The sequence below is a fragment of the Roseateles sp. GW821-FHT09B06 genome (assembly GCF_059418245.1).
The window spans coordinates 1-52,022 of record NZ_JBWKPM010000031.1; the positions used below are offsets into that span (position 1 = coordinate 1).

Annotated in this window: 46 protein-coding genes and 3 tRNA genes; 37 read left to right on the top strand and 12 right to left on the bottom strand. The window is 69.2% G+C overall.

The window, feature by feature from the left end:
• Positions 1–163 precede the first annotated feature (163 nt).
• The gene (gene gloB / locus AC07OQ_RS20605) at positions 164–952 is read right to left on the bottom strand and encodes a hydroxyacylglutathione hydrolase (protein ID WP_495055017.1); all 789 of its coding nucleotides are present in this window, start codon (positions 950–952) and stop codon (positions 164–166) included.
• An 11-nt stretch (positions 953–963) separates the two neighbouring features.
• Between gloB and AC07OQ_RS20610 the strand changes: the two genes are divergently transcribed.
• The 4 genes from AC07OQ_RS20610 to AC07OQ_RS20625 all read left to right on the top strand — a co-directional run bounded on the left by AC07OQ_RS20610 (position 964) and on the right by AC07OQ_RS20625 (position 6,708).
• Complete coding sequence (locus tag AC07OQ_RS20610) at positions 964–1,845, top strand: class I SAM-dependent methyltransferase (RefSeq protein ID WP_495055018.1); 882 nt, start codon at positions 964–966, stop codon at positions 1,843–1,845.
• Complete coding sequence (rnhA, locus tag AC07OQ_RS20615; protein ID WP_495055019.1) at positions 1,835–2,302, top strand: ribonuclease HI; 468 nt, start codon at positions 1,835–1,837, stop codon at positions 2,300–2,302. Before AC07OQ_RS20610 ends, rnhA begins: the two co-directional genes overlap by 11 nt.
• Positions 2,303–2,461: 159 nt before the next feature.
• Entirely contained in the window at positions 2,462–3,637 is a 1,176-nt protein-coding gene (locus tag AC07OQ_RS20620; protein ID WP_495055020.1) for an efflux RND transporter periplasmic adaptor subunit, read from the top strand.
• 11 nt (positions 3,638–3,648) lie between these two features.
• Positions 3,649–6,708, top strand: a complete 3,060-nt coding sequence (locus AC07OQ_RS20625; RefSeq protein WP_495055021.1) for an efflux RND transporter permease subunit — start codon at positions 3,649–3,651, stop codon at positions 6,706–6,708.
• Between the two features lie 65 nt (positions 6,709–6,773).
• Here the strand turns inward: AC07OQ_RS20625 and AC07OQ_RS20630 are convergent, their stop codons facing one another.
• Positions 6,774–7,490, bottom strand: coding sequence for a Crp/Fnr family transcriptional regulator (locus AC07OQ_RS20630; RefSeq protein WP_495055022.1), 717 nt, complete (start codon positions 7,488–7,490; stop codon positions 6,774–6,776).
• Between the two features lie 110 nt (positions 7,491–7,600).
• Here AC07OQ_RS20630 and AC07OQ_RS20635 point away from each other — a divergent pair, with 110 nt between their 5' ends.
• Together AC07OQ_RS20635 and AC07OQ_RS20640 are read left to right on the top strand one after the other, a co-directional pair.
• Positions 7,601–8,161 carry a deoxycytidylate deaminase gene (locus AC07OQ_RS20635; protein ID WP_495055023.1) on the top strand — a complete coding sequence of 187 codons (561 nt, stop codon included), beginning with the start codon at positions 7,601–7,603 and terminating at the stop codon, positions 8,159–8,161.
• A gap of 125 nt (positions 8,162–8,286) precedes the next feature.
• Complete coding sequence (locus tag AC07OQ_RS20640; RefSeq protein ID WP_495055024.1) at positions 8,287–8,619, top strand: hypothetical protein; 333 nt, start codon at positions 8,287–8,289, stop codon at positions 8,617–8,619.
• Positions 8,620–8,715: 96 nt separating this feature from the next.
• Here the strand turns inward: AC07OQ_RS20640 and AC07OQ_RS20645 are convergent, their stop codons facing one another.
• The gene (locus AC07OQ_RS20645) at positions 8,716–8,979 is read right to left on the bottom strand and encodes a hypothetical protein (RefSeq protein WP_495055025.1); all 264 of its coding nucleotides are present in this window, start codon (positions 8,977–8,979) and stop codon (positions 8,716–8,718) included.
• 324 nt (positions 8,980–9,303) lie between these two features.
• Between AC07OQ_RS20645 and AC07OQ_RS20650 the strand changes: the two genes are divergently transcribed.
• The gene (locus tag AC07OQ_RS20650) at positions 9,304–12,186 is read left to right on the top strand and encodes a TonB-dependent receptor (protein ID WP_495055026.1); all 2,883 of its coding nucleotides are present in this window, start codon (positions 9,304–9,306) and stop codon (positions 12,184–12,186) included.
• A gap of 537 nt (positions 12,187–12,723) precedes the next feature.
• The gene (locus tag AC07OQ_RS20655) at positions 12,724–15,165 is read left to right on the top strand and encodes a TonB-dependent receptor (RefSeq protein ID WP_495055027.1); all 2,442 of its coding nucleotides are present in this window, start codon (positions 12,724–12,726) and stop codon (positions 15,163–15,165) included.
• An 80-nt stretch (positions 15,166–15,245) separates the two neighbouring features.
• On the opposite strand, the gene AC07OQ_RS20660 is transcribed toward AC07OQ_RS20655, so the two are convergent.
• From AC07OQ_RS20660 to AC07OQ_RS20675, 4 genes are all read right to left on the bottom strand, one after another.
• On the bottom strand, positions 15,246–16,064 hold the full coding sequence (locus AC07OQ_RS20660) for a LytR/AlgR family response regulator transcription factor (protein WP_495055028.1): 819 nt from the start codon (positions 16,062–16,064) through the stop codon (positions 15,246–15,248).
• Between the two features lie 4 nt (positions 16,065–16,068).
• Complete coding sequence (locus AC07OQ_RS20665; RefSeq protein WP_495055029.1) at positions 16,069–17,163, bottom strand: sensor histidine kinase; 1,095 nt, start codon at positions 17,161–17,163, stop codon at positions 16,069–16,071.
• Positions 17,164–17,194: 31 nt separating this feature from the next.
• On the bottom strand, positions 17,195–17,608 hold the full coding sequence (locus tag AC07OQ_RS20670) for a DUF2306 domain-containing protein (RefSeq protein WP_495055030.1): 414 nt from the start codon (positions 17,606–17,608) through the stop codon (positions 17,195–17,197).
• A gap of 103 nt (positions 17,609–17,711) precedes the next feature.
• A complete protein-coding gene (locus AC07OQ_RS20675) occupies positions 17,712–19,283 on the bottom strand; it encodes a helicase HerA-like domain-containing protein (RefSeq protein WP_495055031.1) in 1,572 nt (523 codons plus the stop codon).
• A 112-nt stretch (positions 19,284–19,395) separates the two neighbouring features.
• Here AC07OQ_RS20675 and AC07OQ_RS20680 point away from each other — a divergent pair, with 112 nt between their 5' ends.
• The 10 genes from AC07OQ_RS20680 to AC07OQ_RS20725 all read left to right on the top strand — a co-directional run bounded on the left by AC07OQ_RS20680 (position 19,396) and on the right by AC07OQ_RS20725 (position 27,926).
• The gene (locus AC07OQ_RS20680; RefSeq protein ID WP_495055032.1) at positions 19,396–20,121 is read left to right on the top strand and encodes a YebC/PmpR family DNA-binding transcriptional regulator; all 726 of its coding nucleotides are present in this window, start codon (positions 19,396–19,398) and stop codon (positions 20,119–20,121) included.
• 10 nt (positions 20,122–20,131) lie between these two features.
• The gene (gene purD, locus AC07OQ_RS20685) at positions 20,132–21,430 is read left to right on the top strand and encodes a phosphoribosylamine--glycine ligase (RefSeq protein ID WP_495055033.1); all 1,299 of its coding nucleotides are present in this window, start codon (positions 20,132–20,134) and stop codon (positions 21,428–21,430) included.
• Positions 21,427–22,071: a 1-acyl-sn-glycerol-3-phosphate acyltransferase gene (locus tag AC07OQ_RS20690; protein ID WP_495055034.1), complete on the top strand. Its 645-nt coding sequence runs from the start codon at positions 21,427–21,429 to the stop codon at positions 22,069–22,071. The genes purD and AC07OQ_RS20690 overlap by 4 nt, the downstream gene beginning before the upstream one ends.
• Positions 22,068–23,018 carry an oxygen-dependent coproporphyrinogen oxidase gene (gene hemF / locus AC07OQ_RS20695; RefSeq protein ID WP_495055035.1) on the top strand — a complete coding sequence of 317 codons (951 nt, stop codon included), beginning with the start codon at positions 22,068–22,070 and terminating at the stop codon, positions 23,016–23,018. Before AC07OQ_RS20690 ends, hemF begins: the two co-directional genes overlap by 4 nt.
• On the top strand, positions 23,009–23,647 hold the full coding sequence (nadD, locus tag AC07OQ_RS20700) for a nicotinate-nucleotide adenylyltransferase (RefSeq protein WP_495055036.1): 639 nt from the start codon (positions 23,009–23,011) through the stop codon (positions 23,645–23,647). The genes hemF and nadD overlap by 10 nt, the downstream gene beginning before the upstream one ends.
• Before the next feature lie 22 nt (positions 23,648–23,669).
• Positions 23,670–24,374 (top strand): ribosome silencing factor, encoded by a 705-nt coding sequence (gene rsfS / locus AC07OQ_RS20705; RefSeq protein WP_495055037.1) that lies wholly within the window; start codon positions 23,670–23,672, stop codon positions 24,372–24,374.
• A complete protein-coding gene (gene rlmH / locus AC07OQ_RS20710) occupies positions 24,374–24,844 on the top strand; it encodes a 23S rRNA (pseudouridine(1915)-N(3))-methyltransferase RlmH (protein WP_495055038.1) in 471 nt (156 codons plus the stop codon). Before rsfS ends, rlmH begins: the two co-directional genes overlap by 1 nt.
• 7 nt (positions 24,845–24,851) lie before the next feature.
• A complete protein-coding gene (locus AC07OQ_RS20715) occupies positions 24,852–25,460 on the top strand; it encodes a Maf family protein (RefSeq protein ID WP_495055039.1) in 609 nt (202 codons plus the stop codon).
• A gap of 85 nt (positions 25,461–25,545) precedes the next feature.
• A complete protein-coding gene (rng, locus tag AC07OQ_RS20720) occupies positions 25,546–27,027 on the top strand; it encodes a ribonuclease G (protein ID WP_495055040.1) in 1,482 nt (493 codons plus the stop codon).
• The gene (locus AC07OQ_RS20725) at positions 27,024–27,926 is read left to right on the top strand and encodes a LysR family transcriptional regulator (protein WP_495055041.1); all 903 of its coding nucleotides are present in this window, start codon (positions 27,024–27,026) and stop codon (positions 27,924–27,926) included. The genes rng and AC07OQ_RS20725 overlap by 4 nt, the downstream gene beginning before the upstream one ends.
• Here AC07OQ_RS20725 and cuyB read toward each other — a convergent pair.
• From cuyB to AC07OQ_RS20740, 3 genes are all read right to left on the bottom strand, one after another.
• Complete coding sequence (gene cuyB, locus AC07OQ_RS20730; RefSeq protein ID WP_495055042.1) at positions 27,886–28,668, bottom strand: cysteate racemase; 783 nt, start codon at positions 28,666–28,668, stop codon at positions 27,886–27,888. The genes AC07OQ_RS20725 and cuyB overlap by 41 nt on opposite strands.
• Before the next feature lie 19 nt (positions 28,669–28,687).
• Positions 28,688–29,575 carry an amino acid ABC transporter substrate-binding protein gene (locus AC07OQ_RS20735; protein WP_495055043.1) on the bottom strand — a complete coding sequence of 296 codons (888 nt, stop codon included), beginning with the start codon at positions 29,573–29,575 and terminating at the stop codon, positions 28,688–28,690.
• A 105-nt stretch (positions 29,576–29,680) separates the two neighbouring features.
• Positions 29,681–30,298 carry a peroxidase-related enzyme gene (locus tag AC07OQ_RS20740; protein ID WP_495055044.1) on the bottom strand — a complete coding sequence of 206 codons (618 nt, stop codon included), beginning with the start codon at positions 30,296–30,298 and terminating at the stop codon, positions 29,681–29,683.
• Between the two features lie 128 nt (positions 30,299–30,426).
• Here AC07OQ_RS20740 and tolB point away from each other — a divergent pair, with 128 nt between their 5' ends.
• The 11 genes from tolB (at position 30,427) to apbC (ending at position 38,313) form a co-directional block, all read left to right on the top strand.
• Positions 30,427–31,731, top strand: a complete 1,305-nt coding sequence (gene tolB, locus AC07OQ_RS20745) for a Tol-Pal system beta propeller repeat protein TolB (RefSeq protein ID WP_495055045.1) — start codon at positions 30,427–30,429, stop codon at positions 31,729–31,731.
• A gap of 67 nt (positions 31,732–31,798) precedes the next feature.
• Entirely contained in the window at positions 31,799–32,329 is a 531-nt protein-coding gene (pal, locus tag AC07OQ_RS20750) for a peptidoglycan-associated lipoprotein Pal (protein WP_495055046.1), read from the top strand.
• 13 nt (positions 32,330–32,342) lie between these two features.
• On the top strand, positions 32,343–33,107 hold the full coding sequence (ybgF, locus tag AC07OQ_RS20755; protein ID WP_495055047.1) for a tol-pal system protein YbgF: 765 nt from the start codon (positions 32,343–32,345) through the stop codon (positions 33,105–33,107).
• Between the two features lie 115 nt (positions 33,108–33,222).
• Positions 33,223–34,338, top strand: coding sequence for a YeeE/YedE family protein (locus AC07OQ_RS20760; RefSeq protein ID WP_495055048.1), 1,116 nt, complete (start codon positions 33,223–33,225; stop codon positions 34,336–34,338).
• A 102-nt stretch (positions 34,339–34,440) separates the two neighbouring features.
• On the top strand, positions 34,441–35,232 hold the full coding sequence (locus AC07OQ_RS20765; RefSeq protein WP_495055049.1) for a tRNA threonylcarbamoyladenosine dehydratase: 792 nt from the start codon (positions 34,441–34,443) through the stop codon (positions 35,230–35,232).
• Positions 35,233–35,292: 60 nt separating this feature from the next.
• A tRNA-Lys gene (locus tag AC07OQ_RS20770) sits at positions 35,293–35,368 on the top strand.
• Positions 35,369–35,383: 15 nt separating this feature from the next.
• Positions 35,384–35,459: transfer RNA gene (locus AC07OQ_RS20775), tRNA-Lys, on the top strand.
• A 37-nt stretch (positions 35,460–35,496) separates the two neighbouring features.
• Positions 35,497–35,572: transfer RNA gene (locus tag AC07OQ_RS20780), tRNA-Lys, on the top strand.
• Between the two features lie 141 nt (positions 35,573–35,713).
• A complete protein-coding gene (locus tag AC07OQ_RS20785; RefSeq protein ID WP_495055050.1) occupies positions 35,714–36,043 on the top strand; it encodes a thioredoxin family protein in 330 nt (109 codons plus the stop codon).
• Between the two features lie 14 nt (positions 36,044–36,057).
• On the top strand, positions 36,058–37,146 hold the full coding sequence (locus AC07OQ_RS20790; RefSeq protein ID WP_495055051.1) for a mechanosensitive ion channel family protein: 1,089 nt from the start codon (positions 36,058–36,060) through the stop codon (positions 37,144–37,146).
• 66 nt (positions 37,147–37,212) lie between these two features.
• Positions 37,213–38,313, top strand: coding sequence for an iron-sulfur cluster carrier protein ApbC (gene apbC / locus AC07OQ_RS20795; RefSeq protein WP_495055052.1), 1,101 nt, complete (start codon positions 37,213–37,215; stop codon positions 38,311–38,313).
• Here apbC and AC07OQ_RS20800 read toward each other — a convergent pair.
• Both AC07OQ_RS20800 and AC07OQ_RS20805 read right to left on the bottom strand, forming a co-directional pair.
• Entirely contained in the window at positions 38,310–40,298 is a 1,989-nt protein-coding gene (locus tag AC07OQ_RS20800) for a sensor histidine kinase (protein ID WP_495055053.1), read from the bottom strand. The two genes, apbC and AC07OQ_RS20800, sit on opposite strands and share 4 nt — an antisense overlap.
• A gap of 7 nt (positions 40,299–40,305) precedes the next feature.
• Positions 40,306–41,670, bottom strand: coding sequence for a sigma-54-dependent transcriptional regulator (locus AC07OQ_RS20805; RefSeq protein WP_495055054.1), 1,365 nt, complete (start codon positions 41,668–41,670; stop codon positions 40,306–40,308).
• Between the two features lie 215 nt (positions 41,671–41,885).
• Between AC07OQ_RS20805 and fdnG the strand changes: the two genes are divergently transcribed.
• From fdnG to selB, 8 genes are all read left to right on the top strand, one after another.
• Positions 41,886–44,957 carry a formate dehydrogenase-N subunit alpha gene (gene fdnG, locus AC07OQ_RS20810; RefSeq protein ID WP_495055055.1) on the top strand — a complete coding sequence of 1,024 codons (3,072 nt, stop codon included), beginning with the start codon at positions 41,886–41,888 and terminating at the stop codon, positions 44,955–44,957.
• Positions 44,958–44,959: 2 nt separating this feature from the next.
• Positions 44,960–45,838: a formate dehydrogenase subunit beta gene (fdxH, locus tag AC07OQ_RS20815; protein WP_495055056.1), complete on the top strand. Its 879-nt coding sequence runs from the start codon at positions 44,960–44,962 to the stop codon at positions 45,836–45,838.
• Between the two features lie 7 nt (positions 45,839–45,845).
• Positions 45,846–46,481 carry a formate dehydrogenase subunit gamma gene (locus AC07OQ_RS20820; protein ID WP_495055057.1) on the top strand — a complete coding sequence of 212 codons (636 nt, stop codon included), beginning with the start codon at positions 45,846–45,848 and terminating at the stop codon, positions 46,479–46,481.
• Positions 46,478–47,500, top strand: coding sequence for a formate dehydrogenase accessory protein FdhE (gene fdhE / locus AC07OQ_RS20825; RefSeq protein WP_495055058.1), 1,023 nt, complete (start codon positions 46,478–46,480; stop codon positions 47,498–47,500). Before AC07OQ_RS20820 ends, fdhE begins: the two co-directional genes overlap by 4 nt.
• Complete coding sequence (selA, locus tag AC07OQ_RS20830) at positions 47,500–48,951, top strand: L-seryl-tRNA(Sec) selenium transferase (RefSeq protein ID WP_495055059.1); 1,452 nt, start codon at positions 47,500–47,502, stop codon at positions 48,949–48,951. The genes fdhE and selA overlap by 1 nt, the downstream gene beginning before the upstream one ends.
• Entirely contained in the window at positions 48,948–49,460 is a 513-nt protein-coding gene (locus AC07OQ_RS20835; protein WP_495055060.1) for a TlpA family protein disulfide reductase, read from the top strand. The genes selA and AC07OQ_RS20835 overlap by 4 nt, the downstream gene beginning before the upstream one ends.
• A gap of 18 nt (positions 49,461–49,478) precedes the next feature.
• Positions 49,479–50,582 carry a transglutaminase-like domain-containing protein gene (locus AC07OQ_RS20840; RefSeq protein ID WP_495055061.1) on the top strand — a complete coding sequence of 368 codons (1,104 nt, stop codon included), beginning with the start codon at positions 49,479–49,481 and terminating at the stop codon, positions 50,580–50,582.
• A 33-nt stretch (positions 50,583–50,615) separates the two neighbouring features.
• Positions 50,616–52,022, top strand: a 1,407-nt coding sequence (selB, locus tag AC07OQ_RS20845) for a selenocysteine-specific translation elongation factor (protein WP_495055062.1), incomplete at its 3' end; no start/stop codon positions are given.

Sequence of the window (52,022 nt, forward strand, 5' to 3'; positions counted from 1 at the left end):
GCCGCGGGGGGCGGCGCGGCCGCAGCGTCGGCGGCCGGCGGCGGCGGCAGGCTGGCGCAGGCGCTCAGCAGGGCGGCCAGCGATGCGACGGCGAGGGCGTGAAGGCGGGGCCGGGCGCGGGCGGGGGCGAAATCGGGAGCGAAATCGGGAGCAATAGGCGATGTCATCTGAACTCGTTCTTCCATTGCCGGAGCGTGGCGAACACCGCGACGCGATCGGCGAGCGCGGTCAAGGAGGCTTGCGTGCCGGCGGCGGCCCGGACGGCCGGCTCGTCGCAACGCAGGAAAGGATTGATGGCTTGTTCCTGCCGGATGGTGGACGGCAGGGTCGGCAGATCTTGCGCGCGGCGGGCCTCGCACCAGACCCGGTAGTCGGCGAGCGCCTTGTTCGCGGGCTCAATGGTCTGCCCAAAGCGCAGATTCGACAAGGTGTATTCATGCGCGCAGCACACCCGGGTATTCCCGGGGAGGGCGGCCAGCCGGTCCAGCGAGGCCAGCATCTGTGCCGGCGTGCCCTCGAAGAGGCGGCCGCAGCCGCCGGAGAACAGGGTGTCGCCGCAGAACAGGATGGGCGCGCCGCCGTCGCCGGGCGTCTCTATATAGAAGGCGATGTGGCCCGCCGTGTGCCCGGGCACGTCGATCACGCGGATGCGCTGGCCCAGCAGCTCGAAGCAGGCGCCGTCCCGATGGGCGAGCAGCGGGACGGGGATGCGCTCCCGCGCCGGGCCGTGGACGGGCCCCCGCAGGCGCGCGCCCAGCGCGGCCAGGCCGCCGACATGGTCGCCATGATGATGGGTCACTAGAATGCCGGCGAGGCTTAGCCCGAGGCGATCCAGCGCCTCCAGCACCGGTGCGGCCTCGCCGGGGTCGACCACCAGGGCCTGCGTGCCGTCGTGCAGCATCCAGATGTAGTTGTCCGTGAAGGCGGGCAGTGCGACCAGTTCAAGGCCCATGCAAGAGTTCCATGACGCGTGAAGCAGCGATTGTAGAGTTGGCCGCCTGGCTGCGGACCCCGCCGGGCCGTTACCTGCTGGCCTGGGAGCAGGCGCGGCTGGACCAGGCCGTGGCCGATATGTTCGGCTTCCACGCGCTGCAGCTCGGGCTGCCCGAGCTGCAGGGCCTGCGCGCCAACCGCATGCCGCACCGCTGGCTGGCGCTGGACGGCCTGGGCCAGGCCGGCTGCGACTGGCATGCCAGCGTGCCGCCGATCGAAGGCGTGCAGAGCGGTTTCGGTCAGTTCGGCGCGGACAGCCGGCCGGTCGGCCCGAGCGCCGCCGGCGGGGCCTCGCTGTACTGCGAATTCGATGCGCTGCCCTTCGAGGCGGCCAGCCTGGACCTGGTGGTGCTGCCGCACACGCTGGAATTCGCGCCCGATCCGCATCGCACCCTGCGCGAGGTGGAGCGGGTGCTGCGTCCCGAGGGGCGGCTGGTGATCGCCGGCATCAATCCGGCCAGCGCCTGGGGGCTGAGGCAGAATCTGGGCCGGCTGCACGCGCGTCTGCCTGGCACCAGCAAGCAGCTTTACCTGCCTGGCGTGGGCGACTTCATCGGCTACTGGCGCTTGCGCGACTGGCTGCGCCTCTTGAGCTTCGAGATCGACGGCGCGCAGTTCGGCGCCTATGCGCCACCGCTGAAGAGCGAGCAATGGCTGACGCGCTGGCATTGGCTGGAGGGCGTGGGTAAGCGCTGGTGGCCCGTGCTGGGCGCCAGCTATTTCGTCTCGGCGATCAAGCGCGTGCACGGCATGCGCCTGGTCGGGCTGGCGCGCCAGAAGGCGCGTGCACCCAAGGCCCGCGCGGCGGTGGCCCTGCATCAACATCACAACCAAGACATTCATGACGACTGAGACCAAGCCCGCGGTGAGCATTGCCAAGCCGCTGGTCACCATCTATACCGACGGCGCCTGCAAGGGCAATCCGGGCCCCGGCGGCTGGGGCGCCTGGCTGTCGGCCGGCGGCCACGAGAAGGAAATGTTCGGCGGCGAGCGCAACACCACCAACAACCGCATGGAGCTGACCGCGGTGATCGAGGCGCTGGCCTCGCTGAAGCGCAGCTGCAAGATCACCATCTATACCGACAGCGAGTATGTGCGCAAGGGCATGACCGAGTGGATCGCCGGCTGGCAGCGCCGCGGCTGGAAGACGGCCGACGGCAAGCCGGTCAAGAACACCGAGCTGTGGCAGCGCCTGGACGCCCTGCGCAAGCTGCACGAGGTCGACTGGCGCTGGGTCAAGGGCCATGCCGGCGACCCGGGCAACGAGCGCGCCGACGCGCTGGCCAACAAGGGCGTGGCCTCGCTCTGAAGCGCCGCCCGCAGGCGCGCGGCGTGCGTTATCCGCCCCGGCGCGGAATTCATCCCCTTCCTTCCCGATTTCAGCCCTAAACCCGCCGCTCCCCAACTGCAACAGCATGTATTCGCCGCTACAGTGCGCGGTCGGAGAAAAGTGCATGAGTGCATGAGCATGAGAAAACTACATAGCGTCGTTGCGGTGGTCGCGCTTGCCGGGCTGAGTGTCCTGGCCTGGTGGTGGCAGAAACAGCCCGCCCAGGCCGCGGCGGCCACCGTGAACAGCGCGTCCGGCGCTCGCTCGGGAGGTCCGGGCGGGCCGGCGAGTGTGGAGGTGGGTCGGGTGCAGGCGCTCGGCCTGGCCGATGATGCCCAGGCGGTGGGCACGCTGCGGGCGCGCCAGTCGGTGGTGCTGAAGCCCGAGGTCAGCGGCCGCATCACCAAGCTCGGTTTCACCGACGGCCAGCGCGTCCGGCGCGGCCAGCTGCTGGTGCAGCTGGACGACGCCTTGCAGGCCGCGCAGCTGCAGCAGGCCGAGGCCCAGCAGGGCATCGCTAGCACCCAGCTGCAGCGCAACCGCGAGCTGCTGGCGCAGAGCTTCGTCTCGCCGAGCGTGGTGGATCAGGCCGAGGCCACCCTGAAGGTCGCCGAGGCCCAGGTGGCCCTGGCCCGCGCGCAGCTGGAGCGCCTGCAGGTGCGCTCGCCCTTTGATGGCGTGGCCGGCATCCGCATGGTGAACCTGGGCGACTATGTGAAGGACGGCACCGAGCTGATCAGCGTCGAGGATGCCTCGACGATGTGGGTGGACTTCCGCCTGCCCGAGCGTTTCGTGCCGCAGCTGCGCCTGGGGCAGGATGTGTCGATGGGCCTGGACGCGCTGCCGGGCCGCGAGTTCAAGGCGCGCATCGAGGCGCTGGATGCGCAGCTCGACGCCAATGGCCGTTCGATGCTGGTGCGCGCGCGGGTGCAGGGCGACACGGGCATGCTGCGCAGCGGCCTGTTCGCCCGGGTGCGGGTGGTGTTCGCGCTGCGCGAGCAGGCGCTCGTCGTGCCCGAGGAGGCCCTGGTGCCGCAGGGCGGCAAGCAGTACATCGTCAAGCTGGCGCCCGGCCGGGACGGCAAGGGAAGCCTGATGTCCGAGCGCATCGAGGCCAAGCTGGGCATCCGGGTGCCGGGCAAGGTGGAACTGCTGGAGGGCGTCAAGGCCGGCGATCTGGTGGTGACGGCCGGCCAGGCGCGGCTGATGCGCGGCGAGTCGCAGCCGGTCAAGGTGATCGAGCTGGACAGGCCGGGGCAGGCCAGGGCCGGTGCCGGCGCGGCCAGCGCGGCCAGCATGGCAACTGGCCGCTGAAGGAGGGCGCGATGCGCATCTCGGAAACCTCGATCCGCCGGCCGGTCTTCGCGACGGTGATGTCCCTGCTGCTGGTGCTGGTGGGCCTGGTGTCCTTCGGCAAGCTCTCGCTGCGCGAGTACCCGCGCATCGACGAGCCGGTGGTGACGGTCAGCACGCGTCTGGTGGGCGCCTCCTCGGAGGTGATCGAAACCCAGGTCACCAAGCCGCTGGAGGATTCGATCGCCGGCATCGACGGCGTCGACATCCTGACCTCGATCTCGCGCTCCGAGCAGAGCCAGATCACGGTGCGTTTCAAGCTGGAGAAGAATCCCGACGACGCGGCCGCCGATGTGCGCGACCGCGTCTCGCGCGTGCGCAGCCGCCTGCCCGACGCGGTGGACGAGCCGGTGGTGGCCAAGGTGGAGGCCGATGCGACGCCGACCATCTGGCTGGCCTTCACGAGCGACACGCTGGACCCGCTGCAGATCACCGATCTGGTGAACCGCGTCGTCAAGCCGCGCCTGCAGACCGTGCCCGGCGTGGCCGACGTGCAGATCGGCGGCGACCGCAAGTATTCGATGCGCGTCTGGCTGGACCCGGATCGCCTGGCCGCCTACAAGCTGACCGTGCAGGACGTCGAGGACGCGCTGCGCCGCCAGAACCTGGAGGTGCCGGCCGGGCGCATCGAGAGCCAGCAGCGCGAGTTCAACGTCACCGCACGCACCGACCTGAACACGGTGCCGCAGTTTGCCGAGGTGGCGCTGAAGCAGGCCAGCGGCTTCACGGTGCGGCTGAAGGACGTGGCGCGCATCGAGGAGGCCGCGGCCAGCGAGCGCTCGCGCGTGCGCCTGAACGGCGTGCCCTCGGTGTCGCTGGGCGTGATCCGCCAGGCCACGGCGAATCCGCTGGAGGTGTCGGCCGGCGTGCGCGAGATGATGCCGCGCCTGCAGCAGGACCTGCCGGATTCGGTCAAGGTGCTGCCGGCCAATGACAACTCGGTTTTCATCGACCGCTCGATCAAGTCGGTCTATCACACGATCGCCGAGGCGGTGGTGCTGGTGGCGCTGGTGGTGTTCCTGTTCCTGCGCACCTTGCGCGCCTCGATCATTCCGCTGGTGACGATTCCGGTGAGCCTGATCGGCTCGTTCGCGCTGATGGCGGCGGCCGGCTTCACGGTCAACACCCTGACCCTGCTGGCCCTGGTGCTGGCGATCGGCCTGGTGGTGGACGATGCGATCGTGGTGCTGGAGAACATCTTCCGCCATATCGAGGAGGGCCTGAGCCCCTTCCAGGCCGCCTTGAAGGGCGCCAAGGAGATCGGCTTCGCGGTGGTCGCGATGACCATGACCCTGGCCGCGGTGTTCGCGCCGCTGGCCTTCACGCCGGGCCGCACCGGGCGGCTGTTCGTCGAGTTCGCGCTGACGCTGGCCGGCGCGGTGATCGTGTCGGGCTTCGTCGCGCTGACCCTGACGCCGATGATGTGCAGCAAGCTGCTGCGCCACAACCACCATCCGACGCGCTTCGACCGCGGCATGGAAGGCGTGCTGGTCTGGATCAGCGCGCGCTATGCCGCGGCCCTGCGCTTCGCGCTGCGCACGCGCTGGCTGGTGGTGGCGGTGATGCTGGCCTCGGGCGCCTACAGCTGGTGGCTGTTCACGCATGCCAAGAGCGAGCTGGCGCCGCTGGAGGACCGCGGCGTGATCTTCATGCCGGTCAGCGCGCCGGACGGCGCGACCTTGGAGTTCACCGCGCGCTATCTGGACGCGATCGAGCGCATCGGCGCTGGCTACCCCGAGTTCGACCGACGCTTCCTGTTTGCCGGCGGTTCGACCGTGTCCCAGGCCACCGCCATCCTGCGCACCGTGGACTGGGCCGATCGCAGCATCAGCACCCAGGAGCTGGCGCGCAAGCTGCAGCCGCAGCTGGCCGGTCTGCCGGGCATCACGGTGTTCCCGGTGACGCCGCCCAGCCTGGGCCAGGGCTTTCGCGAGCGCTCGATCAACTACGTGATCGTCACCAGCGACAGCTATGCCAACCTGGCCAATGTGACCCAGCAGTTCATGGCCGCGCTGGCCAAGAATCCCGGTTTCGTGCAGCCCGACAACGACCTGCGCCTGAACAAGCCCGAGGTCTTCATGGAGGTGGACCGCGAGCGCGCGGCCGATCTGGGCGTCAATGTCGACCAGGTCGCGCGCACGGTCGAGACCATGCTGGGCGGACGCAACGTGACGCGCTACAAGCGCGACGCCGAGCAGTACGACGTGATCGTGCAGACCCAGAACTCCGGCCGCACCACGCCCGAGCACATCGAGAAGCTGTTCGTGCGCGGCCGCGGCGACACGATGATCCCGCTGTCCAGCCTGGTGAAGGTGCGCGAGGCGGTCAGCCCGCGCGAGCTGAACCACTTCAACCAGCGCCGCTCGGTCTCGATCACCGCCAACCTGGCGCCCGGCTACGCGCTGGGCGAGGCGCTGGCCTTCATGGACGCGCAGGCGCGCGAGATCCTGCCGATGGGCTATGCGACCGAGCTGAACGGTGTGTCGCGCGAGTTCAGGAGCAGCAGCGGCGCGCTGGGCCTGGTGTTCGTGCTGGCCCTGCTGTTCATCTTCCTGGTGCTGGCGGCGCAGTTCGAGAGCTTCATCGATCCCTTTGTGATCATGCTGGCGGTGCCGCTGTCGATGGTGGGCGCGCTGGCGGCGCTGCAGTGGAGCGGCGGCACCCTGAACGTCTACTCGCAGATCGGCCTGATCACCCTGGTGGGCCTGATCACCAAGCATGGCATCCTGATCGTCGAGTTCAGCAACCAGCTGCGCCAGCAGGGCAAGGCCCTGACCGAGGCGGTGATCGAGGCCTCGGCGCTGCGTCTGCGGCCGATCCTGATGACCACCGGCGCGATGGTGCTGGGCGCGATCCCGCTGGCGCTGGCCAGCGGCGCGGGCGCCGAGAGCCGTCAGCAGATCGGCTGGGTGATCGTGGGCGGCATGAGCTTCGGCACCCTGCTGACCATCTTCGTCGTGCCGATCATGTACACGCTGTTCGCGCGCCAGCGCGTGCCGGGCGAGATCACGACGCCGGCGCTGGCCGGATAGGTCCACCCCCTAGCGCTACACGCGCCCCCTTCAGGGGGCGATGCCGGCTGCCCGGCGGCGCCGGATCAGCGGCATCCGCGGGGCAATTCAGTCGGTCCGTGTGCCGCAGGGGGTGACGCGTATTCGCGCAGGCCCCGCAGGCTCAGCACCTCGATGCCGCGCCGGCCGACCCCGATCAGGCCGGCCTCCTCCAGGATCTGCAGCGCCGCGTTGGCGCGCTGGCGCGAGACGCCGGCCAGCTGGGCCACCTCGGCCTGGCGCAGGTCGAGGAACAGGCCCGGCTCGGGGTAGAGCTCGGGGTTGTAGAGCCCGGCCAGGCTGCGCGCCACGCGCGCGGTGGAATCGAGCAGCCGGTCGTTGCAGAGCTGGGCGATGAAGAAGCCCATGCGGGCGCTCATCAGCTGCTGCAGATAATGGTTGAAGGGCAGGCTGGTGGCGCGCAGCCATTCGAAGCTGTCGCGCGGCAGCAGGGCCAGATGGCAGTCGCGCAGCGCCATGCCGTCGTACTGCCAGCGGCCGCGCTTGATCAGCGTGCCCTCGCCGAACCAGCCGCCGGGGGCGGTGCCGATCAGCGCGGTCTCGCGGCCGCAGGGGCTGAGGATGCTCATCTTGCCGAAGCCGCTGATCAGCCCGACCCAATGCTCGGCCGGCTCGCCCATGCGCACCATCGGCTGGCCGGCCGCGACCCGGCGCTCGCGCGCCTCGGCATGCACCCGCTGCATTTCGGCCGCGCCGAGCTGGCGGCCCCAGATCGATTTTTCGAGCATCTCGTGCAGGGTCATGGCCCGCATTCTAGGAAGTCGGCGGCGATACGCCGGGCGAGGCCGAGACGGCTCGGCTAGACTGCCCAGCGCGCAGCCGCATTGCCGACCGCTTCATCGCACGATCATTCATGCAAGACGATTTCTCACAGCACAGCAGCCCGCTGATTTCCTGGCATTCGATGTTCATGGGCGTGGCCCTGCTGGCCGCGGCCCGTTCCAAGGATTACCGCAAGCGCAACGGCGCCTGCATCGCCAGCGTGGACAACAAGATCGTCGGCGTGGGCTACAACGGCCTGCCGCGCGGCTGCGACGATGCCGATCCCTCGTACTGGGCCGACAACGATGCCGACCCGCTGCAGTCGCGCCACAGCTATATCGTGCATGCCGAGGTCAATGCGATCCTGAACTGCGTGGTGCTGCCGCTGACCGGCAGCACGATCTACACGACGCAGTTCCCCTGCCCGCGCTGTGTGCAGTCCATCATCCAGGTGGGCATCGCGCAGGTGGTGTACCTGGAGAAGAAGTCGCATCAGGTGGCGCTGAACGGCGCCTCCGACAAGATGCTGGCGGACGCCGGCATCCGGGTGCTGTCGCTGGAGGACCTGGAGACGCCCTCGGCGCAATGGTGCGGCAAGCTCGACGACTTCATCCGCGCCACCGGGCCGGTGGTGCATCGGGCCAAGCCCTGAGCGTCCGACCCGGCGCGGGCGCGGCTTGCACGGAAACAGGCGCTGGAATGCCGCCTTTTTCCGGCTTAAGTTTGGCTGCGCCTCGGCATCATCAGCCTATTCGCCGTTCCTCGCCGAGGCCCGCCATGATGATCCCGCTGCACCTGATTCCCGCCCAGAACCGCCCCTCGCTGGAAGCGTCCGCCGACGCGGGGCAGGGCATGGCCCTGGTGGAACTGCCGGACCTGGGGCTGCCGATCGCGGGCCCGGTCTCGGCCGAACAGCTGCAGGCCTTCCAGGAGCTGATGCGCCGCGAGAGCCTGCCGCTGCAGCCCACGCGCATGCTGTACGACCGGCTCTATGCCTTCGAGCGCCTGGCCGCGGCCCATGCCAGCGGCTGCCTGCTGCTGCGCGAACTGGCCCTGCAACTGGCCCAGCGCTATCAGAGCGCGGGCGAATGGATCGGCCTGCTGCACTGACGGCGTCTTCCCGACAGCCCACCGCAGCACGCCAAGGCAACAAGCCCTCGCATCGCGAGGGCTTGTTGCCTTGTGGGGGCGCCGATCGGTCCGCGCTCAGAGTGCCGTCAGCCAGTCGCAACGCAGACGGCCGGCGCGATGCAGGCGCTGGCGCACGCGGGCATAGAGCGAAGGCAGCAGGAAGGCGGCCAGGCACAGCGGCAGCATCGGCCAGAAGCCGGTGAGCAGCAGGCTGGGCAGGCTCATCCAGCTCATCACCCAGCAGATCAGCACCAGATCCCAGGCCTGCACCTCGACGGGATGTTGACGGCCATGCAGCACCAGCCAGCGCCGGACGCGGGTCACTTGCTTCAAGGTCATGGCGGGCTCCACTTGTCAGCTTGGCGTCAGCAAGTTTAGAGGCGGACCAAGGGAAAACACTGAATCCGGCGAGCCGCAGCCAATGAAATCAGCGTCGATTTCGGCGGCGCAGCATAACCGTGGTTCATGGATGGGTCTTCGATTGGCATGCTATTTGTCAAATATAAGTAGTCCAATGGTATGGATGCAATCGTCGGCAGGCATGGAAATACGCCTGCCTACTCTGAAATCCTGCCGTAATCATGATCAATTGGTCTTTATTGGTCTTGTTTGTGGGCGGGTGCGGCGCGCGAGCGACCTGACAACAACGGAGAGACCCGCAAGATGAGCAGCTTCCCCCACAATTTTCGCCCCAGCCATATCGCCACCGCGGTCGGTCTGCTGCTGTGGAGCGTGGCCAGCCTGGCACAGACGGCCGATGCGGCCGCCGCGAAGAAGGCTGCCGAGGCTGCCGAGACCGAGAAAGGCAATGGCAACAAGCTTGAGCAGGTGGTGGTCACCGGCATCCGCGCCTCGATCGAGAAGTCGATCGACACCAAGCGCAATGCCGACACCAATGTGGAGGTGGTGTCGGCCGAGGACGTGGGCAAGATGCCCGACAAGAACATCGCCGACGCGCTGTCGCGCCTGCCCGGCGTGAACGTGCAGTTCGGCGGCGCGCTGGCGATGGATGAGGCCGAGCGCGTCTCCATTCGCGGCACCAGCCCCAACCTGAACCTGGTGACGGTCAACGGCCATGCGCTGTCGTCCGGCGACTGGCATGTGGGCGACCAGATCGGCAGCGGCCGCTCGGTGGGTGCAAGCCTGCTGCCTTCGCAACTGATCGGCCAGAGCATCGTCTACAAGACCCAGCGCGCCGACCTCACCGAGGGCGGCATCTCGGGCAGCGTGGACATCATTTTGCGCAAGCCGCTGGACTTCAAGAAGCCGCTCAGCGGCGAAGTGGCGCTGGGCGCCGTGTATGCCGATCTGCCGAACAAGGTGGATCCGCAATTCAGCGGCCTGATTGCCTGGAAGAACGAGGACAGCACGCTGGGGGTGCTGCTGCAGGCTTACCGCGAGGACCGCCACCTGCGCCGCGACGGCCAGGAGGTCTTCAGCTATGGCAGCATCACCACGGCGCAGGCCGCTGCCTCGGGCAACCCGGAGCTGGCCGGCAAGCGCATGCCCGGCAGCATCAACAACGCCATGTTCACGGGTTCGCGCGAGCGCACCGGCGCCTCGGTGGTGTTGCAGGCCCGGCCCAGCGACAAGTTCGAGGCGACGGTCAGCGGCTTCCGCAGCACGCTCAAGGCCAACAACCTCAACACCTCGGGCTTTGCGCTGCCCACCGCCCTGGTGAATGCGGGCTGGCTGATCCGCGATGCCAAGTTCGACGGCAACGTGATCACCGGTGCGCGCCTGGAGCGACCGGCCAACATCCCGGCCGTGCCCGGGATGACAGGCGCCACGCCGGCCTCCCAGCGCGTGATCGGCTTCGAGTACGACCAGATCCTGCGCGACGGTGCCGAGTCGCTGAGCTCCTTCTATGACCTGGACATGAAGTTCAAGCCCACCGAGCGCCTGAGCTTCCGCACCCGCCTGGGCACCACCGAAGGCCGCGGCGAGACCAAGACCCAGCCGCAGATGACCTTCGGCCTGCTCAATCCGAACCTGAGCTACGGCATCAACGGCTCGCGGCCCACCGACTGGACCCTGCTGAACTCGGCCACCGGCCAGCCCATCGACATGAGCAACCCGGCCAACTTCGTGCTGATGTCCAACACGGCGGCCTCGGCACTCTCCAAGGACAAGGAGAACTACTTCCACCTCGACGCCGAATACCTGCCGACGAACTCGATGTTCACTGCCGTCAAATGGGGCGCGCGCGGTGCCAAGCACACGCGCAGCTACGGCGTGAACGGCGGGCGCTGGAACGCCCTCGACCAGGGGCAGACTTTTCTTCAAGCCACCGGCGGCCAGCTGGTTCTGGGCAATATCGTCCCGCCCGGCAGCCTGCCGTCGCCCGGCGGCGCCTATCCCTCGGACTGGGCCGACGGCCTGAATGCCAATCTCCCGCAAGACCTGTTCCGCTACACCCCCGAGCAGTTGCGCGAGTTCGGTGCCAAATACATGAACTGGGACCCGGTGCTCAACCGTTCGCTGACCAGCGCCTATGAGATCCGGGAAAAGAACGAGGCGTTCTACCTGATGGGCGAGTTCGAGCTGAGTTCCAGCATCAGCGGCAATGCCGGCGTGCGCCATGTGACCACCTCGGTGGATTCGCTGTCCTATCAGCTGCTCAACCAATGCGCGGCGCTGCAGCCTTGTGCCGTGCCCGGTGCCATCGTCGGCTCCAAGCTCGGTACCTGGCTGCCGCGTCTGACCAGCACCGAGCACAAGGTATGGCTGCCCAGCATGAACCTGCGCTGGGATCTGCGCCGCGACCTGATCGCCCGCGCCTCGGCCTCGCGCTCGCTGGGTCGGGCCAACTACAACGAACTGGCCGGCGCGGTGTCGCTCAACGACACCACGCTCATCGGCAGCAGCGGCAACCCGCTGCTCAAGCCCGTGCTCTCCAACAATGTGGACGCCACCCTGGGCTGGTACTTCGCGCCGCGCGCGCTGCTCTCGGTGGGCGTGTTCTCGCAGCATCTGCAGAACTATGTGAAGGCCGGCGTCTCCAAGATCGAGTACTTCAACATCACCCAGGGCAAGAACACGGTCTATGACGTCAGTTCGCGCGTCGGCGTCAAGGCCAAGCTCAAGGGCGTGGAGGCTGCGCTGGAGATGCCCATCGGTGCCGGTTTCGGCTTCGGCGTCAACGGCACCTATGTCGATTCCGAGGACAAGGATGGCGTCGAGCTGCTCGGCACCTCCAAGTGGACCTACAACCTGCGCGGCTACTACGAGGACGACAAGCTCTCGGCCAGCCTGGCCTGGAACTACCGCAGCGACTACGGCTACGCCTTCTTTGGCAACGGCACCAATGCGGTCACGACCAATGCCAACGGCTCGGTGAACTACAACGGCCTGCGCTACTACAAGGGCTACGGCAGTCTGTCGGCCTCGGTGGGCTACCGCATCACCAAGGACCTGAGCATCCATCTGGATGGCACCAACCTGCTCAACCCGGTGCGCCATACCTACGAGGTCAGCGAGAACGCGCCCGGCTACTGGCATGAGAGCGGCCGCCAGTACTACCTGAACCTGCGCATGAAGTTCTGATCATTGCCGGGCCGCGGGTCGGCTGTCGGCGGCAAACCACAGGCCCCGCATTCGCGGGGCCTCTTTCTTTCACGCCTTCGCCCGGCCCGCCGCCCGTTTGCCTGCGGGGTGTTTTGCCTCGTATCCACGGGCCCGCCGGGGGCGCAGGCAGGCCGGCAACTGGCTCGGCCAGCGCTGTTGTATTCGGGTGCGGCAGCGCACCGGCGGCGTGCATGTCACGGCCGCTACATATTGCATGGCGAAACTGAAATGGTCGCTGGAGCAGGGCGCAGACCCATGACCCAGCGATCCAGGCATCGTCCTTGCTTCTGCGGCTGCGGCTCGCATGGGCTCGCTGATGGTGCGCGCATGAAAGCTTGAGTGTCGAGGGTGGGTGGTAGGGCGGGAGGCCCCAGGCACAAACGTTCGCGTCTTTCAAGCGGCAATTCCTCTATGTGGAAAGCCGTGATGCCAAACGTTTGCGAACTCCTTCGACGCTACTTTTTTAACGTCAGGCCTTGGAAGGCCGTCTGCGTTTTCGTTTGAGGAGTTATCTGGATGAATAGCAATCGTTGGATCTTTACGCGGACCGCGCTCGGCGCGGCCGTGGCTTTGTTGGCCGCCGCACCGGCCTTCGCTCAGACCGCGGCGGACACCGCCGGCAAGGACGAGGCGGCACCGCGCGCCAAGGATGACGCCGTACGTCTGGGCACGATCACGATCGTCGGCGAGGGCAACAAGCTCGGCGCCGGCCAGATGCTGAACGAGGATGTGGCCAAGAGCCGCAGCACCGTCACCAAGGCGGCGGTCGAGAAGGACCGTGCCACCGGCAACCCCTACCAGGCGCTGGCCCTGCTGCCCAGCATCAACTCCTTCAACCATGATGCGACCGGCCTGTTCGGCGGCGGTCTGACGGTGCGCGGCTTCAACTCCGACCAGCTGGGCTTCACGATCAACGGCGTGCCGGTCAACGACTCGGGCAACTTCGCGGTCTATCCGCAGGAGTACGTCGATCAGGAAAACGTTTGCACCCAGAGCGTGACCCAGGGCAGCCCGGATGCCGAGTCGCCGCATGCCGGCGCCACCGGCGGCAACATCAGCATCACCACCTGCGATCCCGAGGACAAGCGCCGCTTCCGCGTCAGCCAGACCCTGGGGCAGCTGGACCTGACCCGCACCTTCGTGCGCTTCGACTCCGGCCGTTTTGCCGACAACAAGCTGAAGGTCTTCCTGAGCTACTCGCACACCCAGGCCGACAAATGGAAGGGCAAGGGCGAGGCCAAGAAGGACCATATCGACGCGGCCTTCCGCTACGACATCAACCAGGACAACGTGATCCTGGGCTCGGTGGTCTACAACCGCGCGATCAACAACAACATCTACAACCCGAGCCTGAAGGAGCTGAATGACAACGGCTACTACTTCGACTACTCGACCACGATCAAGGCACGCCCGGCCCCGGTGAACGGCACGCCACAGACGGAAAGCGCCAACAGTTTCGTCAACACCTACTACGACATGGCCCTGAACCCGTTCGAGAACGCGATCGTCTCGGTCTCGGGCTCGTTCAAGGTGGCCGAGGACACCTATCTGAAGGTCCAGCCCTATCTGTGGTACGGCCTGGGCAATGGCGGCTGGTCGGAGCAGGCGCTGCGCGAGTCGACCGGTCTGATCGGCGGCCCGGTCGACATCAACGGCGACGGCGACACCCTGGACACCTGGCGCGTCGCCCGCGCCAGCCAGACCCGCACCCAGCGCCCCGGCGTGACCGCCGAACTGAGCACCGTGCAGGGCAACCATTACCTGAAGGCCGGCCTGTGGTACGAGCGTGCCAGCCACCGTCAGACCCAGCCCGCGGTGCAGATCACGGACGAGGGCCGTCCCGCCGACATCTGGCTGAAGGACGGCTGCGTCCAACGCGCCGACGGCACCTGCTACCAGGGCCGCAACGCGGACACCACCAGCACCGCCTACCAGGCCTACCTGAGCGACAACATCAGCTTCATGGGCGACCGCGGCATGCTGAGCCTGGGCCTGCGCACGCCGCATGTGACCCGCGATGTGACGAGCTACGAGAACGAGGGCTCGACCGACCCGACCGCACCGAGCTCGGTGAAGCCTCGCCTGCCGAGCTACAACATCAAGAAGAGCTTTGACGAAGTGCTGCCGCAGGTGGGCCTGCGCTTCAACCTGGATCGCAGCAGCCAGGTCTTCCTGAACGTTGCCAAGAACTTCAAGGCGCCGGCCAACTTCGCCTTCATGGCCTCCAATGTGCGCGTCCTGAACGGCGCCGTGGTTCCCATCATCGATGTGAAGCCCGAAACCTCGATCATGACGGACATCGGCTACCGCCTGCAGACCCGCGCGGGCTCGCTGTCGGCCACCGTGTTCAACTCGGATTTCAAGGACCGCCAGGCCACCGCCTACGACCCGAACACCCAGGTCTCGACCTACCAGAACATCGGCCGCACCGCCAACCGCGGTCTGGAGCTGGAAGCCGGTTCGGCCACCTTCTGGGGCGGCTTCACGGCCTATGGCTCGCTGACCCTGCAGAAGAGCAAGGTCAAGGACAACTTCGTGTACGGTCGGAACACGGACGGCACGGACAAGGAACTGCCCACCGTCGGCAAGCAGATGACCCTGACGCCGGAGCAGATGATCGGCGCCTCGCTGCAGTACGCCTCCGGCCCCTACTACGTGCGCCTGAAGGCCAAGTACACCGGCAAGCAGTACGCCACGCTGATGAACGACGAGGAGGTGCCGAGCTACACCGTCCTCGACCTGGATGCCGGCTACAACTTCGGCAATGTGGGCATGCTGAGCAACACCCAGCTGCGCATGAACATCAGCAACCTCGGCAACGAGAAGTACCGCAACCCGAGTTCGGGCACGGTGACCAATGGCCTGATCTATAACAACGACCGCGCCGCGCAGAGCGTGTTCTATTACCTGGGTGCCCCGCGCTTCTTCTCGGTGACCCTGAGCGCCGACTTCCAGTAATCCATGTTTGCGGGCCCGTGCCCGCGGACTTCGGAGCAAGCCGCATGGCCACAAGCCCTGCGGCTTTTTTTGTTTTCGGCCTACAGCCCCTTGAACCGGTGCGCGTACATGCGGCTCACCCCCAGCCGCTCGGGTCGCTGGCGCAGCAGCAGGCTGAGCCGCCCCGCCTCGTCGCGCTCGGCCCTCTCGATCGCCTCGGCGCGCACCACCAGGCTGCGGTGCACCTGCCAGAAGCGCTGCGCATCCAGCTGCGGCAGCAGTTCGCGCAGCGAGGCGCGGACCAGGTGCTCCCTGTCGGCGGTGAGCACGCGCACATATTTGTCCGCCGCCTCGAAATAGATCACGTCCTCCACCGGCACCATCAGGATGCTGCTGCCCACGCCGACCTGCAGCACGCGCAGCGGCGCCGGCGCTGCCGCCGGCAGGCCCAGGGCCTGGACCACGCCCGGTGCCGCCAGCAGCTGGCGCAACTGCATCACCGCGGCATCGGCCGAACCGTCCTGGCGCTGGCGCAGCGCCACCTGCAGCCGCGCGCAGGTCTGGGCCAGGCGTTCGCGCTGCACCGGCTTCAGCACATAGTCCAGCGCCGCCTGCTCGAAGGCCTTCAAGGCGTACTGGTCGTAGGCGGTGACGAACACCAGCAGGGGGAAGGGCTGCTCCTCGGGCCAGTCCTCGGCCAGGGCCTGGGCCGCCTCGAGCCCGCTCATGCCGGGCATGCGGATGTCCAGGAACAGGATCTGCGGCCGCCGGGCCAGCGCCGCCTCCAGGGCGGCCTGGCCATGGGTGGCCATCGCGACGACCTGCAGCTCGGGCCACAGCGCGGCCAGCTCGGCCCGCAGGCCTTCGGCCAGCAGCGTCTCGTCCTCGGCGATCAGGGCGGTGGGGGGCGGCAGGTCCATGGACTCATTCCTCCGATAGCGGCAGCCACAGGCTGACCAGGGTGCCGCCGTCGGCGGCGGCGTCCAGGCGCAGGCCGGCGGCCGCGCCATATTGCGTGGCGAGCCGGGCACGCACCTGCGCCAGGCCGAAGCCGGTGCCGGCGGGGCCGCCCAGGCCCGGGCCGGCGCCGGTGTCGCGCACCGTCAGGCGCAGCAGGCCGGCCTCGCGCCGTGCCTCGACGATCAGCGCGCCGCCGTTCACATGGGGCTCCAGCCCATGCTTGATGGCGTTCTCCACCAGGGGCTGCAGCAGCAGCGGCGGCACCGGCAGCGTGGCCAGCTCGGTCGGCAGCCGCAGCTCGGGGCGCAGCCGCTCGCCCATGCGCACCTGCATCAGGGCCAGGTAGTCGGCCAACCGGGCAAACTCCTCGCTCAGCGCATGCGTTTCGCCGCTGCGCGAGGCGTTCAGCGTGGCGCGCAGAAAGGCGATCAGGCGGTCCAGCATGGCCTGGGCGCGCGGCGGGTCGAGCGCGATCAGCACGCGCAGATTGGCCAGGGTGTTGAACAGCATGTGCGGCTCCAGCTGCGATTCCAGCAGGCGCAGCTGGGTCTCGGCCGCCTGCCGGCGCGCCTGCTCGGCCTCGGTCTGCGCCGCATTCAGCCGGCCGCGCGTGTAGAAGAAGCCGGTGGCCAGCAGCGAGGCCAGCAGCGACAGCAGCAGGGCGCCCGAGACCTCGCGCCAATGGCTGTCCCACAGCATCTGCGAGCGCAGGCCCAGCAAGCGGTCCGCCAGCGCGCTGCCCAGGCCGTAGGCCAGCGGCACCGCGACCAGCAGGCAGATCAGCATCACCGGCCAACCCGGCCAGCCATGGCGATGCTCCTGGCGCTGCGGGAACAGGCGCCGCATCAGCCGGGCGCTCAGCACCCGCGAGCCGTCGATGAAGCTCCAGCAGAACAGGCCGATGATCAGCGAATAGACCACGCTCCCATGCAGGCTCTGGCGCGACAGCGCATGGATGAACAGGCCCAGGCAGGCCGAGAACAGCAGGGTGGCCAGGGCCATGCGCAGCACATAGGGCAGGGCGGCCAGGCGCCGGCGCAGCGGTTGGGGCAGGCTCATGATGCGCCGCATTGTTGCGCAGCGGGCCGGCTCAGACCCAGCCCAGCCATTGCTGCCACAGCAGCTGGCCGAGATAGCGCTGCGGCAGCAGGGCAAAGGCGCCGGCCGTCACGCAGGCGCCCAGATAGGTGCTCCACATGGCGATGCGGTGGACGCGCACCCGGCCCCGCGCGATGGCCCAGATGGCGCGGCCGATGCCGTAGAAGGCGGCCAGCACCAGCAGATGGATCGGCGTGTAGCCGGCGATATTGGGCAGCTCGAAGTCGCGGATGAACAGGGCCGAGACGGCCGCGGCCAGCATCAGCGTGATCCAGGCGTAGCCGAAGGCGCGGTGGCCGCGCGAACCCTTCCTGAGCGTCAGCGCCGGCGGCCCCAGCAGCAGCGCGCCGCTGGCCATGGCGATGTGGATGATGATGGCCGGGGTGAGGGCGACGGTACCGCTCATGGCGGGCTCCTTGGGGGCTTGCGATGGGCCGCATGCTGCCCAGGCTCCCCCCGGCCCGCCACGCCGGCGCGACGGGCCGTCGCCCGCCGGCGCGAAGCGCTGCCTAGCGGCGCCGGCCGCCGCCGCCCAGGATGCTGCCCAGCACGCCGCGGATGATCTCGCGGCCCACGGTGGTGCCCATCGAGCGCAGCGCCGATTTGGCGGCCGCCTCGGCCAGGCCCTCGCGGCGTCCGCCGCGCGGGCCGGTGGAGCCGAACAGCACGTCCTTCAGTCCGCCCAGCATGCCGCTGTCCTGTTCCTGCTGGTCCTGCTGGGCCGGCGGTGCACCCCGGGGCGCGCCGCGCAGGGCGGCATCGGCCTCATCGGCCATCGAACCGCCGCCGGCCTGCCCCGGCGTCGCCGCGACGCGGCCGCTGAGCTTCTCGTAGGCCGACTCGCGGTCCACCGTCTTCTCGTAGATGCCGGCCACCAGCGAGTTCTTCAGCAGCGCGGCGCGCTGTTCGGGGCTGATCGGCCCGATCTGGCTGCCCGGCGGCAGCACGAACACGCGCTCGGTGATGCTGGGCCGGCCCTTCTCGTCCAGCAGGCTGACCAGGGCCTCGCCCACGGCCAGCTCGGTGATCGCAGCGGCGATGTCCAGCCCGGGCTTGGCGCGCATGGTGTCGGCCGCGGCCTTGACGGCCTTCTGGTCGCGCGGCGTGAAGGCGCGCAGCGCATGCTGGACCCGGTTGCCCAGCTGGCCCAGCACCGCGTCCGGAATGTCCAGCGGGTTCTGGGTCACGAAATAGACGCCCACGCCCTTGGAGCGCACCAGGCGCACCACCAGCTCGATGCGCTCGATCAGCGCGGCCGGCGCGTCCTTGAACAGCAGGTGCGCCTCGTCGAAGAAGAACACCAGCTTGGGCTTGTCCAGGTCGCCCACCTCGGGCAGTGTCTCGAACAGCTCCGACAGCATCCACAGCAGGAAGGTGGCGTAGAGGCGGGGCGCGTTCATCAGCTGGTCGGCCGCCAGGATGTTGATCACGCCGAGGCCGCCCTCGGTCTGCATGAAGTCGGCGATGTTGAGCATCGGCTCGCCGAAGAACTTGTCGCCGCCCTGGCTCTCGATCTGCAGCAGGCCGCGCTGGATGGCACCGATCGAGGCGGCCGAGACGTTGCCGTATTCGGTGGTGTACTGGCTGGCGTTGTCGCCCACATGCTGCAGCATCGCGCGCAGGTCCTTCAGGTCCAGCAGCAGCAGGCCATGGTCGTCGGCGATCTTGAACACCAGCTGCAGCACGCCGGCCTGGGTCTCGTTGAGCGCCAGCATGCGCGCCAGCAGCAGCGGGCCCATGTCGGACACGGTGGCGCGTACCGGGTGGCCCTGCTCGCCGAACACGTCCCACAAGGTGGTCGGGCAGGCCAGCGGCGCGGGGGCGTCGATGCCGCGGTCCTTCAGCGTGGCCAGCAGCTTCTCGCCGGGCCTGCCGCCTTGGCTGATGCCGGTCAGGTCGCCCTTCACGTCGGCCATGAAGACCGGCACGCCGATCTTGCTCAGGTTTTCGGCCAGGGTCTGCAGGCTGATGGTCTTGCCGGTACCGGTGGCGCCGGTGATCAGGCCGTGGCGATTCGCCAGCGCGGGCAAGAGCTGGCACTCGACGTCGCCGTGGCGGGCCAGCAGGATCGGATCGGCCATAGGGTTCTCCAGGAAGGAATGTCTGGCGACAGACTAAAATCGCAGTCTATCCAACAAACTGAGTCGCTTCGTCGCGTATCGCGAGGGCCGCGCTCGCCAGGAGATTGAGTCGATGGCTGGTCATTCCAAATGGGCCAATATTCAGCACCGCAAGGGGCGTCAGGACGAGAAGCGCGGCAAGATCTGGACGCGCATCATCCGTGAGATCACCGTGGCCGCGCGCCAGGGCGGTCCGGATGTGAAGGAAAATCCGCGCCTGCGCCTGGCGGTGGATAAGGCCAAGGCCGCGAACATGCCGGCCGACCGCATCAAGTACAACATCGACAAGGCCTCCGGCAATCTCGACGGCATCAGCTACGAGGAAATCCGCTATGAGGGCTACGGCATCGGCGGTGCGGCCGTCATCGTCGACACGATGACGGACAACCGGGTCCGCACCGTGGCCGAGGTGCGCCATGCCTTCAGCAAGTACGGCGGCAATATGGGCACCGACGGTTCGGTGTCCTTCCAGTTCAAGCATTGCGGCCAGCTGGTGTTCGCCCCCGGCACCTCGGAAGACAAGGTGATGGAAGTGGCGCTGGAGGCCGGGGCCGAGGACGTGGTCGCCGACGACGAGGGCGCCATCGAGGTGCTGACCGCGCCGGGCGACTTCGAGGCCGTCAAGAACGCGCTGGAGGCCGCCGGCCTGAAGCCCGAGGTGGCCGAGGTGACGATGCGCGCCGAGAACAGCATCGAGCTGAGCGGCGAGGACGCCCAGCGCATGCAGAAGCTGCTGGACGTGCTGGAAGACCTGGACGATGTCCAGGAGGTCTATCACAACGCGAGCATCGAGGAATGAAGGTCAGCGCATGAAAGTTTTGGTACTCGGTAACGGCGGCCGCGAGCATGCCCTGGCCTGGAAGCTGATCCAGGGCGAACGCGTCAGCCAGGTCTTCGTGGCGCCCGGCAACGGCGGCACGGCGCGCGACACGCGGCTGAAGAACATCCCCATCACCGACGTCAAGGCGCTGGCCGATTTCGCCGAGGCCGAGAAGATCGCGCTGACCGTGGTAGGCCCCGAGGCCTTCCTGGCGGCCGGCGTGGTGGACGAGTTCCGCGCCCGCGGCCTGCGCATCTTCGGCCCGACCAAGGCCGCGGCGCAGCTGGAATCCAGCAAGGCCTTCGCCAAGGATTTCATGCAGCGCCACGGCATCCCGACCGCGGCCTACCAGACCTTCGGCGATGCCGCCGCGGCCCATGCCTACGTGGACGCGCAGGGCGCGCCGATCGTCATCAAGGCCGACGGCCTGGCCGCCGGCAAGGGCGTGGTCGTGGCCATGAGCCTGGACGAGGCGCATCAGGCGATCGACTGGATCCTGGCGGACAACAAGCTCGGCGTCGTGCACAACGAGGGCGCGAATGGGCAAGCCGTGCCGCGCGTCGTGATCGAGCAGTTCCTGCAGGGCGAGGAGGCCAGCTTCATCGTCGTCTGCGACGGCAGGAACGTGGTCTCGCTGGCCACCAGCCAGGACCACAAGCGCCTGCTCGACAAGGACGAAGGCCCCAACACCGGCGGCATGGGCGCCTACTCGCCCGCGCCGGTGGTGACGCCCAATGTGCATGCCAAGGCCATGCACGAGATCATCCTGCCGACCATCCAGGGCATGGCGCGCGACGGCATCCCCTTCACCGGCTTCCTCTACGCCGGCCTGATGATCGACGAGCATGGCCAGCCGCGCACGGTGGAGTTCAACACCCGCATGGGCGACCCGGAGACCCAGCCCATCATGATGCGGCTGAAGAGCGATCTGTTCGATCTGCTGATGCATGCCACCGACGGCACGCTCGACCAGGTCGAGCTGCAATGGGACCGCCGCGTCGCTTTGGGCGTCGTGATGGCCGCCGAGGGCTACCCGCTGGCGCCGCGCAAGGGCGACGCGATCACCGGCCTGCCGGCCGACCGGGAAGACGCGATGGTCTTCCATGCCGGCACCACCGAGCAGGACGGCAGGCTGCTGACCGCCGGCGGCCGCGTGCTCTGCGTCACGGCCCTGGGCGAATCGGTGCGCACGGCCCAGCAACTGGCCTATGACACCCTGACCCCGATCCAGTTCGAAGGCAAGCAGTTCCGCCGCGACATCGGCCACCGTGCGGTGACCAAGCGTTGAGCGCTGAGCCGGTCGCCGTTCCCGCGCCGCGTCTGCTCGACGCCCCGCTGACCCTGCCGGGCCGGGGCAGCATGCTGGCGCGCGCCCTGCTGCGCCTGGCCGGCTGGCGGCTGGCGTTCGCCGGCCTGCCGGCGCGTCAGGGCGTCATCATGGTCTATCCGCATACCTCGAACTGGGATTTCGTTATCGGCCTGCTGGCGAAATGGGCGCTGGGCCTGGAGCTGCGCTTCTGGGCCAAGAGCGGCCTGTTCGCGCTGCCGGGCTTCGGTGCCTGGCTGCGCTGGCTGGGCGGCGTGGCGGTGGACCGCCGCTCCGCGCAGGGGCTGGTGGGCGGCACGGCCGCGCAGCTCGCTGCGGCCCGGGAGCGCGGCGAGTCGTTCTGGCTGGCCGTGGCGCCCGAGGGCACGCGCGCGCTGGGTGGCGGCTGGCGCTCCGGCGCCTATCATCTGGCGGTGCAGGCCGGCGTGCCGGTGGGCCTGGCCTGCTTCGATTTCGCCAGCCGGACCGTGAGCCTGGAGCGCTTCGTGCAGCTGAGCGGCGATGCCGATGCCGATTTCGCGCTGATGGCCGCGCTCTATGCCGGCAAGCAGGGCAAGCGGCCCGAACTGGCCAGCCCCGTGAGCTTGATGGGAAGACCATGATCGATACCCTGGTGGTTCGCGAATACCTGCTGGGCCTGCAGCAGAACATCATCGCCGCGCTGGAGCGCACCGACGGCCAGGCCTTCGCCAGCGACGGCTGGGAGCGCGAGCCCGGCGGGCGGCTGGAGGGCGACGGCCTGAGCCGGCTGATCGAGAACGGCGCCGTCTTCGAGCGAGGCGGCTGCAACTTCTCCCATGTGCGGGGTCGGGTCTTGCCGCCCTCGGCCACCCAGCACCGCCCCGAGCTGGCCGGTGCGCCCTTCGAGGCGATGGGCGTGTCCCTGGTGCTGCACCCGCACAATCCCTTCGTGCCGACCGTGCACATGAATGTGCGCATGTTCGCGGCGCTGCCGCCCGGCGCCGCGCCGGTGGTCTGGTTCGGCGGCGGCATGGACCTGACGCCCTATTACGGCTTCGAGCGCGATGCCCAGCATTTCCACCGCAGCTGCGAGGCGGCGCTGAAGCCCCATGGCGAGGCGCTCTACCCGCGCTTCAAGAGCTGGTGCGACGAGTATTTCTTCCTGAAGCACCGCAACGAGCCGCGCGGCATCGGCGGCATCTTCTTCGACGACTATGCCAAGGACGACAGTGAAGGCGGCTTCGATGCGGCCTTCGCGATGCTGCGCTCGGTGGGCGACGCCTTCCTGCCGGCCTATCTGCCGATCGTCGAGCGCCGTCAGGGCTATGCCTACGGCGAGCGCGAGCGCGATTTCCAGGCCTACCGGCGCGGCCGCTATGTCGAGTTCAACCTGGTGTTCGACCGCGGTACCCTGTTCGGCCTGCAGTCGGGCGGCCGCACCGAGTCGATCCTGATGTCGATGCCGCCGCTGGTGAAATGGCGCTACAACTGGCAGCCGCAGGCCGGTACGCCGGAGGCCCGGCTCTACAGCGACTTCCTGCGCCCGCGCGACTGGGCGCACGAACCGGCCTCGCATCTATGGCTCTGAGCGGCGGCCCCGCGACGGGTCTGTTCGGCGGCAGCTTCGATCCGGTCCATCTGGCCCATCTGAGCCTGGCGCGCTGCGCGCTCGATCAGCTGCGGCTGGACCGGCTGCTGTGGCTGCCGGCCGGCCGGCCCTGGCAGAAGCTGCAGGACGGCACGGGCCGCGGCCTGGCTTCGCCGGCACACCGCCGTGCGATGGTCGAGCTGATGATCGCGGGCGAGCCGCGCTTCGCGGTCGACGACAGCGAGCTGGAGCGCGACGGCGCCAGCTACACGATAGACACGGTGCGCGCGCGCCTGGCGGCGCATCCGGACGAGCGGATCTTCCTGCTGATCGGCCAGGACCAGTACGCAAGGCTGCACACCTGGCGAGAGTGGCAGGCCCTGCTGGGCCTGGTCACCTTGGCGGTGGCCGCGCGGGAATCCGAGGGTGGGGGCGCGGTGGTGCAGGCGCCGCCCGAGCTGCGGGCGCTGCCGCATCGCGTCGAGCTGATCGCGATGCCGCCGCTGGCTTTTTCTTCCACCCGCGTGCGCGACATGGCGTCGCGCGGCGAGGACATCCGCCCGATGGTGGGCGATGCGGTGGCGGGGTATATTGCCCGTCACTGCCTTTACGGGACTGACCGGGCCTAGCGGCCCACGGAGCGAGAACTGAATGGATATTCGTAAACTGCAGCGCGCCATCGTCGATGGCCTGGAAGACGTGAAGGCCCAGAACATCCAGGTCTTCAACACCGAGCACCTCTCGCCCCTGTTCGAGCGCGTCATCATCGCCTCGGGCACCAGCAACCGCCAGACCAAGGCCCTGGCCTCCAGCGTGCGCGAGACGGTCAAGGGACGCGGCATGCAGGTGATGCGCACCGAGGGCGAGGACAACGGCGAGTGGATCATCGTGGACTGCGGCGCGGCCGTCGTGCATGTGATGCAGCCGGCCATCCGCGACTACTACCACCTGGAAGAAATCTGGGGCGGCAAGCCGGTCAAGCTCAAGCTCGGCGACGGCGAGATCAGGCTGGTGAAGGCGTCGGAGGACGCGTCCGAGGCGCCCGCCAAGAAGAAGCCGGCGGCCAAGAAGGCCGCAGCCGCTGCACCCGCCGCACCGGCCAGGAAGCCGGCCGCCGTCAAGAAGGCGCCGGCCCAGAAGGTCGCCGCCAAGAAGACGCCGGCCAAGAAGACCGTGAGCCGCACCGTCGGCAGCAAGGCGCCGGTGACGGCCAAGGCCGCCAAGACCATCAAGGTCGGCGCGACCGCCAAGCCGGCCACCAAACCGGTCGCCAAGAAGGCGGCCGCCAAGCCCGTGGCCAAGAAGGCCGTCGCCGCCAAGCCGGCGGCCAAGAAGACGGTTCGCAAGAGCGCCTGATGCGCCTCGTGCTGCTGGCCGTCGGGCAGCGCATGCCGGGCTGGGCCGATGCGGCGTTCGAGGACTTCGCCAAACGCTTTCCGCCGGAGATGCGGCTGGAGCTGAAGGCCGTGAAGGCCGAGCCGCGCACGGCCGGCAAGACCGTCGAACAGATGATGGCCGCGGAAGGCCAGCGCCTCGAGGCCGTCTGCCCCAAGGGCGCGCGCCGCGTGATCCTGGACGAACGCGGCGAGCGCGTCACGACCGTGCAGCTGGCCGCCAAGCTGGAGCGCTGGAAGGGCGACGGCCGCGACGTGGCCATCTTCATCGGCGGACCGGACGGCCTGGATCCCGCGCTCAAGGCCACGGCCGACGACATGCTGCGCCTGTCGGACCTGACCCTGCCGCACGCCTTTGTGCGCGTGCTGCTGGCCGAAGGGCTGTACCGTGCCTGGTCGGTGCAGGCCGGTCACCCCTACCACCGTGAGTGAGCCCGCCTTGACGATCTATCTCGCCTCGCAAAGCCCGCGGCGGCGCCAGCTGCTGGACCAGCTGGGCGTGGCGCACGAGCTGCTGCTGCCCGGCCCCGAGGAAGACGCCGAGGCGCTGGAGACCGTGGAGCCCGGCGAACTGCCCGAGCCCTATGTGCGCCGCGCCACGCTCAACAAGCTGGCCGCGGCCCTGCAGCGCCGCGTCGCGCGCGGCCTGCCCAACAGGCCGATCCTGTGCTCGGACACGACGGTGGCGCTGGGCACGGCCATCCTCGGCAAGCCCGCCGACGCCGACGAGGCGCTGGCGATGCTGACCCGTCTGTCGGGCCACACGCACCGCGTGCTGACCGCCGTGGCGCTGGCCTGGCGCGATGGTGGAGATGTGCGGCAGGCGCTGGCCGTCAGCGTTTCGCATGTGCGCTTCGCCGCGGTGCCGGCGCAGGCGCTGCACGCCTATGTGGACAGCGGCGAGCCGATGGGCAAGGCCGGGGCCTATGCGATCCAGAGCCGGATCGCCGGCTGGATCGAGCACATCGAGGGCTCATATTCAGGCATCATGGGCCTGCCCCTGTTCGAAACCGCCGAGCTGCTGCGCGGTGCCGGCCTCGAACTCTGAAGACGAGCCTTCCCGCCAGGCTGCGAGCCTGTCGAGAGTGCTTGACCGGCGGGCACAAGACCGGCCGGAGAGGAGACACGAAGCTATGGAAGATATTCTGATCAACTGGTCTCCGCAGGAGACCCGGGTGGCCGTGGTCGAGAACGGCGCGGTGCAGGAACTGCATATCGAGCGCACCCTGGAGCGCGGCCTCGTCGGCAACGTCTATTCGGGCAAGGTGGCGCGCGTGCTGCCGGGCATGCAGTCGGCCTTCATCGACATCGGCCTGGAGCGCGCCGCCTTCCTGCATGTGGCGGACCTGCACGTCAACGGTGCCACGCCGCGCGGCCACCACGCCGAGAACGGCACGGCCGTGCCGATCGAGCGCCTGGTGTTCGAGGGTCAGACCTTGACCGTGCAGGTGATCAAGGACCCGATCGGCACCAAGGGCGCGCGCCTGTCGACCCAGATCAGCATCGCCGGACGCATGCTGGTGTTCCTGCCGCAGGACGAGCATATCGGCATCTCGCAGAAGATCGGCTCGCCCGAGGCGCGCGAGCAGCTGCGCGCGCGCATGCAGGCCCTGGTCGGCAAGGCGGAGGAGGGCGGCGGTGGGGGCTTCATCCTGCGCACCAATGCGGAGGACGCCTCGGACGAGGAACTGGGCGCCGACATCGCCTACCTGCGCAAGGCCTGGGCCCTGATCCGCGAGCGCGCGCACCGCTCGCCGCCCGGCACCCTGCTGCACCAGGACCTGAGTCTGGTGGAGCGGGTGCTGCGCGACCTGGCCAGCGAACGCACCGGCTCGATCCGCATCGACTCCAAGATGCAGTTCGAGGTGCTGCACGGCTTCGGCGAGATGTACATGCCGGCCGCGACCGAGAAGCTCGAGCATTACCGCGGCGAGCGACCGATCTTCGACCTCAACAATATCGACGCCGAGCTGGACCGCGCGCTGGCGCGCCGCGTCGACCTGAAGTCGGGCGGCTACCTGATCGTCGACCAGACCGAGGCGATGACGACCATCGACGTCAACACCGGCGGCTTCGTCGGCGCGCGCAATTTCGACGACACCATCTTCAAGACCAACCTCGAGGCGGCCGGCGCGATCGCGCGCCAGCTGCGCCTGCGCAACCTGGGCGGCATCATCATCGTCGACTTCATCGACATGACGCGCGAGGAGCACCGCACGGCGGTGCTGAGCGAGTTTCGCAAGCAGCTCAGCAAGGACCGCACCAAGGTCACGCTGGGCGGCTTCACCCAGCTGGGTCTGGTGGAGATGACCCGCAAGCGCACGCGCGAATCGCTGGCGCGCATGCTCTGCGAGCCCTGCCCGACCTGCGAGGGCCGCGGCCAGGTCAAGACCGCGCGCTCGGTCTGCTACGACATCATGCGCGAGATCCTGCGCGAGGCGCGCCAGTTCTCGCCCAAGGAGTTCCGCGTCGTGGCGGCGGCCAATGTCGTGGAGATGCTGCTGGACGAGGAAAGCCAGCACCTGGCCGGGCTTTCCGACTTCATCGGCAAGCCGATCTCGCTGAGCGCGGAACCGGCCAACCAGACCGAGCATTACGACATTGTGCTGATGTGACGAGCGCGATGCGCCTGAAGCACATCGAGGTCTTCAACGCCGTGATGCTGACCGGCACGGTCAGCGCCGCCGCGCGGCTGCTGCACGTCACGCAGCCGGCCGTGACCCAGGCGCTCAAGCTGGCCGAGCTGCAGCTGGGCTATGTGCTGTTCACGCGCCAGCGCAAGCGCCTGGTGCCGACGCACGCGGCGCAGGCCCTCTATCCCGAGGTGCAGCGCCTGATGTCGCAGCTGGAGTCGGTGCGGCGCATGGCGCTGGCGCTGGGCGGCGGCGAGGCCAGCCAGCTGCGCCTGCTGGTCGTGCCGTCGCTGGCGGTGCGGGCCCTGCCGGACGCGCTGCAGCTGTTCCGCGCCCGCTATCCGGAGATGCCGGTCAGCATCCGCAGCCTGCATTCGAACGAGATCGCGCGCGCCATCGCGCTGCAGGAGGGCGATGTCGGCATCGTCTACGGCAGCGCCGGCCATCCGGCGGTGCACGAGGAACTGGTGGCCACCGGCCGGCTGGTCTGCGTCTCGCGCGTCGGCACGGCCGGCGCCGACCGGCGCGGCACGGTGGCGATGGAGGATGTGCTGCGCGCACCGCTGATCCGCATCGACGAGCGCGACCCGCTGGGCACGATGCTGGCCGACCAATGGGCGCGCCTGGGGCTGGCGCCGCAGGCCGGCATCACCGTGCAGACCCACCATATCGCGATGGTGTTGGCCGAGCGTGGCTTCGGCCCGGCCATCATCGATTCCTTCACCGCTCAGGCCAGCGCCAATGCCCACCTGCATGTGCGCGCGCTGCTGCCTGAGGTGCCGGTCGAGGTGCGCGCGCTGCTGCCTCAGGGCCTGCGCTCGCCGCAGCCGGTGGCCGATTTCATTGCGGCGCTGCGCCAGGTGACGCAGGGCGCCGGCTGAGCGACCAGTCGACCGCGCGGCGCGCCAGCGCGGCGGTGGCGTCGACCACCGGCCGCGGCGCATTGGCGGTGTTCAGCACCAGCGGGATCTCGGTGCAGCCCAGCACCAGGGCCGCGGCGCCGCGCTGCGCCAGCGCCTGCGCGGCGCGGCCGAGCAGCTCTGCCGCGGCCGGCAGCCGGCCGGCCTTGACCGCGGCGATGCCGGGCATCACCCAGTCCAGCATCTCCTGCGCGGTGGGCAGCAGCCACTGCACCTGCCGCGAGGCCGGGCGGTTCAGATAGAGCCCGGAGGCGAGCGTGGCGTCGGTGGCCAGCAGGCCGATGCGCGCGCCGGCGCCGGACAGTGCCACCGCGTCCTCCAGCGCCGCGTCCACCAGGTGCAGCATCGGCAGGCCCAGCTGCTGCTGCAGCTCGTCGAACCACAGGTGCGCGGTGTTGCAGGGGATCACGACCAGGCCGGCGCCCGCGTCGGCCAGGCGTCGCCCGCTCGCCAGCATCGCGGCCAAGGGCGATTCGCCCTGGCCGCGGAAGGCGGCCGTGCGGTCGGGCACCTGCGGGATCGAGCTGGCCACCACCGGCACATGCTCCTGGTCGCTGGCGGCCGGCGTGGCCTCCAGCATCTTGCGCATGAAGTCCAGCGTGGCCAGCGGCCCCATGCCGCCCAGCACGCCGACGACATCGCTGGGCGCGGGCATGGCGCGGCCCGCGCCGCGCCCGGGGCGCGGCCTGGTTTCGTTCAACATCACGAGGTCCGGGTCGCCGTCAGATCGCCGGCTTGTCCGACAGGGCCTTCAGGTTGTCGCGCAGTTCCTTGCTCATCGGCGCATTCAGGTTGATGCCCTTGGGCGGGATCGGCGACTGGAACCACTTCTTGTACAGCGCCTCGAACTCGCCGCTCTTCATCAGGCCGGCCAGGGTGTCGTCGACCAGCTTCTTGAAGGCCGGGTCGTCGCGGCGCAGCATGATGGCGTAGGGCTCGACCTGGATCGCCTCGCCGACCACGGCCAGCTCGGCCGGATTGGCGGCGCTGGCGCGCAGGCCGTAGAGCAGGATGTCGTCCATGCCGAAGGCATCGGCGCGCTGCTGCTGCACCAGCAGGGCCGACTCGGCATGGTCCTTGGCCGTCAACAGCTCGAAGCCCAGGTTCTGCTCGGCATTGAGCTTGCGCAGCACCTGGAAGTTGGTGGTGCCGGTGGTCGACACGACCTTCCTGCCCTTCAGGTCGGCGACCGACCTGACCGGCGATTCGCTGCGCACCAGGAAGCGCGTGCCGGTGTAGAAGTAGTTGGTGGCGAAGGCGACCTGCTTGCCGCGCTCGGTGTTGTTGGTGGTCGAGCCGCACTCGATGTCGATCGTGCCGTTCTGCAACAGCGGGATGCGGTTCTGCGAGGTCACGGCCTGGGTCGTCACCTTCAGGTCGGCGCGGCCGGTGGCCTTCCGGACCTGCTCGACCACCTTGGCGCAGATCTCCCAGCCGAAGCCGACCGGCTGGCCGTCGCCGCCCAGGTAGGAGAAGGGGATCGACGACTCGCGGTAGGCCACCGCGATGCTGCCGCGCTCCTTGATCCGGTCCAGCGTGGCCGGGGTCTGCGCCCCCGCCAGGCCGCAGGCGCCGAGAAGCATGAACGCGATGAGATTCGGTGAACGCATGCGGGAGTCCTTGTTCGGGGTGGGGAGGCCTCCATGCTATGGATTGCCGGGCCGCACGTTCATCGCGTTTACACCGAAGCCCATAAGCTGGGCTAATGAGCCGGGTCAGGTCTTGCCCGAGCGCGGCAATCGCCCGAGCAGATAGAACTCGGGGTTGGGCCGCAGCGAGATCGCGTTGGCCAGCCGGTTTGACAGGCCGAACAGGGCCGTGATCGAGGTGATGTCCCAGATGGCTTCATCGTCGAAGCCCTGGGCGTGCAGGGCTGCGTAGTCGGACTCGTTCACCTCGTCGGCCCTCAGGCAGACCTTCAGCGCGAAATCCAGCATCGCGCATTGGCGCGGCGTGATGTCGGCCTTGCGGTGGTTCACCGCGATCTGGTCGGCCAGCAGCGGCGCCTTCTCGTAGACGCGCAGGATCGCGCCATGCGCGACCACGCAGTACAGGCAACGATTGACCCCGCTGGTGGCGACGATGATCATCTCGCGCTCGCCCTTGGAGAGCCCCCCGGGCCCGGTCTCGCGCAGCAGCAGCGCGTCGTGGTAGGCCAGGAAGGCGCGGAACTCCTCGGGCCGGCGCGCCAGCGCCAGGAACACGTTCGGTACGAAGCCGGCCTTGTCCTGCACCTCCAGGATGCGTTGGCGCACGTCCTCGGGCAGGCCGCTGAGTTCGGCGGGCGAGGGGGTCGGATAACGGCAGATCGCCAAGGGGCTTGTCTCGCTCATGATGGCTCTTGTTACGGTTTGCTGCATGATATCCATGGCTCGCCCGGGCCCTGTTACAGGCTCAGGCAAAATACCGCCATTGCAATGAGAACGGCCGGCATCTCGCGATGCCCCAAACAGCGCGCCGCATGTCCGCAGAAAACGCCCCCCGCACCTTGTTCCAGCTCACCCGCCGCAGCCTGCTCGGTTCGGCCGCCGCCCTCAGCCTGCCGGCCCTGGCCCAGTTCCGGGTCGAGATTTCCGGCGTCGGCGGCACCCAGTTGCCGATCGCCATCGGCGAGTTCCGCGACGAGGCGCGAGCCGGCCAGCCGATCGCCGCCATCATCCGCGCCGACCTGGAGCGCAGCGGCCAGTTCCGCGTGATCGACGCGGCGGCCGGCCTGTCGGAGAACAGTGCCCCCTCCTGGGTCGACTGGCGGGCCCGCCAAGCCGATGCGCTGGCCGCCGGCTCGGCCGCCAGGCTGGCCGATGGCCGCGTCGATCTGCGCTTCAAGCTCTGGGACGTGGTCAAGGGCCAGGACCTGGGCGGCGAGGCCCATGCGGTGGCGCCGGACGATGTGCGCCTGGCCGCGCACCGCATTGCCGACACGATCTACCAGAAGCTGACCGGCGAGCGCGGCGTGTTCGCCACCCGCATGGCCTATGTCACCAAGGCCGGCGGCCGCTATTCGCTGCGCATCGCCGATGCCGATGGCGAGGGCGGCCAGGTCGCGCTGGGCAGCCCCGACCCCATCATCTCGCCGGCCTGGTCGCCGGATGGTCGGGAACTGGCCTATGTGTCCTTCGAGACCCGCAAGGCCGTGGTCTGGATCCAGGACCTCTCGACCGGGCGCCGCCGCGCGATCGCCGATTTCCGCGGCAGCAACAGCGCGCCGGCCTTCTCGCCGGACGGCCAGTCGCTGGTCCTGACCCTGTCGCGCGAGGGCGGCTCGCAGCTCTTCATCATCCGCCGCGACGGCTCCGGCCTGCGCCGCCTGGCGCAGAGCTCGGCGATCGATACCGAGGCGGTGTTCGCGCCCGACGGCCAGCAGCTCTATTTCGTCAGCGACCGCGGCGGCAGCCCGCAGATCTACCGTATGCCGGTGTCCGGTCAGAATGGTGCCGGGCCGGAGCGCGTCACCTTCAGCGGCAGCTATAACATCAGCCCGACGATCAGCCCGGACGGCAAGACGCTGGCCTATGTGAACCGTACCGGCGGCGCCTTCCGCGTGCATGTGCTGGACCTGGGTAGCGGCGCCGTGCAGGCGATCAGCGACACCAGCGAGGACGAGAGCCCCAGCTTCGCGCCCAATGGCCGGCTGCTGGTCTACGCGACGCGCGCCGGCGGCAAGGATGTGTTGATGACCAGCACCCTGGACGGCCGTATCCGCGCCAGGCTGGTGTCCACGCAGGCCGATGTGCGCGAGCCCACCTGGGGCCCGTTCGGGCGCTGATTCGGACCGACCGACTGTTTCAATGCAGCCTTGCCGGAGCAAGGCGTTTTCCTGAGGAGTGAAAGAAATGAAGATGTACAAGCTGGCGCTTTCCGCCCTGGCCGCTGCCGCCCTGGTGGGATGCAGCTCCACCAAGCTGGACGAGCCCGCACCGGTCGAGAGCCGCACGGTGACCCCGACGACCCAGCCCGGCCAGGGTGGCGGCGCGCCGGTCGCCGAGTCCAAGGTCCAGACCGTCGACCTGGCGGCCCAGGCCGCCCAGGCCGTGTCCAGCCTGCGCGTCGTGTACTTCGACTTCGACAGCTTCGTCGTCAAGTCCGACTACCAGAACGTGGTCGACGCGCACGCCAAGCGCATGGGCGTGGACAACAAGGTGGCCCTGCGACTGGAAGGCCATACCGACGAGCGCGGCGGCAGCGAGTACAACCTGGCCCTGGGCCAGAAGCGTGCCGAGGCCGTGGCCAAGTCGCTGACGCTGCTGGGCGTGCCGGCCGCGCGCGTCGAGCCGGTCAGCTTCGGCAAGGAGCGTCCGGCCGCCGACGGCCACGACGAGGCCGCCTGGGCCAAGAACCGCCGCGTCGAACTGAAGGACAAGTGAGATGAGACTGGGCATGCGATCCGGCCTGTCGACGCTGGCCCTGGCGGCCGCTGCGCTGAGCAGCAGCCTGCCGGCCCATGCGCTGTTCGAGGATGACGAGGCCCGCAAGGCGATCCTCGACCTGCGCACGCGCCTGACGCAGACCGAGGAGGCGCGCCGCAAGGACGCCGAGCAGTTGCAGGAGCAGGTGGCTCCGCTGCGCCGCAGCCTGCTGGATCTCAATGCCCAGATCGAGGCCCTGCGCAGCGAGGTCGCCCGGCTGCGCGGCCAGAACGAGCAGCTGGCCCGCGATCTGTCGGAGACCCAGCGCCGCCAGTCCGACCAGTCGCAGTCGCTGGAGACGCGCCTGCGCCCGCTGGAGCCGCAGAAGGTGGTGCTGGACGGCAAGGAGTTCCAGGCCGCGCCGGAGGAGAAGGCCCAGTACGACGCCGCGATGGCGGCGGTGCGGCGCGGCGACTTCACCGAGGCCGCCGGCGCGCTGGCCGCCTTCCAGCGCCGCTACCCGAACAGCGGCTATGGCGACTCGGTCCGCTTCTGGCTCGGCAACGCCCTCTATGGCAAGCGCGACTACAAGGAAGCGATCGCCACCTTCAAGGCCTTCGTCGCCGGCAATCCCGCGCATCCGCGCGCGGCCGAGGCCCTGCTGGCCCAGGCCAACTGCCAGATCGAACTGAAGGAAGTGAAGGGCGCGCGCCGGACGCTGGAAGACCTGCTGAAGGCCTACCCCGGCACCGAGGCGGCGCAGGCCGCCAAGGAGCGCCTGGCCGTGCTGAAGTAAGCCCGCCCGGCGTCACCCAGAGCCGCCAACAGCCCCCGCCGCGCAAGACCCGACCCCGGCCGTCCCTCCTCGCGAGGGGCGCCGGGGTCTTTTGCTGCCACCTAGAATCCGTCCCATGCAAGACATCGACATCAACGCCCTGACCCAGCAGGTGCTGTGGGCCGGCTTCGCCCTGGCCTGCCTGTTCGGCGCGCTGGCCCAGCGCACCCATTTCTGCACCATGGGCGCGATCGCCGACATCGTCAATATGGGCGACTGGGCGCGCATGCGCATGTGGGTGCTGGCGATCGCGGTGGCGATGCTGGGCTTCAACGCCATGGTCTTCCTGGGCTGGATCGACGCCGGCAAGACGATCTACGCGACGCCGCGCCTGTTGTGGCTGTCCAACCTGGTGGGCGGCCTGATGTTCGGCTTCGGCATGGTGCTGGCCTCGGGTTGCGGCAGCAAGACCCTGGTGCGCATCGGCGCCGGCAATCTGAAGTCCCTGGTGGTCTTTCTGGTGATGGGCCTGGCGGCCTTCGCGACCTTGAAGGGCATCACCGCGGTGCTGCGCGTGGCCAGCGTCGATGCGGTGGCCGTCACGCTGGGCAGCGGGCAGGACCTGCCGTCGCTGCTGACGGGCAGCCTGGGCATCGCGAAGCCGCAGCTGGCCCTCATCCTCGGCCTGCTGCTGGGCGGCGGCCTGCTGGCCTGGGTGCTGGCGCGCACCGAGGGGCGCAGCGCCGACGTGCTGCTGGGCGGTCTGGGCAGCGGTGCGGTGATCGTCGGCGTCTGGTGGGTGTCGGGGGTGCTGGGTCATGTGGCCGAGCATCCGGAGACCCTGGAAGAGGTATTCCTCGCCAGCACAGGCGGCCAGCGCATCGAGTCGCTGAGCTTTGTCGCGCCGGTCGCCAACACGCTGGACTGGCTGCTGTTCTTCAGCGACAAGAGCAAGGTGCTGACCCTGGCCATCGTCACGACCGTGGGCGTGGCGGTCGGCTCGGCGCTGTATGCGCTGGCGACCCGGAGCTTCCGCTGGGAAGCCTTCCGCGGTGTCGAGGACACGGCCAACCATGTGGTGGGCGCGCTGTTGATGGGCGTGGGCGGCGTGGCGGCGCTGGGCTGCACGATCGGCCAGGGCCTGTCGGGCGTGTCCACCTTGAGCCTGGGCAGCTTCATCGCGCTGGCCGCGATCGTCGCCGGAGCCATCGGGGCCTTGCGCTACCAGATCTGGCGCCTGGAGCGGGCATGACCCACCCCCTACGCGCTGCGCGTGCCCCCTCAAGGGGACGGGGCCGGCCGCCCGGCAAAGCCGGATCAGCGGCCCCTGCTTGGCAATTCATGGGCGCCTTGTATGTCGAAGGCTGATATGGGGGAGGCCGATCTGGAGCGCCGCTTCGGCGGCCTGCGGCGCCTCTACGGCGACGCCGACTATGCGCGCCTGCGCGGCGCGCGCTTCGCGGTGGTGGGGCTGGGCGGCGTGGGCTCCTGGGCGGTGGAGGCGTTGGCGCGCATGGGGGTGGCCGAGCTCACGCTGATCGATCTGGACCATGTGGCCGAGTCCAATATCAACCGCCAGGTGCAGGCCCTGGGCGCGACGCTGGGCATGGCCAAGGCCGAGGCGCTGCGCCGGCGCATCGCCGACATCCATCCGGGCTGCGCGGTGCGCGGCATCGAGGAGTTCGTCGACGAGCAGAACTGGCCGGACCTGCTGGGCGGCGCCGCGATCGATGGCCTGATCGACGCCTGCGACCAGATCCGGGCCAAGGCCGCATTGGCGGCCTGGGCGCGCGCGCAGCGTCTGCCCTTCGTCACCGTCGGCGCGGCCGGCGGCAAGCGCGCGCCGCATCTGCTGCAGCTGGATGATCTCGGCGTGGTGACGCATGACCCGCTGCTGGCCTCGCTGCGCCAGCGCCTGCGCAAGTTCCATGCGGCACCGCGCCAGGGCGAGAAGATGGGCGTGAGCTGCGTCTACTCGCGCGAGCCGGTGCTGCGCCCCGAGGACGCGGGCTGCGAGCTGGAGGGGCAGAGCGATGGCAGCCTCAACTGCCATGGCTACGGGTCCAGCGTGGCGGTGACCGCGAGCTTCGGCATGGCCGCGGCCGCACAGTTGGTGAAAGATTTTCTTCAAAGACCCTTGCGTTGACCGTTTTTTAACTCCTATAATGTGAGGCTCTGCTGAAGAGCAATGATCTGAACAAGATCTGGGTTGTTAGCTCAGTCGGTAGAGCAGCGGACTTTTAATCCGTTGGTCGCAGGTTCGAATCCTGCACAACCCACCAGTCATGTGGTTTCGTGGGTCCTTAGCTCAGTTGGTAGAGCAGCGGACTCTTAATCCGTTGGTCGAAGGTTCGAATCCTTCAGGGCCCACCAAACGAACATGGCGCAGTAGGCAGCAGTACAAAATTCAGGGCTCTTAGCTCAGTTGGTAGAGCAGCGGACTCTTAATCCGTTGGTCGTAGGTTCGAATCCTACAGGGCCCACCAAATCAGCAAGAAGGTCAGTGATCGCACGGTCGCTGGCCTTTTTTGCTTTTGGTTTGCATTTGCTTGCCGATCCCGCCGTGGCCTCGCCGGATTTGCCCTATGGTTGGCAGGTCCGAGAGGAGTCTTGCAGGAGTTTTGCCCATGGCCGCCCACGAACCCTATGCCACCGCCGCGCCAAGCCGCGCCGAGGTCGATGCGCTGGCCGAGCCGCTGGTGCTGGAGTTCGGCACCGACTGGTGCGGCTTCTGCCAGGTGGCCCAGCCCCTGATCGCCCATGCGCTGGCCGCGCAGCCCGGCGTGCGCCATCTGAAGATCGAGGATGGCAAGGGTCGTCCGCTGGGCCGCTCCTTCGGCGTGCGGCTCTGGCCGACCCTGGTGTTCCTGCACCGGGGCCGCGAGGTGGCGCGGCTGGTGCGGCCCAACAGCGCACCGGCCATCGAGCAGGCGTTGCAGCAGCTGCTGGCAGTCTGAGCCCCCTGGTGCCGATGGAGAATCTGACCTGGCATCTGTGGCTGCGCCTGGCCGGCATCGCGGCCGCGGTGGTGGTCGGCGCTCTGGTCGCGCAGCGCTTGCTGCGCCCGGTCGTGCTGCGCCTGGCGCGCTTTTCGCCGGTGCTGACCGCGGTGGTCCGGCAATGCGACCGGCCTACCCGCACTGCGCTGCCGTTGCTGGCCCTGACCCTGGGCTGGCAGGGCGTGCCGGCCGAGATGCCCGGCATCGCGATGGTGCAGCACCTGACCGGCGTGCTGCTGATCGCCGCGCTGACCTGGACGGCAATGGCGGCCATCAAGGGCGTGGCCAAGGGCCTGATCGCGCTGCACCCGGCCGATGTGGCGGACAACCTGCAAGCCCGCCGCGTGCAGACCCAGACCCGCGTGCTGGCCCGTACCGTCTCCGCCACGGTGCTGATCGCCGGTCTGGCCTTCATCCTGATGACCTTCCCGCGGGCGCGCCAGCTGGGTGCCAGCCTGCTGGCCTCGGCCGGTGTGGCAGGCCTGGTGGTCGGCATCGCGGCGCGCTCGGTGTTCAGCAATCTGCTGGCGGGCCTGCAGATTGCACTGGCCCAGCCGATCCGCATCGACGACGTGCTGATCATCGAGGGCGAATGGGGGCGCGTCGAGGAGATCACCGCCACCTACGTGGTGCTGAAGATCTGGGACGAGCGCCGCCTGATCATCCCGCTGCAATGGTTCATCGAGCATCCTTTCCAGAACTGGACGCGTCGCAGCGCTGACATCCTGGGCACCGTGATGCTGTGGGTGGACTACGGACTGCCGGTGGAGCCGATCCGCGCCGAGGCCCGGCGCCTGTGCGAGGGCTCGGCCGACTGGGACCAGCGGGTCTGCGTGGTGCAGGTCACCGAGGCCAGCGAGCGCGGCAAGCAGCTGCGCATCCTGGTCAGTGCCACCGATTCCGGCAAGGCCTTCGACCTGCGCTGCCTGCTGCGCGAGCGCCTGATCGAATTCATCCACCGCGAGCATCCCGCTTCGCTGCCGCGCCTGCGCGCCGAGCTGACGGGCGCGCTCGGCGGGCTGCCGGAGGCGTCGGCGCAGGACGCCGGCGTCCCGGGCTGACCCCGTGGCGGGCAGGGCTCCCGGGCCTGGGCTAGACTGCGCCGCCTTCCCTCGAAAATCGCATCCATGTCGCAACAAGTTTCGGAACCCGCGCTGCTGCAGGCCCTGCAGGCCGTCGTCGACCCCAACACCGGCCAGGACTTCGTCACGACGAAGCAGCTGAAGAATCTGCGCGTCGGCGCGGGCGGCGACGTGGCCTTCGAGGTCGAGCTGGGCTATCCGGCGGCCAGCCAGGTCGACGCGCTGCGCGCGGCCCTGGTGGCGGCGGCGCGCGCCGTGCCGGGCGTGGCCAATGTCAGCGTGGGCCTGACGAGCCGGATCATCGCGCACGCGGTGCAGCGCGGCGTGCAGCTGCTGCCGGGCGTCAAGAACATCGTCGCGGTGGCCTCGGGCAAGGGCGGCGTGGGCAAGAGCACCACGGCCGCCAATCTGGCCCTTGCGCTGGCTGCCGAGGGCGCGCGCGTGGGCCTGCTGGACGCCGACATCTACGGCCCCAGCGTGCCGACCATGATGGGCGTCAGCGGCCAGCCAGAAAGCCTGGACGGCCAGTTGATGGAGCCCAAGCTGGCGCATGGCGTGCAGGTCAATTCGATCGGCTTCCTGGTGGCCGACGACCAGGCGATGATCTGGCGCGGCCCGATGGCCACCAATGCGCTGGAGCAGCTCTTGCGCCAGACGCGCTGGCAGGAACTGGACTATCTGGTGATCGACATGCCGCCGGGCACCGGCGACATCCAGCTGACCCTGAGCCAGCGCGTGCCGGTGACCGGCGCTGTGATCGTCACGACGCCGCAGGACATCGCGCTGATCGATGCCAAGAAGGGCCTGAAGATGTTCGAGAAGGTGGGCGTGCCCATCCTCGGCCTGGTCGAGAACATGGCGGTGCACATCTGCACGAACTGCGGCCATGCCGAACATATCTTCGGCGCCGACGGCGGCAAGAAGATGGCGGCGCAGTACGGCATCGACTACCTGGGTGGCCTGCCGCTGGCGCTGGCGATCCGCGAGCAGGCCGATGCCGGCCGTCCCACGGTGGTGGCCGCGCCGGACAGCGAGATCGCCGGCCTGTACAAGGCCCTGGCGCGCCGCGTGGCGGTGAAGATCGCCCAGCAGGCCAAGGACTACTCGGCCAAGTTCCCGAGCATCTCGATCTCGAAGAACACCTAGCCCGGTTCGCGGAGCAGCAGCAGGCTGAAGCAGGCGCCGCCGGGCGCGCTCTCGGCGCGCAGTTCGCCGCCGTAGCGCTCGACGATGCTGCGGCTGATCCACAGCCCCAGGCCGGTGCCCTCGCTCTTGCTGGTGACGAAGGGCTGGAACAGCCGTGCCAGCAACTCGGGGCTCAGGCCCGGGCCGGTGTCGGCCACCGCGATGCGCACGCCCTCGCCGGCGGCGCCGTCCCAGTCCTCGGTCGTCAGGCTCAGGCGACCGCCGTCCGGCATGGCCTGGGCGGCGTTGACCAGCAGGTTGATCAGCACCTGCTGCAGCTCCTGGCGGTTGATGCCGACCCGGCGCGTCGCACGGCAGTCGCGCCGCACGAGGATATGCGCGCGCGCCAGCTGGTGCTCGACCAGCAGCAGGCTGCTGGCCAGCGCCTCGGCCGGATCGACCGGCTCGACATAGCCGGCATATTCGGTCGGCCGCGCGTACTGCAGCAGCTGGGTGACGATCAGGCGCATGCGCTCGATCTGCTGGTCGATCAGGCGGATCTCGGCGCGCGCCGGCTCGATGGCCGGGCCCAGCAGCTCGCGCGTCAGGTCCAGATTGCCCTGGATCACCGCGATCGGGTTGTTGATCTCGTGCGCGATGCTGGCGGTCAGCTGGCCCACCGTCGCCATCTTCTCGCTCTGCACCAGCCGGGTCTGGGCCGCCTCCAGCTCGGCGCTGCGCTCGGCCACCTTGCGGTCCAACTCCTCGCCCCAGCGCCGCAGCGCGCGGGTCTTGTCGTCCACCGTGTCCAGCAGATGGTCCAGGTGCCCGGCCAGCGCGCCCAGTTCGTCGCGCGCCGGCAGCGGCCCGACCCGCGCCGTGCCTTCGCCGGCCTCGACCCGCGCCATCGTGCGCGTCATCCGTTCCACCGGGCGGAAGATGCTGCCGGCCCAGCGCAGCGAGACCCAGGCCGCCAGCAGCATCACGGTCAGGAAGACGAAGGCCACGCCGGCCAGCACGCTGTACTTGGCCCATCGGAAGGGCCGCTCCAGGAAGCCGACATAGAGCATGCCGACGCGCGCACCGCTCTTGTCCATCAGCGGCTGGTAGGCCGAGACATACCAGTCGTTGACGACGAAGGCGCTGGCCAGCCAGGTGCCGCCGCGGCCCAGCACCTCGTCGCGCACCTGCTGGGAGACGCGCGTGCCGATGGCTCGGGCGGGCGCGCGCTCGCCGTGCGCGCGCTCGAACAGGCGCACGTTCGTCGAGATGCGCACATCGCCCAGGAACAGCGTGGCGGTGCCCTGGCTGCCGGCCGGCAGCGCGCCGTCGGGGTAGACGATCTCGTTGAGGTGGTCGATGAAGGGCAGGTTGCGGTTCAGCAGCACGCCGCCCTGCAGATGGCCCAGCAGGCGGCCCCGGCCGTCCTGGATCGGGGCGCGCGCGATCATCACCATCGCGCGTTCCTCGCTGCGCATCTCGGTGGGCGCGGCGTTCTGGGTCGGTAGCAGCGGGATCGAGAGTCGGTCCAGCAGGGCCGGCGCGATGCGCTCGAACTGCGCCCGCTCCAGCACCGCCACCGAGGCCTGCGCGCCCGAGGTGTCGGCCACCAGCAGGGGCAGGCGGGGGCCGTCGTGCAGCTCGCCGCGCTCGCTGGCGCGCAGCTCTCCGTCGGGCCCCAGCAGGTTCAGGAACTCCAGCCCATGCTCGCGCCGCGCCTGGGCCAGGAAGGCCGGCAGGCCGTCGCTGCGGCCGCTCTCCAGCATGTGCACCAGCGGATAGGCGCCGGCGGCGGCGCGCGTGCCGCCGCCCACTTCGGCATGGACGCGCTCGAAATAGCCGTTGGCCACCGCCAGGTCGCTGCGCACCTTGGTGATCAGCAGGCGATCGAAGGCCGCGTCGCCCCAGTAGAGCAGGATCAGGCCCAGCAGCGGCAGCACCGCCCACAGCGGCAGCAGGGCGAGCAGCAGCAGCTTGCTGCGCAGGCTCAGGGCTTGCCAGCGCATCGGCGGCTCAGGACTGCAGGTTCCACTCGGCGAAGCGCCGCTCCAGCGTGCGCTTGGAGATGCCCAGCAGGCGGGCGGCCCGGGCCTTGTCGCCCTGCACCGAGTTCAGCACGGCCAGGATATGCCGGCGCTCCAGCGTGTGCAGATCGGTGGTCGGCGCGGGCGCCGGCTCCGCCGCGGGCGGCATCGAAGGGTAGAGGGCCGAGAGGTTCAGCGAGCCGAGGATCAGCGAGCGCTCGACCAGGTTGCGCAGCTCGCGCACATTGCCCGGCCAGTCGTACTGCTGCAGATAGTCCAGCTCCTGCGGGCTCGGCGCGATCGGCTCCAGGCCCAGGCGCGGCGCCAGCTCGGCGATGAAATGCGCCACCAGGCCGGGGATGTCCTGCTTGTGCTCGCGCAGCGGCGGCAGGTGCAGCTCGACCACCTGCAGCCGGTAGTAGAGGTCCTTGCGCAGCCGTCCGGCGGCCACCTCGGCGCCGAGGTCGCGGTTGCTGGCCGCGATGATGCGCAGGTCCAGCGCGATCTGCTGCTCGCTGCCCACCGGACGGATGCGGCGCTCCTCCAGCAGGCGCAGCAGCTTGCCCTGGGCGGCCGGCGGCAGCTCGGCCACCTCGTCCAGGAACAGGGTGCCGCCCTGGGCGTAGTAGAGCAGGCCGTCGCGCGCGCCGCCCTCGGCGGTGGCATGGCCGAACAGCTCGGCCTCGACGGTCTCGGGCGACATCAGCGCGCAGCTGACCGGCACGAAAGGGCCGCGCGCACGGGCGCTGCCGCGGTGCAGGGCCAGCGCGGCCAGCTCCTTGCCGGTGCCGGATTCGCCCGACAGCAGCACCGTGCTGTCGACCGGCGCGGCGCGCGCCAGGCTCTGGCGCAGCGCCTGCATCTGGGCGGAGTTGCCGATCAGGCCGCTGGCCGCCACGCCCTGCTGCGCCAGCGTGCGGCGCAGCACGAAGTTCTCGCGCGCCAGCCGGGCCCGCTCGAGACTGTGCTTGACGGCGTTGAGCAGCTGGGTGACGCGAAAGGGCTTGAGGATGAAGTCCGAGGCGCCGATGCGCAGGGCCTCGATCGCGGTGTCCAGATCGGCGAAGGCCGTGATCAGGATCACCTCGCAGCTGTTGCCCTGCTCGCGCAGTTCGCGCAGCCAGGCCAGCCCCGGCTTGCCGGGCAGGCTGATGTCCAGAATGATCAGGTCGAAGCGCTGCCGCGCCACCAGGGCCTCGCCGGCCTCGGCGCTCTCGGCGGCCAGCACCTGGCCGCAGCGCGGGGCCAGGGTCTTGGTCAGGAAGTTGCGCATGCCGGCTTCGTCATCGACGACCAGCACGGCATTGTTGGGCCAGTCGATGGCGCTCGCGAGGGAGGGCAGCTTGGCGTTCATGGGCGCCTCACTGTAGCGCGGCCGGCCCGGGCCCGGAATGCTGCATTGCAACACCTGGCAAGACCTGGCACTGCGACAAATTGTCGCTGACCCGCGTCAATCTGTCTGCGGCCCTTCCCGATGGACAAAGCCCCTGCTTTGTGCGGGAATCGTCCCGAGTGTCGCGTGACGGCCTGTGCAGACTGTGCGGACGAGAACCGCAGGAGGCAAAAGGAATGGACATGAACCGGAGGCAGTTCTTCCGGGTGAGCGGGGCGGGGCTCGTGGGATCGAGTCTGGCCGTCCTGGGTTTCTCGCCGATGGCCGCCCTGGCCGAGGCGCGCAACTTCAAGCTCGCCCGCGCGACCGAGACACGCAACACCTGCCCCTACTGCTCGGTGGGCTGCGGCATCATCATGTATTCGCTGGGCGACAAGTCCAAGAACGTCAGCAGCGAGATCATCCACATCGAAGGCGATCCCGACCATCCGGTCAATCGCGGCACGCTGTGCCCGAAGGGGGCCGGACTGCTGGACTTCGTCAGGAGCTCGAACCGGCTGAAGTGGCCCGAGATCCGCGAGCCCGGCGCCAAGGAATGGAAGCGCGTCAGCTGGGACGAGGCGATGGACCGCCTCGCCAAGCTGATGAAGGCCGATCGCGATGCCAACTTCATCGCCCAGAACGCCGACGGCAAGACCGTCAACCGCTGGCTCTCGACGGGCATGCTCTGTGCCTCGGCATCCTCCAATGAATCGGGCTACATCACCCACAAGGCGATGCGCTCGATGGGGATGCTGGTCTTCGACAACCAGGCGCGCGTTTGACACGGACCGACGGTGGCCAGTCTGGCCCCGACGTTCGGACGCGGCGCGATGACCAACCACTGGGTTGACATCAAGAACGCCGATCTGGTGATGATCATGGGCGGCAATGCCGCCGAGGCGCACCCCTGCGGTTTCAAGTGGGTGATCGAGGCCAAGCATAAGAACAAGGCCAGGCTGCTGGTCGTGGATCCGCGCTTCACGCGCTCGGCCGCGATGAGCGACTACTACGCGCCGATCCGCGCGGGCTCGGACATCGCCTTCCTGGCCGGGGTGATCAACTACCTGCTGTCCAACAACAAGATCCAGCAGGAGTACGTCAAGCATTACACCAACGCCGGCTTCATCATCAACGAGGGCTACAAGTTCGAGGATGGCCTGTTCTCGGGCTACGACGAGAGCAAGCGCGCCTACAACAACGCCAGCTGGGGCTACGAGCTCGACGACAAGGGCTTCGCCAAGATCGATCCGAGCCTGCAGCACGAGCGCTGCGTGCTGCAGGTGATGAAGCGGCACTACGCGCGCTACACACCCGAGATGGTCAGCCGGGTCACCGGCACGCCGAAAGACAAGTTCCTGAAGTGCTGCGAGATGATTGCCGAGACCTCGGCGCCCGGCAAGGTGATGACCATCATGTACGCACTGGGCTGGACGCAGCACAGCCAGGGCTCGCAGATGATACGCACCGGCGCCATCGTGCAGCTGCTGCTGGGCAATATCGGCCTGCCCGGCGGCGGCATGAACGCGCTGCGCGGCCACAGCAACATCCAGGGCCTGACCGACCTGGGCCTGCTCTCCACCTCGCTGACCGGCTATATGAGCCTGCCACGCGACGCCGAGCAGGACCTCGAGACCTATTACAAGACCCGCGCCCTGAAGCCGCTACGGCCGGGCCAGATGAGTTTCTGGCAGAACTATCCGAAGTTCTTCGTCAGCTTCCAGAAGTCCTGGTGGGGCAAGGCCGCGACCAAGGAGAACGACTGGGCCTACCACTACCTGCCGAAGTGGGACAAGGGCTACGACGTGCTGCAGGCCTTCGAGCTGATGAACCAGGGCAAGATGAACGGCTACATCTGCCAGGGCTTCAATCCGGTGGGCTCCTTCCCGAACAAGAAGAAGGTCATCGCGGGGCTGTCCAAGCTCAAGTTCCTGGTCATCATCGATCCGCTCAACACCGAGACCGCCGAGTTCTGGCGCAACTTCGGCGAGCACAACGATGTCAAGAGCGAGGAGATCCAGACCACGGTGTTCCGCTTCCCCAGCACCTGCTTTGCCGAGGAGGACGGTTCGCTGACCAATTCCGGCCGCTGGCTGCAATGGCATTGGAAGGGCGCCGAGCCCCCGGGCGAGGCCAAGGGCGACGCCGAGATCATCGCGGAGATCTTCCTGCGCATGAAGGCCGCCTATGCGAAGGAGGGCGGGGCCTTCCCCGATCCGATCGTCAACCTGACCTGGCCCTACAAGATTCCGCACAGCCCCTCGGCCGAGGAACTGGCGATGGAATCGAACGGCAAGGCCCTGGCCGACGTGACCGACCCGAAGGACGCCAGCAAGGTGCTGGCCAAGGCCGGCGAGCAGTTGTCCGGCTTCGGCCTGCTGCGCGACGACGGCTCAACCGCCTGCGGCTGCTGGATCTATGCCGGCAGCTGGACCCAGGCCGGCAACCAGATGGCGCGGCGCGACAACAGCGATCCCTTCGGCATCGGCCAGACCCTCAGCTGGGCCTGGGCCTGGCCGGCGAACCGCCGCGTGCTCTACAACGCGGCCTCGTCGGACCCGACCGGCAAGCCCTGGAACGCCAAGCGCCGGCTGATGGCCTGGAACGGCGAGCGCTGGGCCGGCGCGGACGTGCCGGATATCCGGCCCGATGCGAACCCCGGCGACGAGGAAGCGGTGCGCCCCTTCATCATGACCGCCGAGGGGGTGGCGCGCCTGTTCGCGCCCAGCGGCCTGGTGGACGGGCCGCTGCCCGAGCATTACGAGCCGCTCGAGTCGCCGCTGGCCGCCAACCCGATGCATCCGAACAACCCCAAGGCGCGCGCCAACCCCGCGGCCCGGGTGTTCAAGTCCGATCTGGAGACCTTCGGCACGCCGCAGGACTTCCCTTATGTGGCGACCAGCTACCGCCTGACCGAGCATTTCCACTACTGGACCAAGAACGTGGAGACCTCGGCCATCATCCAGCCGCAGCAGTTCGTCGAGATCGGCGAGGAACTGGCCAAGGAGAAGGGCATCGCCAATGGCGGCTGGGTCAAGGTCAGCTCCAAGCGCGGCTTCATCAAGGCCGTGGCCGTGGTGACCAAGCGCATTCCGGTGCTGGATGTGGACGGCAAGAAGGTGCACACGGTGGGCCTGCCCAACCACTGGGGCTTTGTCGGGGTGGCCAAGCCCGGCTATCTGGTCAACACGCTGACCCCCTTCGTCGGCGACGCGAACACCCAGACGCCGGAGTTCAAGAGCTTCACCGTCAACATTGAAAAGGCCTGACCATGTCCTCCCTTCAATCCCTTGACATCGCGCTGCGTTCCGCCACCACGACCCCCAGCCCGCAGGTCCGGCATTCCAATGTCGAGGTCGCCAAGCTGATCGACGTCAGTTCCTGCATCGGCTGCAAGGCCTGCCAGGTGGCCTGCATGCAGTGGAACGAACTGCGCGACGAGGTCGGCAGCAATGCCGGCACCTACGACAATCCGCGCGATCTCAGCCCGCAATCGTGGACCGTGATGCGCTACTCGGAGATCGAGCCGGAACCCAACCGGCTCGAGTGGCTGATCCGCAAGGACGGCTGCATGCACTGCGAGGATCCGGGCTGCCTGAAAAGCTGTCCGGCGCCCGGCGCCATCGTGAAGTACACGAACGGCATCGTCGACTTCATCTCCGAGCATTGCGTGGGCTGCGGCAACTGCGTGACCGGCTGCCCCTTCGACGTGCCGCGCATCTCCAAGGCCGACAACAAGGCCTACAAATGCTCGCTCTGTTCCGACCGCGTCGGCGTCGGCCTGGAACCGGCCTGCGTCAAGGCCTGCCCCACCGGCGCGATCCGCTTCGGCTCCAAGGAGGACATGCTGGACTACGGCGCCGAGCGCGTCGTCGACCTGAAGGAGCGCGGCTACCAGAAGGCGGGGGTCTACGACCCGCCGGGCGTCGGCGGCACCCATGTGGTCTATGTGCTGCAGCATGCCGACCGGCCCGAGCTCTACCATGGCCTGCCCGCCGATCCGAGGATCAGCCCGCTGGTGGCGCTGTGGAAGGGCATCGCCAAGCCGCTGGCGGTGGCGGCGATGCTGGGCGCGGTGGTGGCGGGCTTCTTCCACTACATCAAGGTGGGACCGATCCGCACCGAAGGCGGCACCAAGGACGAGGCCTAAGGAGTCCATGATGAGAATGCTGCAACGCTACAAGGACGGCGACCGGATCAACCACTGGATCGTCGCGCTGCTCTTCGTCCTGGCCGGGCTCTCGGGCCTGGCCTTCTTCCACCCGGCCTTCTACTTCCTCAGCGCGCTGTTCGGCGGCGGCCCCTGGACCCGCATCCTGCACCCCTTCCTGGGCGTGGCGATGTTCCTGGGCTTCTTCGGCATGTTCCTGCGCTTCTGGCGCAGCAATCTGTGGAGCCGGGCCGACACCGAATGGGCGCGCCGCAGCCCCACGCTGCTGAGGGGCGACGAGCATGCGATGCCGCCTGCGGCCAAGTACAACGCCGGTCAGAAGGGCGTGTTCTGGCTGATGGCCGTCTGCCTGCTGCTGCTGCTGGTCACCGGCGTCATGTTCTGGCAGCCCTGGTTTGCCGACGCCTTCCCGATCCTGGCGCGGCGCATCGCCGTGCTCGTGCATGCGCTGGCGGCCGTCTGCCTGATACTGGGGGCCATCGTCCATATCTACGCGGCCATCTGGGTCAGGGGTTCGGTGCATGCGATGACCCAGGGAACGGTCAGCGAGGCCTGGGCACGCCAGCACCACCCGCTGTGGGCCGATGAGATGAGCGCGCAGCGCCCGACGGAGAGCCGATGACTGTCAGTGCCAGCGCCAAGCTGCTGTCCCCCGAAGAGATCGCCGTGCGTGCCGGCGAGCAGGTCGCGTTGCTGCGCCTGCCCGAGCCGGGCGTTTTTGCCGAACGCGAGCTGCGCCTGCGCCAGCTGGCCGCCGGCCATGCGATGCGCGACTTCCTGCTGTTCTGTGCCGAACTGGCGCGCGGCCAGCACGAGTTGATGCAGCGGCCGGTCGAGCTGCTCCTGCCCACGCCCGGGCAGATCGAGGCCGCCGCGAATGCCGGCCTGCCGCTGCTGGACGCGCGCGGCTGGCCGCGCGAGCCGGCCTGGCGCGAGGGCCTGCGCGCGCTGATGCGGGGCCTGGCGGCGCGCGTGGCCGAGGGGCCGGCGCTCGCGACCGCGCTGCGCCTGGCCGCGGCCGACGACGCGCATCTGGAAGCCCAGGCCGAGCGCCTGCTGTCCGGCGTGATGCTGGGCCTGGACCTGGGCAGCGCGCCGCTGATCGCCGCCGCGCTGCAACTGCACTGGGCGCGGCTGATCGCCCAGGTGCAGGCGCGCCATGGCAGCGACCCGCTGGCACCGTTCGGTCGTATCGATGATCCGCTGGTCTGCCCCTGCTGCGGCTCGCGCCCGACCGCCAGCATCACCCGCATCGGCGCCGAGGGCTCGGGCTTCCGCTATCTGGCCTGCAGCCTCTGCGCGGCCCAGTGGCATTACGTGCGCATCAAGTGCACGCATTGCCAGAGCACCAAGGGCATCAGCTTCCAGGCCCTGCAGGACCTGCAGGACTTGGAGGGGCAGGGCCAGGCCGATGCGGCCGCGGTGCAGGTGGAATGCTGCGAATCCTGTGGCCATTACCTGAAGATCGTCCACATGGAGAAGGACCAGCAGGTCGAGCCGATCGCCGATGACCTGGCCTCGCTGACCCTGGACCTGCTGGTGGCCGAGACCGGCCTGCAGCGCCATGGCGTCAACCTGCTGCTGCTGTTCGGCGATCCGGACTCCGCCGCGGCGCCGCCCGATCCCGGCGGGAGATCCTGATGGCGGCGCCCGAAGAGTCCGTGGTTCACGGCACGAAGGCGGCACCCAAGGACCTGCCCTCGATCGACAAGCTGCTGCGCCTGCCCGCGGTGGCCGCGCTGCTGCAGGAACATGGCCACAGCCTGGTGGCCGCCGAGGCGCGCGCGCTGCTGGAGGCGCTGCGCGCCCGCGCGCTGGCGCAGGAGCTGACCCTGGACGCGCTGCAGCCGGCCGCGCTGGAGGCCGCGCTGGGCCGGCGCCTGGAGACGCGGCTGCAAAGCCGCATGCGCGCGGTGCTGAACCTGACCGGCACCGTGATCCACACCAACCTGGGCCGCGCGCTGCTGGCCGATGCGGCGCTGCAGCCGCTGCTGGCGCTGATGGCCGGGCCGAACAATCTGGAGTACGAGCTGGCCTCGGGCGGGCGCGGCGACCGCGACGATCTGGTCGAGGGCCTGCTGTGCGAGCTGACCGGCGCCGAGGCGGCGACGGTGGTCAACAACAATGCCGCCGCGGTGCTGCTGTCCATCGCGGCGCTGGCCCGGGGCAGGGAAGTGATCGTCTCGCGCGGCGAGCTGGTCGAGATCGGCGGCGCCTTCCGCATGCCCGACGTGATGGCCAGCGCCGGCGCCACCCTGGTCGAGGTGGGCACGACCAACCGCACCCATGCGCGCGACTACGAGGGCGCGATCACGCCGCGCACCGCGCTGCTGATGAAGGTGCACACCAGCAACTACCAGGTCCAGGGCTTCACCGCCGCGGTGGACGAGGCCACGCTGGCGCCGATCGCCCATGCCCATGGCCTGCCGCTGGTGAGCGACCTGGGCAGCGGGGCGCTGGTCGATCTGTCGCAATGGGGCCTGCCCAGGGAGCCGATGCCGCAGCAGATGCTGGCCGCCGGCTGCGATGTCGTGAGCTTCAGCGGCGACAAGCTGCTGGGCGGTCCGCAGGCCGGGCTGATCGTCGGCCGCAAGGAATTCATCCAGCGCATCCGCAAGTTCCCGATGAAGCGTGCGCTGCGCATGAGCAAGCTGCCGCTGGCCGCGCTGGAGGCCACCTTGCGCCTGTATCTGCGGCCCGAGCATCTGACCCGCGACCTGCCGACCCTGCGCCTGCTGACCCGGCCCCTGGCCGAGATCGAGGCGCAGGCCGCGCGCCTGGCGCCGGCCCTGGCGCGCGCCGTGGCGCCGCGCTACATGGTGCAGGTGGCGCCGATGCTGGGCCAGATCGGGTCCGGTTCCCTGCCGGTCGAACGCCTGCCCTCGGCGGGCCTGGCGATCGCGCCCGCGGGCCCGGGCAGGAAGGGCCTGGGGTCGGCGCTGGAAGGCCTCGCCGCGGCCCTGCGCGGCCTGCCGCTGCCGGTGATCGGCCGCATTGCCGAGGATAGGCTCTGGCTGGATCTGCGCTGCCTGGAAAAGGATGCGGACCTGCTGCGACAATTGCCTGCTTTGTCCGAGAACCTGCTGACATGAAGCGCCGCCATCTGCTTGCCCTGGCCGCCGCAGCCACCGCCACCGCCGGCCTGCCGGCGCGGGCCGAGGCCCTGCACCGGCCCTGGCCGAAGAACCAGCCCACGCCACCGCTGGCCCTGCCGGGCTTCGACGGCCCCGGCTTCTCGCTGGCCGGGGCGCGCGGCAAGGTCGTGCTGCTGAACTTCTGGGCCAGCTGGTGCGAGCCCTGCCGCAGCGAGATGCCCTCGCTGGAACTGCTGGCGCAGAAGTACGAAGCGCGCGGCCTGACCGTGCAGGCGGTCAACAACCGCGAGACCGATGCGGCGATCCGGCGCTTCATGCAGACCATGCCGATCACCCTGCCCATCCTGCGCGACGCGGATGGCGCCATCACGCGCGCCTTCGGGGTGCGCATCTTTCCGAGCAGCGTGCTGATCGGCCGTGACGGCCGCGCCGCCTTTTCCATCATCGGCGAACTCGACTGGACCGGCCCCGAGGCCGACCGGTGGGTGGCGCCCCTGCTAGCCTGACCCCGAGGAGACCCCATCATGAACCTGCTGTCCCGCCGCCAACTGATCCGGGCCGCCGCGGCCACCGCCGCCGGTACCACCCTGTTGCCGGGCCTGGCCCAGGCCACGCGCAGCTTCGAACCCCAGCCCGGCGCCTGGCGCAGCTTCGAGATGACCCTGGATATCGCGGTGGCCGACCACCAGGGCACGACCAAGCTCTGGCTGCCCCTGCCCGACATCGAGACCGACTACCAACGCGGCCTGGGCCACAGCTGGAGCGGCAATGCCACCACCATGCGGCTGGTGGCCGATGCGCCGCGCGGCGCCCGCATGCTCTATGCCGAGTTCCCGGAGTCGGTGAAGACGCCGGCCCTGCAACTGGTCAGCCGCCTGCAGACCAAGAGCCGCGCGGTCGACTGGAGCCAGCCCGGCCGGGCCAGCGAGGACCCCGAGGTGCTGCGCGCCAATCTGGCGCCCACCGAGCTGATCCCGACCGACGGCATCGTGCGCAAGACGGCCTTGGCCGCTACCCAGGGCGCCAAGACCGATGTCGAGAAGACGCGCGCGATCTACCAATGGCTGGTGGCCAACGCGCACCGCGAACCCAAGGTGCGCGGCTGCGGCACCGGCGATGTGCGCACGATGCTGGAAACCGGCAATCTGGGCGGCAAATGCGCCGACCTGAACGCGATCTTCGTCGGCCTGTGCCGCTCGGTGGGCGTGCCGGCGCGCGATGTCTACGGCCTGCGCCTGGTGCCCTCGGCCTTCGGCTACCGCGAGCTGGGCGCCAATCCCGCCGGCCTGAAGGGCGCCCAGCATTGCCGCGCCGAGGTCTTCCTGAAGGCATACGGCTGGGTGGCGATGGACCCGGCCGATGTGCTGAAGGTGATGCGCCAGGAAACCCAGGAATGGATCAAGGACCCGGCCCATCCGCTGGTGGCCCCGGTCAACAAGGGCCTGTTCGGCGGCTGGGAGGGCAACTGGGTGGGCTACAACACCGCCCACGACCTGATGCTGCCCGGCAGCGCCGGCAAGGCCTCCTTGCCCTTCCTGATGTATCCGCAGGGCGAGAACCGGAGCGGCCGCTTCGACGAGCTGGCGCCGGACAGCTTCAAGTACAACATCACGGCCAAGGAAGTGTGACCCACCGCTGCGTGCTGGGCTGAAAGGCAGCAGATGATCGTCGGTACCGCCGGTCATATCGACCATGGCAAGACCACCCTGGTGAGGGCTCTCACCGGCGTGGATACCGACCGCCTGCCGGAAGAGAAGAAGCGCGGCATCAGCATCGAGCTGGGCTATGCCTTCCTGGACATGCCGGACGGTGGCGAGCGCATCGGCTTCATCGACGTGCCGGGCCACGAGCGCCTGGTGCACACCATGCTGGCCGGCGCCACCGGCATCGACTATGCGCTGCTGCTGGTGGCGGCCGACGACGGCGTGATGCCGCAGACCCGCGAGCATCTGGCGGTGCTGAGCCTGCTGGGGCTGCGGCGCGGCGCGGTGCTGATCACCAAATGCGACCGCGTCGAACCCGCGCGCGTCAACGCCCTGCGCGGCGAGATCGCCGCCCTGCTGGCCGGCAGCACGCTGGCCGAGGCGCCGCTGCTGGAGGTCAGCGCGCCCACGGGGCAGGGCCTGCAGGCGCTGCGCGAGCTGCTGTTCGACGCGGCCCGCAAGCAGGGGCGGGCGGTCGACGACGGCCGCGGGCTGCGCCTGGCCATCGACCGCGCCTTCAGCCTGGACGGCGTGGGCACCGTGGTGACGGGCACGCTACATGCCGGCAGCACCCGCATCGGCGACGAGCTGGCGCTGACGCCCGATCCGCGGGGGCGCCGCGCCCGCGTGCGCGGCCTGCATGCGCAGAACCGGGTGGTCGAGCGGGCCGCCGCCGGCCAGCGCTGCGCCGTCAATCTGGCGGGTCTGGCCAAGGACGAGATCGCGCGCGGGCAATGGCTGTGCGATCCGGCGGTCGCGCTGGCCACCGAGCGGCTGGACGCGCGGCTGCGCCTGTGGCCGGGCGAAGCCAAGGCCCTGCGCTCGGGCACGCCGGTGCATGTGCACCTGGGCGCGCGCGCGGTGCCGGGCACCGTGGCGATCCTGCACGGCGAGGCGGGCGATGAGCCGCTGCAGCCGGGCGGGCAGGCCCTGGTGCAACTGCTGCTGCGCGAGCCGGTCGGGGCCTGGCGCGGCGACCGCGTCGTGCTGCGCGACGCCTCCGCCAGCCGCACGCTGGCCGGCGGCGTGGTGCTGGACCCCTTCGCCCCGACGCGCTACCGGCGCACGCCCGAGCGTCTGGCCGAGCTGGCGGCGCTGCAGCGCGCCACGCCGGCCGAGCGCCTGCAGGCCCTGCTGGCCGCTGCGCCGCTGGGCCTGGACCTGCGCCGCTTCGCGCTGGCCGAGGGTCTGCCGCAGGCGCCCGCGCCGCAGGACGCGCAGGCCCTGCTGGTGCGCGAGGCCGAGGCCAGCTGGGCGCTGGCCGAGCCGGCCGCCGAGGCGCTGGCCGCGCGCGTGCTGGCGGCGCTGCGGGACTTCCATGCGCGCCAGCCCGACGAGCTGGGACCGGACGCCGCGCGCCTGCGC

What these genes read in the sequence shown, in the direction of transcription:
- nadD (WP_495055036.1), top strand. Translation starts at nt 23,009, where the DNA reads ATGGCTCTGAGCGGCGGCCCCGCGACGGGTCTGTTCGGCGGCAGCTTC.
- AC07OQ_RS20660 (WP_495055028.1), bottom strand. Translation starts at nt 16,064, where the DNA reads ATGGACCTGCCGCCCCCCACCGCCCTGATCGCCGAGGACGAGACGCTG.
- purD (WP_495055033.1), top strand. Translation starts at nt 20,132, where the DNA reads ATGAAAGTTTTGGTACTCGGTAACGGCGGCCGCGAGCATGCCCTGGCC.
- fdxH (WP_495055056.1), top strand. Translation starts at nt 44,960, where the DNA reads ATGTCCTCCCTTCAATCCCTTGACATCGCGCTGCGTTCCGCCACCACG.
- AC07OQ_RS20625 (WP_495055021.1), top strand. Translation starts at nt 3,649, where the DNA reads ATGCGCATCTCGGAAACCTCGATCCGCCGGCCGGTCTTCGCGACGGTG.
- pal (WP_495055046.1), top strand. Translation starts at nt 31,799, where the DNA reads ATGAAGATGTACAAGCTGGCGCTTTCCGCCCTGGCCGCTGCCGCCCTG.
- cuyB (WP_495055042.1), bottom strand. Translation starts at nt 28,668, where the DNA reads ATGTTGAACGAAACCAGGCCGCGCCCCGGGCGCGGCGCGGGCCGCGCC.
- hemF (WP_495055035.1), top strand. Translation starts at nt 22,068, where the DNA reads ATGATCGATACCCTGGTGGTTCGCGAATACCTGCTGGGCCTGCAGCAG.
- AC07OQ_RS20785 (WP_495055050.1), top strand. Translation starts at nt 35,714, where the DNA reads ATGGCCGCCCACGAACCCTATGCCACCGCCGCGCCAAGCCGCGCCGAG.
- AC07OQ_RS20740 (WP_495055044.1), bottom strand. Translation starts at nt 30,298, where the DNA reads ATGAGCGAGACAAGCCCCTTGGCGATCTGCCGTTATCCGACCCCCTCG.
- AC07OQ_RS20645 (WP_495055025.1), bottom strand. Translation starts at nt 8,979, where the DNA reads ATGACCTTGAAGCAAGTGACCCGCGTCCGGCGCTGGCTGGTGCTGCAT.
- AC07OQ_RS20840 (WP_495055061.1), top strand. Translation starts at nt 49,479, where the DNA reads ATGAACCTGCTGTCCCGCCGCCAACTGATCCGGGCCGCCGCGGCCACC.
- selA (WP_495055059.1), top strand. Translation starts at nt 47,500, where the DNA reads ATGGCGGCGCCCGAAGAGTCCGTGGTTCACGGCACGAAGGCGGCACCC.
- AC07OQ_RS20655 (WP_495055027.1), top strand. Translation starts at nt 12,724, where the DNA reads ATGAATAGCAATCGTTGGATCTTTACGCGGACCGCGCTCGGCGCGGCC.
- rng (WP_495055040.1), top strand. Translation starts at nt 25,546, where the DNA reads ATGGAAGATATTCTGATCAACTGGTCTCCGCAGGAGACCCGGGTGGCC.
- AC07OQ_RS20610 (WP_495055018.1), top strand. Translation starts at nt 964, where the DNA reads ATGACGCGTGAAGCAGCGATTGTAGAGTTGGCCGCCTGGCTGCGGACC.
- rlmH (WP_495055038.1), top strand. Translation starts at nt 24,374, where the DNA reads ATGCGCCTCGTGCTGCTGGCCGTCGGGCAGCGCATGCCGGGCTGGGCC.
- AC07OQ_RS20820 (WP_495055057.1), top strand. Translation starts at nt 45,846, where the DNA reads ATGATGAGAATGCTGCAACGCTACAAGGACGGCGACCGGATCAACCAC.
- AC07OQ_RS20635 (WP_495055023.1), top strand. Translation starts at nt 7,601, where the DNA reads ATGCAAGACGATTTCTCACAGCACAGCAGCCCGCTGATTTCCTGGCAT.
- gloB (WP_495055017.1), bottom strand. Translation starts at nt 952, where the DNA reads ATGGGCCTTGAACTGGTCGCACTGCCCGCCTTCACGGACAACTACATC.
- rsfS (WP_495055037.1), top strand. Translation starts at nt 23,670, where the DNA reads ATGGATATTCGTAAACTGCAGCGCGCCATCGTCGATGGCCTGGAAGAC.
- AC07OQ_RS20665 (WP_495055029.1), bottom strand. Translation starts at nt 17,163, where the DNA reads ATGAGCCTGCCCCAACCGCTGCGCCGGCGCCTGGCCGCCCTGCCCTAT.
- apbC (WP_495055052.1), top strand. Translation starts at nt 37,213, where the DNA reads ATGTCGCAACAAGTTTCGGAACCCGCGCTGCTGCAGGCCCTGCAGGCC.
- AC07OQ_RS20790 (WP_495055051.1), top strand. Translation starts at nt 36,058, where the DNA reads ATGGAGAATCTGACCTGGCATCTGTGGCTGCGCCTGGCCGGCATCGCG.
- AC07OQ_RS20805 (WP_495055054.1), bottom strand. Translation starts at nt 41,670, where the DNA reads ATGAACGCCAAGCTGCCCTCCCTCGCGAGCGCCATCGACTGGCCCAAC.
- AC07OQ_RS20650 (WP_495055026.1), top strand. Translation starts at nt 9,304, where the DNA reads ATGAGCAGCTTCCCCCACAATTTTCGCCCCAGCCATATCGCCACCGCG.
- AC07OQ_RS20800 (WP_495055053.1), bottom strand. Translation starts at nt 40,298, where the DNA reads ATGCGCTGGCAAGCCCTGAGCCTGCGCAGCAAGCTGCTGCTGCTCGCC.
- fdhE (WP_495055058.1), top strand. Translation starts at nt 46,478, where the DNA reads ATGACTGTCAGTGCCAGCGCCAAGCTGCTGTCCCCCGAAGAGATCGCC.
- AC07OQ_RS20670 (WP_495055030.1), bottom strand. Translation starts at nt 17,608, where the DNA reads ATGAGCGGTACCGTCGCCCTCACCCCGGCCATCATCATCCACATCGCC.
- AC07OQ_RS20835 (WP_495055060.1), top strand. Translation starts at nt 48,948, where the DNA reads ATGAAGCGCCGCCATCTGCTTGCCCTGGCCGCCGCAGCCACCGCCACC.
- ybgF (WP_495055047.1), top strand. Translation starts at nt 32,343, where the DNA reads ATGCGATCCGGCCTGTCGACGCTGGCCCTGGCGGCCGCTGCGCTGAGC.
- rnhA (WP_495055019.1), top strand. Translation starts at nt 1,835, where the DNA reads ATGACGACTGAGACCAAGCCCGCGGTGAGCATTGCCAAGCCGCTGGTC.
- AC07OQ_RS20760 (WP_495055048.1), top strand. Translation starts at nt 33,223, where the DNA reads ATGCAAGACATCGACATCAACGCCCTGACCCAGCAGGTGCTGTGGGCC.
- AC07OQ_RS20735 (WP_495055043.1), bottom strand. Translation starts at nt 29,575, where the DNA reads ATGCGTTCACCGAATCTCATCGCGTTCATGCTTCTCGGCGCCTGCGGC.
- AC07OQ_RS20640 (WP_495055024.1), top strand. Translation starts at nt 8,287, where the DNA reads ATGATGATCCCGCTGCACCTGATTCCCGCCCAGAACCGCCCCTCGCTG.
- AC07OQ_RS20680 (WP_495055032.1), top strand. Translation starts at nt 19,396, where the DNA reads ATGGCTGGTCATTCCAAATGGGCCAATATTCAGCACCGCAAGGGGCGT.
- AC07OQ_RS20630 (WP_495055022.1), bottom strand. Translation starts at nt 7,490, where the DNA reads ATGACCCTGCACGAGATGCTCGAAAAATCGATCTGGGGCCGCCAGCTC.
- AC07OQ_RS20675 (WP_495055031.1), bottom strand. Translation starts at nt 19,283, where the DNA reads ATGGCCGATCCGATCCTGCTGGCCCGCCACGGCGACGTCGAGTGCCAG.
- AC07OQ_RS20620 (WP_495055020.1), top strand. Translation starts at nt 2,462, where the DNA reads ATGAGAAAACTACATAGCGTCGTTGCGGTGGTCGCGCTTGCCGGGCTG.
- AC07OQ_RS20765 (WP_495055049.1), top strand. Translation starts at nt 34,441, where the DNA reads ATGTCGAAGGCTGATATGGGGGAGGCCGATCTGGAGCGCCGCTTCGGC.
- tolB (WP_495055045.1), top strand. Translation starts at nt 30,427, where the DNA reads ATGTCCGCAGAAAACGCCCCCCGCACCTTGTTCCAGCTCACCCGCCGC.